A 57671-nucleotide genomic window follows, 5' to 3' on the forward strand; every position below is an offset into this window, starting at 1 on the left:
AGGCCAACAACAAAACCCGCCCGCGCGATCTGACCGAAAACGCCATTTGGGTAACCGGCGAAACCGATGGCCGTTTCGACGGCAACGACGCCGTCTATTTTTTTGCCGAAAATCCGCACCCCATTTCCTACGATTCTACTTCCCGGCGACTCTCGCACCAGACCAATCCCTACACCGATACGACGTATTATTTTCTGACGTTCGGCCAGAAAACCGGCAAACGCATCGCCACCCAGCCTATGCTGCCGCAAACCGGCACGGTAATCACCGAATTTGACGACTACGCGTTTTACAAAGCGGGCGGGGAAATGACCAACCTGGTTCGGTCGGGCCGGGAGTGGCTGGAATACCTCGGCATCGGAACCGATAAAACCGTTTCGTTCAACCTGCCTGGGATTGTTCCCGGTTCGAGTGCGCTGGTAACCTCCGACGTCGTAGGACGCGCGCTGATCAATACCCAGTTTCAGTTGAAATGGGGGACGCAAACTGTCGGAACCCAGGCCATCGAAAGCGTAACGGATTACCAGTATGACCGGAAAGGCCGTCAAAACCGCCAGACGTTTACCCTGACGCCCGCTTCGCTGGAAAGTCCGGTGAAACTGACACTAACATACGATAAAAATGGACAGGGCTATCTGCAATCGCTGGCGATTCAGACCCGGCGTACCCTTCGCCGGTATGACGAGCCGTTTCTTTTCCGATCGCTGGAATCGGCCCGTTCCGCAACCGTCCGCTACCTTATTCAACAGGCCAATGCCACCATGCAGGTGTGGGATGTGACCAACCGGGAAGGGGCGGTTTCGATGCCCGTCACCATCAATGACAAGCAGGAGGGAAGCCTGTCGGCCGTGGGAAACCGCTTGCGGGAATACCTGGTTTTTTCGCCGGAGCAGGCAAGCACGCCCGAAACCGCCGTTGCGGTTGCCAACCAGAACCTGCAAAGCCGCGAAACGCCCGATCTGCTGATCGTTACCCCGGCAAGCTGGCGAACTCAGGCCGAGCGGCTGGCCGATTTTCGCCGGAAAAACGATCAACTTGATGTACTGGTCGTTAGTTCGCAGGAAGTGCACAACGAATTTGCGTCGGGCCAGCCTGATCCGACAGCCCTGCGGGATTTTGCCCGTTTGCTAAATAACCAGACACCGGGTAAGCTCAAGTACCTGCTGCTGTTTGGCGACGCGACGTTCGATTACAAAAATTACTCGAAGCTGCTGACCCCGGCTCAATTGGCGGCCACGCTGCCAACCTACGAAAGCCGCGAGTCGCTCCACCCGGTTTTGAGCTACAGTTCCGACGACTATTTCGGGTTTCTGGAAACCGCCGAGGGCGCGTGGACGGAAGATTTCTCGGGCGACCATTCGCTGGACATCGGCGTAGGCCGGTTGCCGGTGAAATCCGTCGAGGAAGCCCGGACGATGGTCGATAAGCTGATCCGCTATGCGGCCACGGGCAAACTGCCGGGCGACTGGCAGACGAAAATTTCCTTTGTGGCCGACGATGGCGACCGCGATTTTCCGAACATTCACCAAACCGATGCCGACCGGCTGGCCCAGAAAATAACGACTTTACGACCGCCGTTTCGAACCGAAAAGCTGTATTTGGATAGTTTTGCCCAGGAATCGAGCCCCGGCGGACAGAAGGCTCCGCTCGTGAATCAGGCCATTACGAAAGCGTTGAACGACGGTCGATTGATTGTCAATTATACGGGCCACGGGGGTGAGTCGGGCTGGGCCGAGGAACAGGTGGTGACTTTGCAGGACATTTTGGGCTGGACCAACCAACGGCTCCCGATCTTTGTCACGGCTACCTGCCAGTTTGGTCGCTACGACGATCCGGCACTGACTTCCGGGGCCGAACTGGCCTTGCTGAACCCGCAGGGCGGCAGCATTGCCCTGCTGACGACCGCCCGCCCGGTTTACGCCAGTACGAATTATCTGTTGAACAATGCCTTCTACGACGCCCTCGCCCAAAATACCGCCGACGGTGCGCCCCGGCTGGGTGACTTGATTCGGCTGACCAAAAACGGCAGCCTCAGCGGCAGTCTGAACCGCAATTTTACGCTTCTGGGCGATCCGTCCATGCAACTGGCTTTTCCCACGGCCCAGGCTGTGCTGACCCGCATCAATGGAAAAACCGTCGGAACACAGGCCGACACGCTCCGGGCGCTGGAAACCGTTCGGCTGGAAGGCGAAGTTCAGCAGGGCCGGTCGGTTCTGAATCCATTTAATGGGTACGTCAAAGTGACACTGTTCGACAAAGCGGACACCGTAACGACCAACGGCACTGAGTTCAGTCCGCCGATGAACTATGCCGAATACCGAAGCCCGTTGTATTCCGGTCAGGTGCGCGTTCAGAATGGCAGGTTCGTCTGTCAGTTTGTGATGCCCAAAGATCTGGATTACCGGATCGGTTTGGGGAAATTGTTTCTGTACGCGGTTCGGGCGGACAGTCTGGTTGAAGCCGCCGGGAGTTATGATAATTTATTAATCGGTAGCAGCGTCCCGAATCCGGTGGCCGATACGAAGCCGCCGGTCATCCGTCTGTTTATCAACGATACCACTTTTGTAGACGGTGGAACGGTTTTTGGACCGATTACTACACTGATTGCCAAACTAAATGACGAAAATGGCATCAATATTGCGCGTAACGGTATTGGTCACGAAATAACGGTTGGTCTGAACGACGGGACGCCGGTTGTGGTGAATGCGTATTTTACCCCGAATCTGGATGATTCGCGGGGCGGGACGGTTCAGTATGACTGGCCGAACCTGCCACCGGGTGCGTACACTGTTCGGGTAAAAGCGTGGGATGTTTACAATAATCCGGCGGAAACAACGTTGACTTTTGTAGTTTCCGCACAACCGCCCCTGGTCATTCAGTCGGTTGCTGTAACACCCAACCCATTTCAGGAACAGGCAAACTTCGGTTTGCAACACAATCGGCCCGGCGATGCGTTAGAAAGTACGCTGCTGATCGCCGATTTGAGCGGCCGAACGGTGAGCGAACGAATCGATCAATGTTCCAACTGCAACGCGTCTATTACCGGACTAAGCTGGAACGGAACCATGCCGGGTGGAGCAGCCGTTATACCCGGTTTATATGTATATCGGCTTATTTTGCGTTCGATGTCGGATGGCTCGTTTGCCACGCATTCGGGCAAGTTGCTCTACGTTAGATAGTTATAAAAATATATTCTAATCGTCCTTTTATATTCTATCTTAAACATCGTAAATTTGGCGTTCTTACCCTGGTTACCCAACGAACGCGCTGATTCGGGAGTTAATTAAACCTCTTTTATGACACGTACCTTATCGTCAATTTGTTTACTTGGTTGCCTGACACTTCCTCTTGTTTCGAACGCCCAGGTTAGTGGGGGGTTAATGGGACAGGACACGGTTGCGTACCGGATTCCTCAAATGTCGTTGCCGTTTCTGAACTTCACACCCGACGCCCGCAGTGCCGGGCTGGGCGATGCCGGTGCCGCGCTGGGTGCCGACGCCAATGCGGTTTTCTGGAATCCGGCGAAGCTGGTTTTTGCCGAGAAGAATCAGGGTCTGGCGTTGTCCTATACGCCCTGGCTGCGGAGTATCGGGGTAGACGATATGTATTTTACGTTTTTATCGGGCTACAAAAAAGTGAGTAAGAACGATGTAATCGGGCTTTCGCTGATGTATTTCGATATGGGAACCATCGACTTTACGACCATCCTGGGTCAGCCGGCCGGTTCGTTCAATTCCAGAGAATATGCCGTCACGGCTTCGTATTCCCGCCGGTTGTTTCAAAACTTCTCGATGGGCGTCAACCTGCGCTACATTAACTCAAATCTTTCCGGCAATTACTCGGTCAATGGTGTCTCGCTGAAACCAGCGTCGACAGCAGCTTTCGACATCAGTGCCTTCTACCAGAACGAAGTTCGGGACGACATTACCGGCAAAGGGTTTAAATGGGCTTTCGGCGGGATTATTTCCAACATTGGCGGTAAAGTAACCTACGGTACGTCTACACCGGCACCCATTCCAACCAACCTGAAATTAGGGACGGCCCTGACGTTGTATACCGATAAATTCAACAAATTCAACTTTATTCTTGATCTGAACAAGTTGATGGTACCGACTCCGCCGGTGTATAAAACCGTCAATGGCGTGGTTCAGTATAACGGTGTCAATCCGATTATTGCGCAGGGAAAAGATCCGAACCGGCCAACCCTCAGTTCTATTTTCGGTTCCTTTTCCGATGCACCTGACGGTTTCTCGGAAGAGGTCAAGGAAATCAACATTGCCACGGGGATCGAATACTGGTATAACGAACAGTTCGCTGCCCGCGTTGGCTATTACCACGAGCCTCGCCTGAAAGGTGGTCGGCAATATTTTACGACCGGTTTAGGCATTCGGCTGCAACAGAAATACGGGATTGACTTTGCGTACCTGATTCCGGTTACGCAGGGAAGCCCGCTGGCGCAAACCTTTCGGATTTCGCTGATTATCGACATCGATAAAAAAGCCAAATCGGCCGAAGTGGACGATGCCGATGATAATCTTGAATAAGCGAACCTAATGTCACTTGTAACGATGGCACCCTTCGGGCGTGCCATTCTTTTTTTACCGCCTGAGCATTGCACTTGATTGAACAATGGAAGTTGTAAACCGAACCGAAGCCCCCGAATATAAACGAATTGAAGAGGTCAGGGTGCCAGCCATCGCGACACTGACAATGGACAATGGTCAGCCGCTGTATTGGATCAACGCCGGTCAGCAGCCCGTTACCCGGCTGGAAGTGATCTTCGACGCCGGTGCGTGGTATGAACCGCTGCCGGGCCTGTCGTCGCTGGCGATGAAAATGCTGACGGAAGGGACCCATTCTCACACTTCGGCCCAGATCAGTGAATACTTTGACCGTTACGGGGCTTTTGTTGAGCAACAAAGCGGGACCAACCGCGCCAGTCTGACGGTTTACGGTTTGGCAAAGCACCTACCGGCGCTGTTGCCGATGATTCAGGAAATGCTGATGGAGTCGGTAATTCCGGAAAAAGAACTGAATCACCAGAAAAACATTACGCTGCAAACGCTGCGGGTTAATCTGGAGAAAAACAACTTCGTCGCCAGCCGTCTGATTCGGGAGAAGGTTTTTGGTGCCTATCATCCCTACGGCCATAACCAGACACCGGAAACCCTGGACGCGATTCAGCGGGACGGGGTGGAAGCCTATTACCGGCAACGCATCCGGCAGCGGCCTTTCCGGGTGTTGGTGGCCGGACAGATTACCGAAACCGAGATCGCGTTGATCAACCAATACCTGGGCCATCAGGTCGTTGAATCCGTTCCGGAAACCGCTGATGCGGCCAAAACCGCCCTCAGCGATCCGTCGCCGGGCCTGGTTGACAAACCCGACAGCCTGCAATCGTCGATCCGGCTGGGGCGGTTGTTATTTACCCGCAAACACCCGGATTATTTTCCGACGCTGGTGATGAATGAAGTGCTGGGCGGTTATTTCGGCTCCCGGCTGATGAAAAACATTCGGGAAGAAAAAGGATTCACGTACGGCATCTGGTCGAATCTGGCGATGCACCCCAATGAGGGATCGTTCCTGATCGGAACCGACGTCAAGCGCGAAAATACGCAGGAAACACTCGACGAAATCGGGAAGGAAATCCGGCGGCTGCGTGAGGAACTGGTGCCGGAAAACGAACTGGAAACGGTTCGGAACTACATGGCGGGCTCTTACGTAGGCAATCTCAATACGCCGTTTGAAATCGCCGACCGCTACAAAGCGTTGCTCTTCGACGGTTTACCCGCCGACTATATCTCGACTTACATCGATCACGTTCGAGCCGTCACGGCCGATCAGGTTCTGGAAATGGCCAACCGGTATTTGCCGGACGGGTCGTTGATTGAGGTGGTCGTTGGGGGGAAGTAGTACCCACGGACTTATTGATTCAAACAAAATAACCGCCGGATTCACAGTGGGCTGATAAACATTCACTTCGGCGGTTATTTTGTTTGAATCAGTAAGTCCGTGGGTACTTATTGAATTTCAAACGCCGATAACTCTACAAACTTCGCGACACGCTCGTTGATTTCGTCGGTCGTTAGATTGAAGAGCCGTTCGGCACCGAATTTCTCGACGCAGAACGACGCCATCGCCGAACCGTAAATAATGCCGCGTTTCATGTTGTTGAACGACACATCGCCGGTGCTGGCCAGGTAGCCGATAAAACCGCCCGCAAACGTATCACCCGCACCGGTTGGATCAAAGACTTCTTCGAGGGGCAGCGCGGGCGCAAAAAAGATGTGGCCACCGTGGAACAGCAGCGCGCCGTGTTCGCCTTTCTTGATAATCACGGTTTTGGGTCCCATCGCACCGATTTTGGCAGCCGCTTTCACCAGGGAATATTCGCCGGACAACTGGCGGGCTTCCTCGTCGTTCACCGTCAGCACATCCACCAGTTTGATCACCTCCATCAGGTCGTCCCAGGCGATGTTCATCCAGAAATTCATGGTGTCGAGCATGATCAGTTTCGGGCGGTTGGGAAGCCGTTCGATGACCAGTTTCTGAATAGCCGGAGCGGTGTTGCCCAGCATCAGAAATTCGCAATTGCCGTAGGCTTCGGGAATAACCGGGTCGAACTTTTCCATCACATTCAACTGCACATCGACGGTATCCCGCGTATTCATGTCGTTGTGGTATTTCCCCGACCAGAAAAACGTTTTTTCGCCTTTCCGGATTTCCAGCCCGGTGGTGTCGACGCCGTGGCTCTCGAGGATGTCGATCATCTCCTGCGGAAAATCGTCGCCGACGACGGCTACCAGGTTATTTTCATTCGTAAAATACGATGCTGACAGCGTAATGTACGTGGCGGCTCCTCCGATGATTTTATCGGTTTTGCCAAAAGGCGTTTCCAGCGCATCGAAAGCTACGGAACCAACGGTTAATAAACTCATACTGATTGGATAAATACAGTGTAAACTAACTTGTTGAACGAACAGAAGGCTGACGGCCAGCCCCAGAATGTTGCGAAGATAGGAAAAGTACGCCATTTGCCACTCGTCACAACGTGCTGACTTCCGACGAACATTGTGTAGATTTGTGGTCGAAGAAAACCGTAGGGTCGGATCGACCGATTGAAGAATGACAACACCGACACAGCCGCTCAAGTTATACAATACGCTCACCCGCCGGAAAGACCTGTTTGTACCGATTGCCGCGCCTTATGTGGGCTTGTACGTTTGTGGCCCAACGGTTTATAACTACGTGCATTTGGGTAACGTCCGCACGTTTCTGACCTTCGATACGCTGTTTCGGTATTTGACCCACATCGGCTACAAAGTTCGGTATGTGCGGAACATTACGGACGTGGGCCACCTGGTGGGCGACGGCGACGATGGCGAAGATAAGATCGGGCGGATGGCGAAGCTGGAGAAGATCGAGCCCATGGAAATCGTGCAGCGCTACACGAACGATTTTCATTCGGTAACCGAGTTGTTCAACCTGCTGTCGCCCAGCATCGAACCCACCGCAACGGGCCATATGGTCGAGCAGATCGAAGCCGTCCGGGTGTTGATCGACAAAGGGCTGGCCTACGAATCGAATGGCTCGGTGTATTTCGACATTTTGCAATACAACCAGCAGGGCGGCAGCTACGGAAAATTGTCCGGGCGTATTCTGGAGGATCTGCTGAACGAAACCCGCGATCTGGACGGTCAGTCGGAAAAACGGAATCCGCTGGATTTTGCCCTCTGGAAAAAAGCCGCCCCCGAACACCTGATGCGGTGGCCGTCGCCCTGGAGCAACGGTTTTCCGGGCTGGCATTTGGAGTGTACCTGCATGAGTACCAAATACCTGGGGAAACAGTTTGACATTCACGGGGGCGGAATGGATTTGAAATTTCCGCACCACGAATGCGAAGTAGCACAGGGGCAAAGCATTTACGGCGAAGAACCGGCGCGGTACTGGATGCACTCCAACATGCTGACGGTGAACGGCCAGAAAATGTCGAAGTCGCTGGGAAACTCCTTTCTGCCGTCGGAGCTGGTGACCGGCACGCACCACCTGCTCGAACAACCCTACAGCCCGATGACGGTGCGGTTTTTCATGTTGCAGTCGCATTACCGGAGCACACTCGACTTTTCGAACGAAGCCCTCAAAGCGGCCCAGAAAGGCTACAAACGGCTGGCAAACGGATTGCGGATTGCGAAGACAATGACCTATACCGCAGCCGATGACGTGGCGGTCGATGAGAAAAAACAGCAGGAAATTCGCAAAGCCATTGCCGATTTCTACGGCGCCCTGAACGATGATCTGAACACGGCGGTCGGCATTGCCCAGTTGTTTGCGTTGCTGAAATACGTCAATATGCTGTATGCGAACCAGCTTCAGCCGGCGGCTTTGGGAGAACAAATCTTTACGGAACTGAAAGATTTGTTCATCCAGTTCATGGAAGGCGTTTTGGGACTGACCGAAGAGAAAAGCGAGAGTCAGGTGGTTCTGGACGGTATGCTGACGTTATACCGGGAGTATAAAGACCAGAAGCAATACGATAAAGTGGATCAGGTCCGTTCCTATTTCAAGGCGCAGGGGTTGGTCATCAAAGATATGAAGCACCGGATCGACTGGGCTTACGAAGAGTAGTCAAACCTTATCGGTAAACATGCGCCTAAACAGGAAAATCATTCTCTTTTGGCTGGCTGCGGTGATCACCGTCAGTTCCTGCAAAAGCAAAAAACAGGATCAGCAGGAAAACCAGGCCACCGAAGTTAAAACGGTTACGGCCCCGGCGTTCAATGCCGATTCGGCTTACGCTTACGTTGCAAGACAGGTAGCATTCGGGCCGCGGGTGCCCAATACCGATGCGCACCGGCGTTGTGGAGACTACCTGATTGCCCAACTGAAGCAATTTGGCTGTGAAGTCACGGTGCAGAACTTTACGGCGACGACCTACGACAATCTCAAATTAAACGCCCGCAACATCATCGGCAGCATCAACCCGAATGCGCCCAAACGGATTGTTCTGGCGTCCCACTGGGATTCCCGGCCGTTTGCCGATCAGGACAGTGTGGCCCGGACCAAACCCGTGATTGGCGCCAACGACGGAGCCAGTGGCGTCGGCATTTTGCTCGAAATGGCCCGAACCATTCAGCAATCCGGCACTAAACCCGACGTGGGCATCGATCTGATTTTCTTCGATGCCGAGGACTGGGGCAATTCCGAACTGGCCAAAGACGAATACGGCGGTTTTTGCCTGGGATCGCAGTATTGGGCGGCCAATAAACACAAACCGGGGTATACGGCCTATTACGGCGTTTTGCTGGATATGGTGGGTGCCAAAGGGGCTACGTTCCTGAAAGAAGGCAATTCCATGCAGTATGCGCCCACGGTGGTCAACAAAGTGTGGGAAACCGCCAGCCGCATGGGCTACAACCAGTATTTTGTCGACACGGGCCAATCGGGTCCCGCCATTACGGATGACCACTTGCCAGTGAACAAAGTCGCCAAAATTCCGATGATCGACATTATCCACCTGAAAGTAGAATCCGGTAGTTTCTTCAAAGACTGGCACACGGCCCACGACGATATGGACAACATCGACCGCGGCACACTCAAAGCCGTTGGTCAGGTATTGCTGCAAACGTTATACAATGAACAATGAACCGTTAACCGCGTTTGATTTCAGGAAGGGTCGGCGGTTTTTTCTTCGGCTGTTCATTCTTCCAGTAGTTTTGTTCCTTCTATCAAGCTGCTCCACTCCGCCGGATCAGCTTGGGAAGCTGGATCTGGTCAAATGGCGGACGGATCGGGGTGGTTGCAACGGCGTTAGAGCCACGCTGGTCGATGATTTCAAAACCGTTCGGCAGGAATTGAAAGGGAAATCCTCGAATGAAATTGGCCGGATTCTGGGCCGCCCGGACAGTGAGCAACTGGACGACCGCAATCAGAAATTCTACATTTACTTTCTCGAAAAAGGCGTACACTGCCAGGACCCGAAGGTGAAAACCGACAGCCGCTCGGTGGCGCTGCGAATCAGTGCGATTGGTTTGGTGACGGAGATTACGTTTCAGCGGGGGAGGCCATGATCATCTCCCCGGTTAAAACCGGGGGCTACAATACGATTCTCCCCTATGGGGCTTACCCTGGTTACCCCGCCGACCCTACACATAAAACTTCTTCCGTTCGATAATCTCCCCCACCACGTCCGGCACCAGATACCGAATCGAGCGGTTATTTTTCAGGGAGTCGCGGATGAAGGTGGCGGAGATGTCGAGCAGGGGGGCCTGCACAAACCGTACATTCGGGTGTTGCTCCAGCGGACTGGGTTCGCTGTTCGGGCGCGGATACACATACAGCCCAAAATACTCCAGAATCTGTTCGTGATTCTTCCAGTTGGGAAACTGCGCGAGGTTATCACCGCCGATGATCAGTTTGAACGCATGTTGCGGGTATTTTTCCTGCAGCCGGATCAGCGTGTCGATCGTGAAGCTGGGGCGGGGCATGGAGAATTCGATGTCCGTCGCTTTGAGCTTCGAATTATCAGCAATAGCCCGCTCCACCAGATCGATGCGATCAAACTCGTGGAGCAGGCTTTTGTTCTTTTTAAACGGATTTTGGGGAGAAACCACAAACCAGACCTGTTCGAGATCGGTGGTGGTGGCCATGGTATTGGCGATAATCAGATGGCCAATGTGTACGGGATTGAAAGAGCCGAAGAACAAACCGATTTTCATAAGCAGACCGCGTTCAGACTTACCATCCGGTTCGTATTATACGACAGTGGCTTTTTCCGGAATAATATTCTCGTTCAGGAAATTATCCGTCAGTTTCTGTGCTTTTTCCAGGGTTGTTGTCAGATCGTCGTTCACCAGAATGGCGTCGAACTGATCCTGAAAGCTCATTTCGAAGTGGACCTTAAACAGCCGTTTTGACAGGCTGTCATCGGTTTCGGTTCCGCGGTCCAGCAAACGTTGCTTGAGAGTTTCCTCGTCCGGCACTTTCACAAAAATGGCCAGGGCTTTGTCTCCGTAGTATTTTTTGAGTTTCAACCCGCCCTGAACGTCGACATCGAATAAAACGTGCTTTCCGTTGCTCCAGACGCGCTCGATCTCGGATTTGAGCGTTCCGTAGAAGGCACCGACATACACTTCTTCCCACTCGACGAACTCGTCGTTGTCAATTTTTTCCTTAAAATCTTCGGGAGTCAGAAAGTAATAGTCTTTGCCGTTTTGTTCTGCGCGGCCCCGGCGGTCACGGGTGCAGGCGGAGATCGAAAAACCCAGATTCGGGTTCGTGGCCAATAAGTGCCTGACAATGGTGGTTTTACCTGAACCGGAGGGTGCCGAAAAAATAATCAGTTTGCCGTCCAATGCCGCTTATTTAGTGATTTCGGATCGAATTGCAGCCGCAATCTTGTCGGGACAGCATTTCTTTTCAACTTTACCCTGTAAGGCTTCTTTGATACACTTTTCAAGGTGGTACATATCGATGCACGGTTTGCAGATATCGATATGCTGCTTGAAATGTTCTTTTTCTTCTTCGGTAGCCCCACCGTCCAGAATCGACTGAATCCGTTTCAGGCAATCGGCCTGATGTTCGCAGCTTTCCTTCATGGGGGCGGTCGCCTGCCTACCCTCTACACCAACCGTAGTCGACGAATGCAATGTGCCTGACATTGGAAATGTTTAATTTATTCCAGAAATAGTTCTACAATATATGACTTGACATAACAACCAAGTATCTATCTCAAAAAGTTTCAGTTAGTCATCATTTTTGTTGTAACCCATCGACGCTGCATACTCTTTCAGCTTGTCTTTCAATAGATTCCGGGCACGGTGTAACCGTGAGCGAACCGTTCCAATCGGAATATCCAGAATTTTGGCCATTTCCTCGTACGTGAATCCTTCGATGTCACAGAGGATAATAACCGTCCGGAAATCGACCGGCAGCGAGTTGAGCGCGGAGGCCACTTCGTCACCAATCATGTCCTGCACCGTTTCGAACCGAAGGTCCGTCGTGTGTTCGGTTTCCGATGCTTCGTCAGAATTGTAGGTTGTCTCTACATCCTGATAATCAACCTTCGCAGGCTCTTTACTTTTCTTGCGATAATCGTTGATGAAGCTGTTCTTCAGAATGCGGAACAACCACGCTTTCGCGTTAGTTCCCTGTTCGAAGGAGGAGATAAATCGAAAAGCTTTTAAATAGGTATCCTGCACCAGGTCGTTCGCGTCATCTTCGTCCATCGTCAGGCGGAAGGCAAAGTTGTACATGGAGTCGATGTGGGGCATGAACTCCTTGTTGAAGACCTGGTACTTTTGTTCGTCTGTATACCCTTGGAGTTGCGTATCTGACATAATTTCGGGCATCGTCGTCATAAAATTACAAATGAAAATTAAATGGCATCCATTTTTTTCTCGGGTTCAATACATACGGATGCGTGACAAGTAGCGATGTTTCATAAAATCAAGGGGTTATCACTTGATAAAGACTATTTAACGGATAAGAAAAAATTCAACGGCAATGTTTTAAGAATACTGCAAAAATCAATCCTAGCCGGTTTTGCTCTCAGGAATCGCAAGGAACAAGACAAATTGGCAGGACGCAAGCCGGGGGTGATGGATGGTTGGTTAAGGCGGATGGAAGGACGGAAATAGAGAGTGAAAAAGAGAATTTCGGAAATCCCGTTTGATGGGCACCGTGAGCTTACGAAACCAGCGTAACGCTAAGTCCCTGCCGCAGGGTGTTGTGGATTTCGGCAATGCGGTCGGTGTGTTTGATCAGCGCGTCAATTTCTTCCGTAGTAGCGTTAGAAACGACCCGGGCTTTGTATTGAAAATCGCTCCCCGGTTCGCCCACACCCCCGAACCGGCCGGTGCAAATAACCTCCACTTCCGACACGCTGATGTTTCGTTCGGCGGCTTCCCTGTAGATGTCATTGCAGAAGCAGGTTGCCAGCGACAGCAGGAGGAGTTCGCCCCCGTTGAGCGATGATCCGTAGCCCGACGGTTTTGAGGCAATCTGGACGGTTTTCGCATCGCCGTTGGTTTGCACGACTACCTCGTGCTGCTGGAAGGTATTTTTCAGGGAAGCGGAGATTTCCATGCTGTTGCCATTTAAATCGGGTCAGATCACGTCTTCCCGCGGTTTTTGTGCGCTGGTAAAACTACTGAAAAGGAGAGACGCTTCAAAGTCTGTCGTCAGCAGAAACGCGGTATAGGTCAAGGCATTCGGACTGACAAAATTTCTTTTTCGACGGTATTTTTGGCAGAAAACCCGCCTTGTTTCTGTCATTTTTTCTGCCCGAAATCCCGTTGGCACAGGGTTTGAAAAACCGGTTTTTGACGGTAAAAACCGATCGTCACTGTTCATTTCTGTATTGTTTAACTTTTAAAAAAGGAGGTTGATATGTCACTCATCAAAAGGAATGGGGCTTCGTCCCCGGCGTTTCCGGCTTTGTTCGATGACTTTTTTAGCCGGGATCTTTTTAATTGGAACAACAGCAATTTTTCCACAACGCAAACGACCATTCCGTCGGTTAACATCAAGGAAACGACCGAAGCGTTTGAGGTAGAACTGGCTGCGCCCGGTATGGAAAAAACGGATTTCAATGTTGAACTGGACGGCAATCAGCTTACGATTTCCTCGGTGAAACAACACAGCGAGGAAAAAGAAGCGCAAAATTATTCGCGCCGGGAATTCAGCTACCAATCGTTCCAGCGCAGCTTCGTGCTTCCCAAAGATGTGGTGGATGAAGACCGGATTGAGGCCAAATACGAAAAAGGTCTGCTGCATCTGACGATTCCCAAGCGGGAAGAGGCCAAACAAAAAGGCCCGAGACGTATCGAAATCGGATAAACCGGACGGCCTGCTCCCCGAGCAGGCCGTTTTTTTGTGTCGAAAGGATGGGTGAATTTCCGGGTCGCCGGTGGTTGTCAACCCGTTACGGCCACCAGACCACCAGTTACCAGATTTTTACTACCAGTTACCATTCCGGCGTTGTGGACCCTTGGCCGACCCGCTACTTTTGATGCATCAACGGGCCAAAAACAGCAAAACCCGGACTCTCACATCATTTCCAACAATTCCTTACAAACACTACGATGAACACATCCATCCCTTCTTCGACCACCAATTCGATTCTGGACAATTACGTTTCGGTCCTGAAAAAGTACAATGATTTCAACGGGCGCGCCCGGCGGAGTGAGTACTGGTATTTTTTCCTGATCAACATGCTGGTTACGCAGGCAATCAATTTCACCAACATCCTCCTTTTCGACGGTCTGGCGGTGATTGGCTGGATAACGATGCTGTTTAACCTGGCGATTCTGGTTCCTTCGGTTGCCGTAGCAATCCGGCGGATGCACGATGTCGGCAAAAGCGGCTGGTATGCGCTGATTCCTTTTTATAACCTGATTCTGGCCTGCACCGAAGGCACGCGTGGCGTCAATGAATACGGTGCCGACCCGAAAGCCAAAGCCGCCCAAGTTGCCTGATTTTCTCGCTTTTAACTATAAATGAAGCCGCCCGATTCTGGTAAATCGGGCGGCTTTTTGTGTTTTGTAGGAGTATGAGTTTACAGATCAATTGGTTGAGGTCTGTTTGGGGGATGTTATGATTTCATTGATTACTGGTTAGTTATTGTGCGGATCAGCGGAACCGATGTTTTAGGTAAACTATTGCCTACTTCAATAAAGATCTTCATCAGCGGCTGATTAACATAATAGTTACTGCGGCCAATTTTCTGCTTATTCACAAAACCTTGCTCCGTCAGCAGTTCCAGGTAGCGTGTCGCTGTCAGACGGGTTACGCGAAGGTCGTCCATCAGGAAATCAATCTTGGTGTAAGGATGCCGAAACAGATTATTTAGTAGATCCTGACTGTAAAGTTTAGGTAGCTGTATACGAAGGTTGTGCTTGTATTGTTGCATCAGATCTCGAATAGCCTGTATAAGCACAATCGTTTGTCGGGCGGTTTGCTCTACACCGTCCAGCATATAGAGTATCCAGCTTTCCCAATTTTGCTGGTCCCTTACAGCTTGAAGATGTTCATAATAACCGGCTTTGTTCTGAATAATGTAACGACTCAGATAAAGAATCGGGAGGTTGAGGAGGTCTTTCTGCACTAAATACAGAATATTGATAATCCGTCCGGTGCGCCCGTTGCCATCATAGAAAGGATGAATGCTTTCAAACTGGTAATGCACAACGGCCATCTTTACGAGAGGGTCGACATCAAGCATCGTATCATCGTTAATAAACAACTCCAAGTTGTTCATCAGGTTTATCACCATGTCTGCTTCCTGCGGTGGTGTATAGACAACCTCTCCAGTTTGTCCATTACGGAGTACTGTTCCCGGTAATCGACGGAAACCGGCGTTATTTTGTTCTAATTCCTGTTGGATGGCAATAATATGCCGCAATGTTAATAGCTTTTGTTCACGCACCAGCGCAAAGCCCTTTTTGAGGGCACTAGCATAACGTTGTACTTCTTTCGTAGCAGGGCTAGTAAGAAGGTCTGTAAATAGCTCGGCCCGAAACAGATCGTCATGTGTAGTAATGATATTTTCTACTGCTGATGAATCTTTAGCTTCCTGTAAAGCCAGTGTGTTTATTAAAGTTGATTCATTTGGAATCGTAGCTGCGACGCCCTTCAACTCAGCCAGATACCGATGAGCGGCCGCTGCCTTGCGGAGGATGGCGCGGGATTCAAGATCAGCGATTGGTGGCAATGGCTCTAGAATAAATGGCATGACGGAAATTAATAGTTACAAAAATTGTATAGAAAACGTACGTTTTCTATACATGTGTCGGCTAACATATATAGAAAACAGGCTTTTTCTATATATGTTAGCCGTAGCATCTCATATATTGACTCAGTATAAATTTGGCAGAAAATGGGGTCTTGTCCGTCAGCGGAACGTGCTGGCTCTACCCGGGCTGTGAAGGGTCGCGCTTTTGCCAGTGATAGGCCGCAACTGAGTTCTTCCAGAAATACTTTTCGGCTACGGTTCGACCTTTCGCGTTGAAGTATTCCTTAACGAGGCCCAATCCGACGTGAAAAGGCCGCCACCGGTCGCTATTCGGCCAATCACTGCCATAAAGCAACCGATCTTCGCCGAAGCGGTCGAATAGCTCATCCAGCCGTTCCCGGTAGAAAGGCAGCGTTTGTGGAATTGTTCCGTCCACCCGGCGCAGAACTTCAGAAATCTTCACATACACCTGGGGCCGTTTGCCCAACGTCTGCAGGTCGGCTTCAGCGGTTTTTCGGACCGCGGCCGCTTCCGGCATGGTCATTTGGGGAAGATGATCGATGATGACCCGCAGATCCGGCACCAGATCTGTAACCCGCACGATGGCCGCCAGGAGCGCCGGATTCGGATTCGCCGTGTCCAGCACCAGTCCGGCCTGAGCCAGGAAACGAAGGTTCGCTACGAACCGGGGATTGGCCAGTTGGCGCGACAGATCGTGTTCCCAAAGGTTTCCGTAGCGAATTCCCCGAAACAGCGGATTTCGCTGGAAGCGTTCGAGTTGCTGGCGGAAGTCCGGCTTGCCTGGCTCGAGATTGCCCACGGTTCCGACGATGATTTTGTCCGTAGCAGCGACGTCGAGTACCCACTGGTTGTCTTCGACCCAGGGACTGGCTTCCACGACAATCGCGCCCACAATGCCGAGGGGTACCGCGATCTTGCGGTAGCGGTCCGGCAACGCAGGTTTATACAGAATGCCGTCTTTTGGGGTTGGCCAGGGCACACCCTGCGGGCGATCCGTATCGAACAAATGAATGTGGGTGTCAATGACCGGGATGGCGGTATCCTCCTTCCGGTCCAACGGCGGAAGCCCGGTCGCAGCGGAAGCACCGACGGCCAGGGCCAGAAAATTTCTGCGGTTCATGGGCCTAAAATTAGCAGTTACCGGGAAACTTGAGCAGGATGGGCGCGGGTCGGATGTTCGGTTTTAGCTTAAATCCGAATTAATTATCCTTTTGATGCCGATTCGATTCCACCCTGCTCCACACCTGTTCTTTCTTCGCTTTGAAAGATAGTGTAGATTTGGGCATTGATCCGCCCGTTGGGACACCACAAGTTTAATACCATATTATAATCATAATGCTACTCGTCGTACCTGACCGGAATCCGGCTACTTTTATCAAAGTTGAGTCTGATCGTTTTATCAGTTTAAACATATGGGAACGACGTCATATCCAGGAGTGGATTCGTCAGGCCCCTGAAGTGTTGGGAGAAGACTTGTTGGTTGTCAGTACAGAATTTAATCGATTTAAAAATTCTGATGATCGGCTGGATATTCTAGCGCTTGACCGGAAAGGCAATTTAGTTATTATTGAATTGAAGCGTGATGGATATGCCGGTTTTGCTGACTTGCAAGCGCTGCGCTATGCTGCGATGGTATCATCAATGCGTCTAGAAATACTCCTGCCTTACTACATTACTTACCAACGTCAGGCTAATTGCCATGATATTGACTCGGATTCGGCCCTGGAACAACTACGGGAATTTGTTACTGAGAAAGAATCCTTTGATGAGTTGTCAGATAAACCTCGCATTATTCTCTGCTCAGAAGGCTTCTCAACGGAACTTACAACGACCGTATTGTGGCTCAATCAGCATGGAATGGATATCTCTTGTGTCAGTATTAAACCTCATAAAGTGGGGGAGCAGATTATTATTGTACCCAACAAAATTATTCCGCTCCAAGAAGCTAAACAATACCTGATTGAAATTCAGCAGAAAGAGGAGGCTAAACAGCAGGTAAACAGTCGCTCTAAAAGACCGACGACGATGAAAGTGCTAATTGAAAGCGGACGCTTGAAAAGTGGAGATAAGATTTATTTGAGTCGTTTTTTGCCTGCCTATCTTCAGCCTGCAAGCCGAACAGATCTGCGGTATGTAGCAGAAATTACGGGCAAGCTAGGTAAAAACGATAATGTCCGCTGGCTCAACGATGGAAGTGAATATTCAATTTCCTATTTGACACACCTTATTTTTCTGACTTATCATCCAAATAATCAGCATCCGGGTGCTATTCAAGGCGGCATTTATTGGGTAACAGAGACAGGTCAGTCGCTCGCGGAAATGGCAGATGATGTTTGGGCTTCAAAACAAATTTTACAGTGATCCCGTATTGGTAAATAGCATTAATTTTCAATCGTGAGGTGGTTGGGAGAATGTGTTCAGCTTATAAGAACTGGAAACCTCCTGGAGTGCTTCAAAGAAGGAATGCGTATGGTGGAAAGAAACGGAGTAGACATTGCCGGAAACACCGTGGACGCAAGAATCTGGACATGCTACGTTTGATAGTGTGCTAAGCTGGGAATAGTTACTATCCGTCGTGCTGGGAGCTCTTATTTGTCAATTTCACTATAACTCATCAAAAAAAGCACCCAACCTCTCAGTTAAGTGCTTCATTTACAGCGAACAAAAAACGAGCGGGAAATGGGGTTCGAACCCACGGCCTGCAGCTTGGGAAGCTGCCGCTCTACCAACTGAGCTACTCCCGCTGATGGGATGCAAATGTTTAAAGAAAGAATGGAAAAGTCAAGGGATTTCGGTGAATCCCGTGCAACAACCGGATGCTCCTTCTTTTGGGCCGCCAACTAAAAATTTATGCACGTAAATGCACGGATTCAGCCACCTCCGGGGGCGGGGGCTTTGTATTATTCCAAAATCGTTTGATCTTACGCGCAAATCCTGACCCTTCTTATGGAAACCAAACCGACCGCGTTCAAACCGTATATCGCCGACAATGCCAGCACGGCCGAATTCACGTTCAAAGCCGTGGTTACCGGTGCGCTGTTCGGCGTGTTGTTCGGAGCCGCCACCGTCTATCTGTCCCTGAAAGCCGGGTTGTCGGTGTCGGCTTCCATTCCCATTGCGGTGCTGGCCATTTCGCTCGGTCGGCGGTTTCTGAAAACCACCATTCTCGAAAACAACATCATCCAGACCACCGGCTCAGCGGGGGAGTCCATCGCGTCCGGTGTGGTGTTTACTCTGCCCGGTTTTCTGTTCCTGACCGACGGCGTTGGCGACGATTTCTTCAATTACTGGACCATTCTTACCCTGGCCATTCTGGGCGGGCTGCTCGGCACGCTCATGATGATTCCGCTGCGCCGGGCGCTCATCGTGGAAGAACATGGCAAATTGCCCTATCCCGAAGGCACGGCCTGTGGCTCGGTGCTGATTGCGGGCGAGCGGGGTGGTGATTTTGCCAAAATGGCCTATCGGGGCCTCGGCGTGGCCTTGCTCTATGCAGTCCTTCAGAAAGTGCTGCACGTCATTGCCGAAGCACCGGTTTGGGCAACGAACCAGGTAAACCGCTATTTTCCGTCGGCACAGGTGTCGGGCGAAATCACCCCGGAGTACCTGGGCGTTGGCTACATCATCGGGTTTCGCATTTCGGCGGTGTTGGTGGGGGGCGGTATTCTGGCGTGGCTGGCCCTGATTCCACTGCTGGCAACGCTGGTGCCGGGCGATACGATTGCCTTGCAATTGATCAAACTGGGGTATCTCGCCAACCTGCAAACCGCCGGTGGCCCCGGCGGCTGGAATCCCGAAACACACGGTTTTAGCGACACGGCTGCCGCCATCTACCGGGCCTACATCCGGCAAATTGGCGCGGGGGCCGTCACGGCGGGCGGTTTTATGACCCTCCTGAAAACCATCCCGACCATCGTTTCGTCGTTTCGCGATAGCTTCAAAAAAGTAGATGTCGCGGCCGAAGGAACGCAGATTCGGCGGACAGAGCAGGATTTATCCATTCGAATCGTTGTCATCGGAAGTCTGATTCTGGCGGTTTTGATGGTGATCTTACCGCAAATTCCCGGTGACTCGGTCCTGACTAAAATTCTAACCGCCATTTTAGTAGTGGTATTCGGCTTTTTCTTCGTTACCGTGGCCAGCCGGATCGTGGGCCTGATTGGCTCCAGTTCATCGCCGGTTTCGGGAATGACCATTGCTACCATCATGGGCACGGCTTTGGTATTCATCGGTGCCGGGCTGACGGGCCGAATCTACGAGCCCGCCGTGCTGGTGGTGGGGGGAATGATTTGCATCGCAGCCGCCACCGCCGGAGCCACTTCTCAGGATCTGAAAACCGGGTATTTGGTGGGCGCAACGCCAAAATACCAGCAAATGGCACTGTTTGTGGGCGTTATCGTCTCGTCACTGGCCATCGGCGCAACGATCAAGATCCTGGATATACCCACGCCCGACCTTGTGGCGCAGGGCATCACCCATGCCATCGGCAGCGACCGCTTTCCGGCTCCGCAGGGAACGCTCATGGCCACGCTCATCAAAGGGCTGCTGTCGTTCAACCTCGACTGGCAGTTTGTGCTCGTGGGCGCGTTCATGTCGTTTGTGGTCGAAATTTGTGGCATCAGTGCGCTGGCGTTTGCCGTCGGGTTGTATCTGCCACTCGCGACGACATTACCGATTTTCGCCGGGGGCTGCGTCAAGGCGCTGGTCGACTGGAATTTCAAGCGGAAAGGCATCGTCGAAGAAGACGCCGACCTGGGCCGGGGCAGTTTGTTCTCAACTGGTTTAGTGGCCGGTGGTGCTCTGGCGGGGGTGGTCGTCGCCCTGCTGTCGGTGAATGAATCGGTCTACAATTTTCTGTCCCGACTGACGCTGGAACCCGCGCTGGAGAGCGCACTGGGGGTTGAAGGCTATCAACTGCTGGGGGCATTGCTGTTTTTAGGCCTGGCGGTCATTCTGTACCGGGTTGCGATGAAACGAAACTGATCAATGAATGAATTTCAAATGATAAATGATGAGCGCCAAATTTAAAAGTGTTTTCTAATCCGGCACTTTTACATTTAGCGTTCAGCATTTTACATTTATCATTTGAAATTAACCTCTACCCCCTTCCAAACCATGAACCATTTTCTACCATTCGCAGCCGGTCTGTGCCTGACCATGCTGGCGTTTACTGCCGGTTTTGCCCAGACCGAAACCGTTACCTACGGCCCGGATTCGCAACGGCATGAGGGCGTTCCGAAAGGTCAGGTGACGAAGTTCGTCTGGAAAAGCACGGTTTTTCCGAATACCATTCGGGAGTATTTTGTCTACGTACCGGCGCAGTACAAGGCCGACAGCCCGACGGCTCTGATGGTGTTTCAGGACGGACATGCCTACGTGAAGGAAGACGGCGATTTTCGGGTTCCGGTGGTTTTCGATAATCTCATTCACCAGAAAGCCATGCCGGTAACGATTGGCCTGTTTATCAACCCCGGGCAGCATGGCAACGACCTGCCGAAAGATCCCTGGCGAGCCGATAACCGGAGTTTTGAATACGATACGCTGACCAACCAATACGCCCGGCTGCTTATCGAAGAACTGATTCCGGAACTCAGCAAGACCTACAAACTGGCCGATTCGCCGAAAAAACGCGCCATCGGCGGGATTTCTTCCGGTGGTATTTGCGCCTTCACGGTGGCCTGGCAACGGCCCGATTATTTCCAGAAAGTGTTGAGCCATGTCGGTAGTTTTACGAACATCAAAGGCGGTCACGTTTATCCGTCGCTCATCCGAAAAGCCCCTAAACGCGACATCAAAGTATTTCTGCAAGATGGCAGCAACGACCTCGACAATGCTCACGGAAACTGGTGGCTCGGAAATCTACAGATGGATGCGGCTTTGAAATTTCGCCAGTACGACTACCGATTTGTCGGCGGGACGGGCGGACACAATGGCAAACACGGCGGTTCTATTCTGCCGGAGTCGCTGCGGTGGTTGTGGAAAGAAAAAGAATAAGGAACCGATTGACGCTGCCGGTTGCTCAAAATTTGGCAGACGTTTATGTAACCGAAAGTATTATTAAGGTAATTAAGTATATTCACGTTCACAATGAAGATAGAGAGTGGCTCCTGTTGCGATGAATCGGTGAGGAAGGTAGTGAAGGCAAACAGGGCCTAGACCCCGGTAGCCCGCGCTACTGGAAAAAAAGATGCACACAAAACTGGAAAAAAAAGTTGGAATCATCGGGGCTGGCCCGGCGGGTTTGACGGCCGCTTATGAACTCGCCAAAGCCGGAATCACCGTCGAGGTGTTTGAAGCAGGGCCCAATGTTGGCGGATTATCACAGTCCTTTCAATTATGGAATCAAACGGTTGATCTGGGGCCGCACCGGTTTTTTAGCAGCGATGCCCGCATCAACAAAGTCTGGTTCGAGGTCGCCGGTTCTGATTTCCGGATGGTGAACCGCCTGACCCGGATTTATTACAACTCCAAACTCTTTTATTACCCCCTCAAACCCTTCGATGCGCTTCGTAAACTGGGTGTCCGCCAGTCGGTTAGCAGCATGAATAGCTATTTTCGGGAGAAAATAACCCCGACGCCCGATCAGCAAACCTTCGAGACGTGGGTGGTTCGGCGGTTTGGCTACAAACTGTATTCCACGTTTTTCAAGACGTATTCCGAAAAGCTCTGGGGGATTGCCTGTACCGATCTGGACGAAGATTTTGCCGCCCAGCGGATCAAAAAACTCTCACTCGGGGAAGCCGTCAAAAATGCTTTCAAAGGTGGAAAAGGCAATACGCACAAAACGCTCATCGACCAGTTTGCCTACCCGGTTGGTGGCAACGGGATGATTTATGAGCGGATGGCTGACTACGTTCAACGCCACGGCGGAGCGGTTCACCTGAAAACTCCGGTTCATTCGGTGGTCACCGACCACGAGGGGCGGTATGGGGTAAAACTGGAAGACGGCACCGTCAGATCATTCGACCACGTGATTTCGACCATGCCGCTGACGCTGCTGGTCAACCGACTGCCGAACGTGCCGGTTGCCGTTAAAAACGAGGTGAGCCGTCTGCGGTTTCGCAACACGATTCTGGTCTATCTCAAAGTAGAATCCAGTAATTTGTTTCCCGATAACTGGCTGTATATCCATTCGAAAGAACTGCTGACCGGGCGGATTACCAACTTCCGAAACTGGGTTCCCGAAATTACCAATGGTGAAAACGCCAGCATTCTGACACTCGAATACTGGTGTTACGAACAGGATGACATCTGGAAAAAAACGGACGCGGAGCTGGTCGAACTGGCTTCGAACGAACTGACCAAAACCGGGCTGATTCCCGGCGCGACCATTTCGGCCGGTTTTGTGAAGCGGTTGGCGCGGAGTTACCCGGTTTATTCAAAAGGCTACAAAGAGATCCTGAAACCGATTCAGGAGTATCTTTCGGGTTTAAAGGGCCTGAGCGTCATTGGCCGCTATGGCTCCTTCAAATACAACAACCAGGATCATTCCATTCTGATGGGCATCCTGGCGGCCGACAACATCGTTTCCGGAGCGAATCACGATTTGTGGGAAATCAACACCGATTATGACAGCTACCAGGAAAGCGCTTCCGTCGAGAGCCTGCAATCGGAAACGGTGTAAAAAAAGACAAGAGGGGGTAGACAAAAGAGTAGAGACCCGAAAACAGTTCCTGTCTCTACTCTCTTGTCTAACCTCTTTCCTCTCCTTCACAACCACGCTTTCAAAATGGCCGCTTGTAGCGCTGTTGGGTTGGGAAGTCGGGTTATTTCAAAACTCCGTTCGGATTTTTTACCCAAAACCGCCCTTATTTCTTTGGACTGATTGCCCTGCAAAACCAGCAGGTTGACCGGATCACCCGGTTTTTTGGCTTTCACCAGGGCGCTCAGGACCTGAACGTCCGCTTTCTGCCCGTCAATCTTCAGAATAACCGTTCCCTTGCGGAGTCCGGCTTTCCAGGCGGGTGATTCCCATTCAGCTTCCGTGACGAGCAGGCTGTCCACCTTTTCATTGAACGAGATGCCCAGCCACGAACCCGGTACTTCTTTGGGGGTCGCGTCGATGGCTAAACCGGCGTAGGCGAAGTATTTCGGATAATCGATTTCCTTCACGGTCGATGCATAATCGAACAGTTCTTTTAACGACGTTCCGGCGGTTTTTTCGCATTCCGCCCAGAATTCATTTTCCGTAAAACCGCGTCTCTGTTTCTGATAATACGTCTGGTACAGCGCCCGCATCACGTCGTCGAGTGACTTTTTATTCTGCGTTTCGTGCCGGATTTTGAAGTCGAGCATCGCCCCCAAAACCGGGCCTTTGCTGTAATACGAGATGGTCTTGTAAGCTTCGTCGCCCGTTCGGCCAAAGGGGCCGTCTTCCCAGGTTTCGAAACTAGCCTGCGTGGCCGACTGGAAGCGGTGGCCGGGTTTGTTTTCATAGCTGACAACGTTTTTCTGTATGGCCCCCAAAACCTCTTCCTCGGTCATCAAACCGGCTTTTTTCAGGATCAGGTAGGGGTAATAGACCGTAAATCCTTCCGAAACCCAGAGCATCCGGGTGCGGTTTTGCTGGTCGTAATTGAACGGGCCCAACTCGACAGGACGAATGCGCTTGACGTTATAATGGTGGAAATATTCATGCGCCAGAAAGTTATAGAGCTGGTTTTTGCCGCTCCGCGTCTTCAGTTGATCCCCGCTGAAACTGATCGACGTGGAATTCAAATGCTCGATACCGCCCCCGCCCGGCCCAATGGCAATAAAGGTGTAGTGTTTGTAGGGAATGTCGCCGATCATGGCAATCGAGCCTTCGACAATCTTCTTCAGATCGGCTATAAATTGCTGCCGGTCGAAGTTGCCGAGGTTGTAACCAATAAAATAATGCGGAATTCCCTGCACCGTGAACGACGGCAATTGCTCAAGGTTTCCCATCAAAATCGGGCTGTCGTAGAGAAGGTCGTAGTTGGATGCCACAAATGTATGGGGCTGTCCGGCAACTGAATCCAGACCGGTGGCGATTGGTCCGCTCCATTTCGCATACGGTTTTAGTGTAACCGTCAACGGGTGCTTAAGCCGTCCTTCGGGATAGAGAAAGACGCCCGCCGGTGAAATGTAGCCCCGGTTTTCGTCCAGGAAATTCCCGGCCACAAAATCGCGGGTGGCTTTTACGTCGTACGTCAGTGCAACGGTTTTAGCCTGCTTGTGATGGACTGTCCAGCGGCTGTTGGCGGTTTTCGCCCATTGCAGCGGTTTTCCGGTGCCGTCGGTGGCCTGAAAATTCTGCACCTGTTGGGCGTAATTCATCAACTGGTAATACCCGGGTGTCCAGACGGGCATCTTCAAATTCAGCGTATCGCCCGGAATGCCTTCGCAACGGAATGTAACGTGGTAAAGATGCGTTGCTGGGTCTTCCATCGAAACCGTAAACGCTAATTTTTCGTCAATTTTTTGTCCGAATGCATGCGGGATGGTGACGAGGAAAGCCGCAGCGAAAGCCAGCTTTCGGAAAAACCGGATGAGAAAAAAAATACGGGAAAAGAGAAGTGCAAAAGTTTCCATAAATACCGCAAAACGCTGGCTGAGTTGGTTGATGAATCTGATCTATAGCTCATTTTAAGTATTATAAGGCTTAATTCAAAAACCAAACTCATCTATAATGTTGAAAATGATACACCGTCTGCGGGTCCGGCGGATGGCAATTTTACAAGGACGCCGAAGCGGACTCAACGTTGGCCGCAAGGCTAAAGAACTGCACAACCAGCAACGCTTTTTGCCAAATGACAAATGTTTTCATTTTCAGGTGGGCAATCTTTGCTCCATCAATTTAAAAAATGAAAGAAATGAAAACCGTAGTAGTTACAGGGGCTTCATCGGGCATAGGCAAAGCTACCGCAATATATTTAGCACAAAACGGATATAAGGTTTATGGTGCAGCACGCAGAGTAGACAAAATGCAGGAACTAAGAGCGTTCGGTATAAAGCCAATGGTACTGGACGTTGCAAAAGATGAAAGTATTGTTGCGTGTGTAGAACAAATTCTCAAAGAAGCGGGAAGCATCGATGTTTTAATCAACAATGCCGGTTCAGGTTATTATGGTGCATTGGAAGATATGCCAATGTCTGATGCAAAATACCAGTTGGAAGTAAACGTTTTTGGCGTGGCTCGCTTGATACAATTAGTATTACCTGCTATGCGAAAAAATAACTACGGAAAAATCGTAAATATTTCATCGGTTGGTGGTAAAGTAACGTTGCCAATGGGCGCATGGTATCACGCGAGTAAATTTGCCATTGAAGGGTTGAGTGATGCACTTCGTAAAGAAGTAAAGTCCTTCGGAATAGACGTAATTGTGATTGAGCCGGGTGGCACAAAATCAGACATGATAGGACTTGGAGCCGAATACATGACAAGAGTTTCAGGCAATACGACATACAGTACATTAGCGAAAGGCGTAAGCAACATGTATGCAGCCGTAGAAAAAGACGCTGCCGACCCAATTGTTATTGCGAAACTTATTAAAAAGGGGATTGAGGCAACTAATCCGAAAACAAGATATGTTGGTGCTTCGGGAGCAAAACTTATGCTATTTTTTAGGAAAATTTTGTCCGATAAACTGTTCGACAGAATGATAATGAGTCAAATGAAATAATTGTTTTATGGAAGTACTGATCGATTATCTGCTACAATTTGGTCATCTAAACAAACAGCAAATAGATTTAATAAAAAGAAAGGCTGTAATCAAAGAAACAAAAAAAGATGAATACTATCACGAAGCCGGAAAAATACCCCGTGAGGTTATCTTTTTGACTGACGGTATTATGAGAGTTAGCTACTACAACAACAAAGGTGATGACATAACAAAGTATTTTATGGAAAAAAATAACTTTGTTGCCGATATAAATAATTACAATCAAAACACGCCGTCAACGGAGTATATACAAGCTATTACAGATTGCCGATACATTGCTTTCTCAAAAACGGCAATGGAAGAATTATCAATGACGATTATTGGTTGGGATGTTATTATTGCTAAAATCACAGCGAAAGGATTAGCAGAAAAAGTGAACAAAATCAGTCCGATGATGACAGAAGACGCGACAGAACGTTATCTTCAGTTTCTTGATAAATTTCCCAATCTTGTCAATCAAATTCCACTGTCTTATTTAGCATCATACTTGGGCATTACGCAATCTTCATTGAGCAGGATAAGAAAAAATATTCGATTTTAAAACTTCAGATTCTGCACCCGAACGGCGTTCAGGATCGCCAGCAACGCGACGCCCACATCGGCAAAAACCGCTTCCCACATGGTGGCAATTCCACCGGCACCCAGCAACAAAACGATGGCTTTGACAACCAGCGAAAGCGTGATGTTTTGCCAGACAATCTGCCGCGTCGCCCGTCCGATTTTTACTGCCGTGACAATCTTCGACGGCTGGTCGTTTTGAATCACTACGTCGGCGGTTTCAATGGTCGCGTCGGAGCCGAGGCCACCCATCGCAATGCCCACATCGGCCAGCGCCACCACCGGCGCGTCGTTGACGCCGTCGCCCACAAACGCCAGTTTGGCCTTGGGATTGCCGGAAAGAGCCTTTTTCAATCGCTCGACCTCCCGCACTTTATCCTCCGGCAACAGATCGCCGATGGCTTCCCCGACGCCTACTTTCTGGGAAACCGCCTGAACCACCGCCGATTTGTCGCCCGAGAGCATGACGGTTTTCAGACCCAGTGCGTGCAATTGTCGAATGGTGTCGGTGGCATCCGGTTTTTCCTCGTCGGCAATCGTGAAATACCCGGCAAACTGCCCATCGACGGCGACGAACACCACCGTAAAGGGAATCGCCGTCAGTGCTTCATCAAACGTTACGTTGAATTTTTGCAGCAATTTGGCGTTTCCGGCCAGCACGGTTTTGCCGTCAACGGTTCCGTGCAAGCCATGACCCGGAATTTCCTCCACGTTTTCTACCGGCAAATGCGGTTCGTTCGGCCCGGCGTAGGCAAGAATGGCCGTGGCCACCGGATGCGTGGATTTGCTTTCCAGAGCCGCCGTCAGATGGGCTAATTCCGTCGTCGTCAGGCCCTGTGCCCGAACTTCCTGCACCTTGAAAACGCCCTGCGTGAGTGTGCCGGTTTTATCCATGACGACGGTTTTGACCTGTGTAATCAGATCCAGGAAAACCGAGCCTTTGAACAGAATTCCGTGTCGGGAGCCCGCGCCAATCCCGCCAAAATAGCCCAGCGGAATGGAGATCACGAGCGCACAAGGACAGCCGATGACCAGAAAAACAAGGCCGCGATAGAGCCAGTCCTGAAAGCGGTAATCCGCCACAAAAAAGTACGGCAGCAGCGTAATGGCCAGCGCCAGCGCGCAGATCATCGGCGTATAGATTTTGGCAAACCGGGCGATGAACTCCTGCGTTTGTGCCTTGCGCCCGGTGGCTTCCTGCACCAGTTTCAAAATGCGCGACAGCTTGGAATCATGATAGAGCGTGGTTACTTCCATTTCCACCAGGGTTTGCCGGTTGATCATGCCCGCCAGCACGCCTTCGCCTTTGGCAATGGTGCGCGGAACGCTTTCGCCGGTCAGAGCCGCTGTGTCGAACGAACCGGTTTCGGACGTTAATTGACCGTCCAGCCCCACTTTTTCGCCCGGTTTGATCTGAATTACTTCGCCGATTTTTACCTGCGCGGCTTTGGTCGGTACGGTTTTTCCGTCCCGCAGAACCGTCACCGTGTCGGGCCGGACATCGAGCAGGGCTTTGATGGAACGACGCGCCCGCATCACGGTGGCATCCTGAAACAATTCGCCGACGGTGTAAAACAGCATCACAGCCACGCCTTCGGGGTATTCCCGGATGAGGAACGCACCCATGGTGGCGACACCCATCAGGAAGAATTCGGTGAAGACGTCGCCTTTCAAAATTCGCATTCCGGCCCGGCGGAGAACCGGTCGGCCAACAGGCCAGTAAGCCGCTAAGTACCAGAAAAACCGCCACGGATCACGAAACCGGTCCGGCACGTAATGATCCAGTACAATACCGCCCAGCAGCAGCAGAAAACTGATGATAACCGGCATGTATTCTTCCAGTCGGCTGAAGATGGATTTTGATTTTTCTGAACCAATCGTTTCCTCCGACGATTCGGTTTCGTCCAGATCCAGCTCATCGTGATCGTGCGTATGCCCGTCGTCGTGGGAATGATCGTGATGCTTTGCCATAGTTCTTAAAGTTCAATGAAAAAGTTGAGGATACCGAGGGCAATCAGGATGCCGCCGGTGATCTGTTTTTCGTGGTGTTCGAGCCAATGCCACTGCACTTTCGCCAGCCCCCGGAACGACAGCGCCGTCAGCCCGACCATGCACAGGATCGTGACGGCAGTGTAGGCAATGCTGAGCGTGACCACCGCCGACCAGCCGAGCGTGCCGGCCGTGAAGAAAAACGTTTCGATTTCCAGACAGGGCGACAGCAGCATGGCCAGCGCCAGCGTGCCGATGATGGCCCGTTTGGAGCGGCCGGACAAGCCTTTCGGAACGTGTTCGTGGGCACTGTGCGGGTTATGAACGGCGAAATAGACCAGCCCCATGAAAATCAGGATCAGCGACGCAATCCAGCGGGTTTGGTCCTCCAGTTGGGCCGATAATTCCACGCCAATCGCGCCAATCAACACCCCGAGAATAACCGTGCTGAGCGTGTGAAAAAAACCGCTCAAAGCCGCTACGCCGAGCGTTTCGCGCATGGTCCAGCCTTCGCTGCGGCCGATGAGGGCCACGGGAAGCCAGTGGTTCGGGATGGCCGCGTGGACGGCCCCCAGTAAAATGCTGCCAAGCAATAGATTTAAAAGCATGGGTTTTCTTCTTAATGAACATGGCCGCCCGCTTCTTCCGAATTGTTCAAAACGGAATGCAGGTCATACGCGCCGGCCACTACAATCTGCGCGTCTTTTTTGATCGATGCGGGCAACGTTACCGCCTGATAACCGTTCTGGCTGACCCCGGTTTGCACCGCAACCGGCCGAAACTGGTGGTGGACGGTGCCTTCGTGTTCTTCTTTCCCTTCATAAACAAAAACCTGCGAACCCGTTCCCGATTTGATCACCGCCACCTCGGGCAAAGCCGGTTCCGGAGCGGCTTTGGTTTCGATCAGGGCTTTCAGAAAGGTGCCGGGGCGGAGTTGCGCATCCGGTTTTTCCAGCGCGGCAAACACCCGCACGGTTCGGTCCGATCCGGTTTCGCGGTTGATGTACCGGACGCGCCCGATGCGTTCGCCCGGCGTTGCCCCGCCGTTTTCGCCGATGATGGAAAGCCGAACCCGCTGCCCGACCTGCACCTTCGCAATATCGCCTTCAAAAACGGTTAATTCGGCATACAACCCGGATGTGTTGATCAATTCGAACAACACGTCGTTGGCGTTGACAAACCGGCCCCGGTTGACATTGACTTCCGTGACGGTTCCGGTGATGGGCGAACGCACGGCGACGGTTCTTGTGATTTTTCCCGCTGATAACGCGTTCATCGATACGCCCAGAAGTGCCAGTTGCTGCCGCAGCCCTTCGGCCCGCGAGCGGAGAATTTTGACCTGCGACGTGGCCTGCTGAAACGTTTTGAGCGTTCCGACGTTCTCGCGGCTCAGTTCGCGCTGGCGTTCGTATTCCTGCTCCTGAAATTCCAGTTGGCTGGTGGTTTCCAGGTATTCCTGTTGCAGCCGGATAAACTCCGGGTTTTCGAGCATGGCCAGCAGTTGCCCCTGTTTGACGGCCTGCCCCGGCAGCAGGGGCGTCGAGGTCAGAATGCCGCCGTAGGGCGTCGAAACCGACACCTTTTGCTGGGGTGGTATGTTGACAACCCCGTTCACGCGGATAAGGTTACTGAGGGTTCGTTCTTCCAGTCCGCCGAGCCGGATGCCGACGGTTTTGAACTGTTCGTCGGTCAGTTCCACCAGCCCTTCATCATGCTCATCGTGGTGTTCTTCTTTTTCAGCCGTTTCTGTAGGCGCTTCGGTTGCGTTGTCCTTTTGCCGGTTGCAGGCTGAAAAAAACAACCCGATCCCGACGATGACCAAAAAAAGTAAGTTGGGTTTTAGCGTATTTTTCATGGTTCAGTGCTTCCCAGGAGGTATTCAAGGTGGATAATGGTCTGATTCAGGTCGTTCAGGGCGGCCAGATAACCCGTCTGAATACCGCTTGCTGTTCGGAGATTCTGGAACAGTTCGATATACCCAATTTCGCCGGCGCGGTACGACCGGTCGGCCTGCTGCCGGATCAGCGTAGCTTGTGGCAACGCCGACTCTTCGTAATACGTCAGCGTCTCGCGGTTTTTGCGGTAGGTTTGCAGGAGTTCCGCAAAAGCGCCTTCGAGGGTGCGCCGACGGGCGTTGAGCTGTGCTTCCGTGCGTTGCTGCCCCAGTTCAGCCGCCCGAACGCGCGCCCGCAGCGGTTTGGCCACAATCGGAATTGAGATGCCAACCTGCCCGTACGTGAACCGATCGACACCCGTATAAAACCGGTCGTTGCCGTTGATCGTCTGAATGCCCCGCAACGATTGATTCACCACGCTGAACGAATAATCGGGTTTGAGCCGCGACCGTTCGACCTCGGTTTCACGCCGGGCCATCTCGATCTGTTGCTGCAGCAGTGCCAGTTCGGGATTTTGCATTAACGCGACCGAATCCGGCAAGCGAACGACGCGGGCGATCAGAACCGAATCCGCAATCCGGGGCAGTTGATCGGTTCCCAGCAGGGTTTGCAGTCGCCGGGACTGGATTTGCTGGTCGGCGCGGTTTTGGAGCAATGTCATCCGGAGTTGCCGTGCTTCCACTTCGGCCGTCGTTTGCTCGAGCAGGGAGCCTTCGCCCGTTCGTCGCCGGATGCCAGCCGCCCGGGCTACGGCCGCAAAAAGACTGTCCTGTCGGGTTAGTTCGCGGTGAAGCGTCTGGAGGTAAACGAGTCCGTTATACGCCGATTTAAGCTGAAAAGCCAGTTCCTGACGCGTCACGCGGCTTTCGGCTTCGGCTCCGCTAATCCGGGCGTCGGCCAGGGCTTTCTGACTTCGGATCAAACCCGGCGCGGGAAGCCGCTGGCCGATTTGCAGCGACTGATCGACGTAGCGGCTGTTGTATTGCCCGGCAGTTACCATCAGGTCGGTTTTGCCAACGTCAGAAGCTGTGCCCCGCAACGCCTGTTGATAATCGACGTTGAGGGTCGAAACCCTTACCTGTGGATTGTTCTGAAACGTTTGTTTCAGCGCCTGTTCCAGCGAAAGTGGCGTCGGTAGAGCGGTTGTCTGCGCCTTACTTTCCGGCGAAACGAGGCCGAATCCGAGCGTCAGCAAACCGATGAAAGGCCACCAACTGGCTGCAACGGTTTTGGGTTGGGGCATCAGCGATTGATCCCGTTTTCCAAACCGCTGTTCAATGAGCAGATACAAAACCGGTAATACCAGCAGCGTCAGCAGCGTTGCCGTTAGCAGGCCGCCAATGACGACGGTTGCGAGCGGTTTTTGCACCTCGGCCCCGGCGGTATTGGATAACGCCATCGGTAAAAAACCGAGCGATGCTACTGTTGCCGTCATCAGGACGGGGCGCAGCCGGATGCGGGTTCCCCGAAAAATCGCCTGTTTAAGATCGGTAATGCCGTTTCGGCGCTGGTCGTTGAATTCGGCCAGCAGCACAATACCGTTCAAAACCGCCACGCCGAACAATGCAATGAACCCGACAGCCGCCGAAATGCTGAACGGCATGTCGCGCACCCACAAGGCCAGAATCCCGCCAATGGCCGCCAGCGGAATGGCCGAAAAGATCAGTAATGCCTGTCGCAAGGAATGAAAGGTTAAAAAAAGTAAAAGAAAAATCAGGCTCAAGGCCACCGGAACCGCCACTTGCAGCCGGTTTCGGGCGTCGATCAGGTTCTCGAACTGGCCGCCGTAGGTCACGTAATAACCGGTTGGAAACGGTACCTGCTGCCCGATTTTCTGCTGCAATTCGGTCACAATCCCCTCCACATCACGCCCGCGAACGTTGAAACCGATGGTAAGCCGCCGTTTGGCGTCTTCGCGCTGAATCTGGTTGGGGCCGGGAATCAGTTCGATGGTGGCGACTTCCGAGAGCGGAATGGCCGGGCCGTCGGTGCCGGAAATGGTCAATGCCTGGACGTCGTTGATGCTCTGCCGGTTTTCGCCCGCCAGCCGCACCACCAGATCGAACCGCCGTTCGCCCTCGTAGACCAAGCCTGCGCTTTCGCCGGCAAAGGCCGTGCTGATCGTGCTGTTGACATCGTCTACGGATAACCCGTAGCGGGCGAGGGCTTCGCGATCCAGTTTGACGACGATCTGGGGCAGTCCTTCCACCTGTTCGATATACAAATCCGTGGCTCCTTTGATGCCCGTGATCAAACCGCTCACGCGTTTGGCCAGGCGGGTGAGTTCATCCAGGTCTTCGCCAAAAATCTTGACGGCCACATCCTGCCGCGCTCCCGAAATCAACTCATTGAAGCGCATCTGAATGGGTTGCTGAAAACCGAAGGTGACGCCCGGAATGGCTTCCAGCGCTTCCGTCATTTTTTCCGCCAGTTCTTCACGGCTTGACGCCGAAGTCCATTCCGAACGGGGTTTCAGGATAACCATCAGGTCGGCGGCTTCAATGGGCATGGGGTCCGTTGGAATTTCGCCCGCGCCAATTTTGCTGATGACTTCCTTTACTTCCGGAAATTTTTGCAGCAACACCCGCTCAGCCTGGGTGGTTTTGTCCACCGTCTGGCTCAGAGACGAACCGGTCAGAACACGGGTTTCAACGGCAAAATCGCCTTCGTCCAGGGTTGGAATAAATTCACCACCCAGCGTGGTGAACAGCCAGCCCGCACCCGCCAGCAGCAAAACCGCTATGCTCAGCACCAACGCCTTTCGTCGCATAACCGCTTGAATAATGGGTTCGTACAGCCGCTGAAAAACGTCCATCATCCGGTCGGAAATGGTGCGTTTGGTGGAAACGGTTTTGCTCAGAATCAGGGCCGACATCATGGGTACATACGTCAGCGAGAGGATAAACGCCCCGGCAATGGCGAAGCCGACGACCTGCGCCATCGGGCCGAACATCTTGCCTTCGATGCCTGACAACGCCAGAATCGGTAAATAGACAATCAGGATGATGAGTTCGCCGAAAGCGGCCGCCGTGCGAATCCGGCTGGCGGACTGGTAGATTTCCTCGTCCATTTGCGCCTGAGTCAGCCGGGCCAGTTTTCGTGCGCCCAAATGGTGCAAGGTGGCTTCGACAATGATGACGGCACCGTCGACAATCAGGCCGAAGTCAATGGCACCCAGGCTCATCAAATTGCCGGATACGCCGAAAACCTGCATCATGCCCACCGCAAACAGCATGGAAAGCGGAATGACCGAAGCCACGACCAGCCCGGCCCGCCAGTTGCCCAGAAACAAAATCAGCACAAAAATGACAATGAGTGCCCCTTCGATCAGGTTGCGGGTGACGGTGTTGATGGCCCGGCCTACCAGTTCGCTCCGATCCAGAAATGCGTGAATGTCAACGCCTTCGGGCAAGGTTTTGCGAATCTGATCCATGCGGTTTTTGACCCGACCAATGACCTCGTTGGCGTTTTCGCCTTTCAACATCAGCACCAGTGCGCCCACGGCTTCACCCTGTCCGTTGCGCGTCAGTGCGCCATACCGCAGCGCTGAACCGTACTTTACCTGCGCCACATCGCGGATCAGCACCGGCGTACCGTTTTTGGTCCGGCGAATAACGATGCGGCCAATGTCGGCCAGATTGCCCACCAGTCCTTCGGAACGGATGAAATAGGCGTTGGGTTTTTTGTCGATGTAGGCTCCACCGGTATTCTGGTTATTGCGGGATAGGGCGGTGAATAAGTCATTGATGCTGAGTCCGTAGGAGCGAAGCCGGTCGGGGTCGATCGCAATTTCGTACTGCTTGAGCAACCCGCCGAAACTGCTGACGTCGGCCACACCGGGTGTTCCCAGCAACTGCCGCCGAACGACCCAGTCCTGAAGGGAGCGGAGTTCCGTCGGGGCGTATTTCTGCGTATAACCCGGTTTGGCATAGATGACGTACTGGTAAATTTCGCCTAAACCGGTGGTAACCGGGGCCATTTCGGGTTCACCGGTTCCCGCCGGAATCTGGCTTCGCGCGCTGGAAAGCCGCTCGCTGATTTGCTGTCGCGCCCAGTAGAGGTCGGTTGATTCCTGAAAAACAATCGTGACAACCGACAGCCCAAAGCGGGAAAATGACCGGATTTCGTCGATTTCGGGAATGGTCGCCATCGTTTGTTCGATGGGAAAAGTGATGAGCCGCTCCACTTCCTGGGCCGCCAGCGCGGGTGAACGGGTGATGACCTGTACCTGGTTGTTGGTAATGTCGGGAACGGCGTCGATGGGCAAATGGGTGAGCGAATACCCGCCCCACACCACCAGCGCCAGCGTCAACAGGCCGATAATGAGTTTGTTATGAATTGAAAAACGGATGATGGAATCCAGCATACCGGTACGGCTTTAAGATAAAAAAGGAGTGAAATCGCCGATTAAGGGCGAGAGATGCAACCCGGTTGCACAGAACCGATGGGGCGCAGGTATCTTGTATTAGCCGATTTGGGGTGGTTGCCAGCAGGAAACCGGGGGAGCGGGCAAGCGGGATTGGAGGGGAGCGTACTGAACGGAAGAAAAAGAAAAAGCCGCGAAGGTGAAGGTAAAAACCGGCATCGGTTCCAGCACCGTACCGCAGCAGGCACAGCCGCAGAAAGGCGAACACAAATCCGCGCCCGCCGGGTCACCGTCGTGTTGGTGGTCGTCACTGGCGACAGTCGCCGTGCTCTGTTGATTATCGCGCACGCCCAGGCAGCCGTCGGCGCAGGGCCAGGCAGACAACACCAGCAGGTGGACGCTCATCAACAAACAAACCAGTGATTTCATCCGGCAAAGCTATGGGATAAAAGGATGCAACAGGTAGTCAAAAAGCGGTTTTGTGACTAAAACCGCTAAAATAGAACGATTTACCACGGCCAAACCAAGCCTGAAAGGCTTTCATCACTAGCCCCGGGTATCGCCCGGGATGGGGTTGGTGGACGGGATGGTTTTGGTGGACGCCATCCGGTTCATCAATCCCCGCCACCCCGTTGCGTTCGCCAAACCCCATCGCGTTCGCCAAACCCCATCGCGTTCGCCAAACCCCCATTGCGTTCGCCAAACCCCCATTGCGTTCGCCAATCCCCATTGTGTTCGCCGATCCCCATTGCGTTCGCCAAACCCCATTGTGTTCGCCGATCCCCATTGCGTTCGGCCAACCCGTTGCGTTCGGCCAACCCCATTCCCGTCCCGTCCATCAACCCCCGGGCGATACCCGGGGCTAGTGATGAAAGCCTTTCAGGTTTTTTGGTGAACGGATCTTTTTTGTACTATCCGTACAATCTATACGAACTCTTTCAGAATTGACTAAATCTAAGAACTTAATCTTGCTGATTTCTATTTTACGGTCAGGAAAGCTTGCGTTAAGTGCTGAAAATAAAGGTATTTTTGCGCTTTCTACTTATTAAGAGTAATCTGAATACAACCTGAAATTTGAATTTTTTCAATAATGAATTTTACCGTTTCTCATCTTCTTTCACCACGGGTTTCCACACGTACCATTCATCGTGGGGCTGTCGGGGCATTGTTTTTTCTACAGGGGCTGTCTTTTGCGAGTTGGGCGTCCCGGATTCCGAGCATTCAACAGACGCTGGGTTTGTCGGATGCGGAACTGGGTGGGGTGTTGCTGGCTCTTCCGGCGGGTCTGATGCTTTCGTTGCCGATTGCGGGCTGGCTGACGACTAAAATCGGGAGTCGCAAAGTGGCCACCTTAGCCGTTGGTCTCTACGCGCTCACGTTGCTAAGTCTGGGATTTGCGCAAACGACGCTGCAACTGATGGCCTGCCTGTTCGTCTTTGGTCTGGTCGGTAACATGGCCAACATTGCAATCAATACGCAGGCGGTGGGCGTTGAAGCCCTGTATAAACGGCCGATCATGGCTTCGTTTCACGGGCTGTGGAGTCTGGCGGGTTTCGCAGGGGCCATGTTGGGGGCGGTTATGATTGGCGCGGGCATCGTTCCCTACCAGCATTTTGCGGCTGTCCTGTTCTTCGCCCTGGCGGCTCTGGCCGTCGCTTCCCGGTATATTTTGCCCGAAGACGCCAACACGAATTCCGATCAACCCATTTTTGCCAAACCCGACAAAGCCCTGTTGATTCTGGGCATTATTGCCTTCTGTGCGATGATTTGTGAAGGCGCGATGTTTGACTGGAGCGGTATTTATTTCAAGAAAGTCATTCTGGCCGATAAAGCGATGGTGGGCGCGGGGTATACCGCTTTCATGAGCACGATGGCACTCGGGCGGTTCATCGCCGACTGGTTTGCCACGCGTTACGGATTAAAACGCACGCTGCAATTGAGTGGCGTTCTGATTGCTTCCGGCTTGCTGACCGCTGTTTCGTTTCCGTATCTGGGTACGGCCATTGTCGGCTTTTTCCTGGTTGGATTCGGGGTTTCGTCGGTGGTGCCGTTGGTGTATAGTGCGGCCGGAAAGTCCACGGTTCTGTCGCCGGGTGTAGCCCTGGCCGCCGTTTCGACCATCGGTTTTCTGGGCTTTCTGATCGGCCCTCCGCTAATCGGTTTCGTCGCCGGAGCCACCAGCCTGCGGATTTCCTTTGTCATCATTGCTGGAATGGGCCTGTGTGTCGCCCTGATGGCGGGCAAGGTGAAGACGGCGGAGTAAGGGTTAGAAACACGAATGAAGGCGTTATACCCCGGAGGGGTTTTCTGTTAATAGAGGATAGGTAAAAACGATGAAGCCCCGGAGGGGCGTCCTAAGATCAGCCAGGCCGCCCCTCCGGGGCTTTGATGCTTCTATGAATCCGGGAACTATTGACAGAAAGCTCCTCTGGAGCTACATTTGCGGTCAATTACTTCGTTAGTTCCAGCAATTTCTCCGGTTCGTCGGTCGTGATAAAGTCGGCTTTGCGTTCCAGCAGCCAGTTCATCATGTCGGGGTCGTTAACGGTCCAGACGTTGACGGTCAATTTCTTTTGGTGGGCTTCCTGAATCCAGTTTTCGTTTTTCTTCATGATGGCCTGGTTGTAATCCAGCCCGTATAAACCGTCCTGAGCCAGCAGGTCGGGGGCTTTGTCACCCATCAGGTAAGCCACGTTGGCCGACGGGTCCAGTTCTTTCACCTTTTTGCAGACGTCGTAATCGAAACTGATGTAGTCGACCCGTTTCCGGCCTTTCTGCGCTTTCACGGCCTGGACGCACCGGGTCGCCAGCGCCAACGAATGCTCTTTGCTCACCTTCGACGCCTTGATTTCCAGAATCAACCGGGTTTTCTTCTGTTTCAAACCGGCTTTTAAGTAGCTTTCCAGCGTCGGCAGCGATTCGCCATTGCTGAGTTTGAGGGCGTTAATGTCAGCAGCCGGAGCGGTTTCAAGGTTGACGCCCTGCAAGGTATGATCGTGATTGACCACCAGGGCCGAATCGGCGGTCATGTGAACGTCGAACTCACTGCCGTAGCAGCCCAGTTTGATGGCCTGTTGCAGCGACGCAATCGAATTTTGGGGGGCACCCGTGTTTTTCCAGGCGCCCCGGTGGGCAATGACTTTGGTTTGTGCCATGCTCTGAACCGCGAAACTGGTGAAGAGGGTGATAATGGCGACGAAATTGAAACAAGCGGTTTTCATACGGTTTAGCGGATTAACTGCGCAAATGTAACAGAGAACCCCGCATCGAATGGGCTATTCGCTAAAAATCAGACGTCTTTCATCAAAAGATAACAATGAGATAATCAGTTAAAGCGTACCTTGAATCATTGTTCACCCTTACCCTCATAGATATGTACGCGCGCGTTATCCAGGTACTATTAAAGCCCAATACCATTAGTGAGGCTACTGCTTATTTCCGTGATTCAGTAGGCCCGGCACTCAAAGAACTAGACGGTTTCAAAAATAGCCGGTTTCTGACAAATCCGGAAACCAACCAATGCCTGATGGTGACGCTCTGGGAATCGGAAGCGGCCCGGAAAAATGCCGAAACCAATGGGTTCCTCCAGGGTGTTTTGAAAAAGATGGGAGATTATTTTGCCGGATCGCCGACGATCGATTACTACGAAGTGGGCATTCAGGTAGTATAGACAAGAGTATTGTATCGCGGAGTTGAGCGGAGAAAAGCGGAGTTAAGCGAAGAAAAAAAACTCTGCTTAACTCTGCTTTTCTCCGCTCAACTCCGCGATACAACGCAAACTTTCTCACTTCGCCAGTTCTTTCACCAGCACATCCAGTAGCTTATCTTTCTTTAAATCAAGGGTATATTCCCAGAACATGGCTCCGGCCAGCCCTTTGGATTTGACATAATCAATTTTGTGTTTCATCGATTCCTTGTCGGCATACGAAATGAACGTACGGCTTTCCGGATTCCATAAATACGGCGCTTTGGCTTTGTCGTCCCAATACCGCGTATACCCGTTTTTGTTGACGTAATTAGCCACCAGATCATCATAATTCGGGCTCATGTGTTTGCCCGCCGAGGGTTGAAACAAACCCTGGTTGACCGGATTGACCGCCGTCCAGCCCCGTCCGTAAAAAGGCAGACCGAGCACAATTTTGCGGGCCGGAACCCCGGCTTTGATATGACCGTTGACGGCGTCGTCGGAACTGTTGCGCGAACGGTCGCTCAGGGCCGATTGGTACAGCGGGCTGTGGTGACCGGTTTTCTTATCATTCCCGTGATATAAATCGTAGGTCATGATGTTGACATAGTCGAGATATTTCTGCGCATTCCCCAGTTCGGTATGGTTCACAAAAGCCGTGTCGCCCCCGGTGGCAGCCGTCAGCAGGTAGTGGCGGGATGCGGGTCGGTTGTCTTTTTTGCCCTGCGCATCCAACTGTTCGCGCAACTCTTTCAGCAACAGCGTGAAATTCTGTTTGTCTACGGGCCGGAAGATGTTGTTTTCGCCAATCTGATCCGGATATTCCCAGTCGATATCGACGCCATCGAGCCGGTGTTTTTTCATGAAGGAAACCGCACTTTTTGCAAATTTCTTCCGGGCCGCATCCGTTAGCGAGGCATCAGAAAAATACCGGCAACCGCCCCAGCCGCCAATGGAAATCAGGATTTGCAGGTCTTTATTGACCACTTTCAGGGTGTTGAGCGTCGCCAGATTGACCGAATCTTTCGCCTTGATCGGGGCCAGTTCGCCGTTCTGGGCCGGTACGGCAAAGGCATAATTGATGTGCGTCAGTTTCTGGGGTTCGATGTCGTTTTTGGTCCAGCCCCCCCCGCCGACGTAGCCGATCAGAACGTATTTTTTGGGTTTGGATTGTCCCCAAACCGGTTGTCCAACGAGGACGAATTGGTAAAGAAGAACCAGAAAAAGAAGTGTCAGAATACCGTGCGGTCGTTTCATCATCAGGTTGGTCAATGCGTTTGGTAGAGAAGCTGTAAAATTAACACCAACGGCGAGATGAACAACGTTTGCCGGGCTGAGCAACGATTACGACTCTAATTCTTTGAGCAGACGAAGCCCCTCTGGCCAGTTTCCATAACCCGAATGGACATTGATATGGCCCGCTGCGCCAATATTGACCAGTTGACTGCCCCAGGCCTGAGCAAACAAGTGGCTCGTTCCAGTGAGACGTAGAAATCGTCGCTGCTGGCGACGACAATGGAAGGAAAGGGGAGTTTGGAAAGCGGAACGGGCGCGAAACCGGTCGTTCCCGGTGGATACGAGTCGGCCTCTGTGTCGCTGGGAGAAATCAGTAAAGCCCCTTTGATGGATCGCTGAAAGGCCTGTGCCCAATAGGCGATGGTGACGCAGGCCAAACTGTGACCGACGAGCAGGACATTGGCGGGATCTTCAGCTACTACGGCCTGGTCGATCTGTCGAACCCAGTCTGCACAAACCGGGGTTTCCCAATCGTTCTGCTGAACCCGTTTAAAAGCAGGATACTGCTTTTCCCAGAGACTTTGCCAATGGTTTTCACCCGAGTTGCCTAAACCGGGGAGAATGAGGACGTTGGATGAAAAATTCATAGCGTGATGTTACGGAGGGTTTTAACCTGCTAAATCCAATTTCCGCCAACTAGTTCCCAAAATGAACCAATCCTTTGTCTTTTCACAGAAAAGGGTCGGTTTTAGGGAGATGCCGATGATTCCACCCGCCTGAACACAAATTTGCTGCCCTTTCTAGCCTGCCTGATGAGAGAAATTCGTTCCGTTTTATGGTTGAAATGAAAAGACCATACGCACGGTTTTATAAACCAGTAGACCGCAAATGAGTTTATAAACCACGGATATACGTCAACGTCATGAAAATACTGCTTTTTGTATTGCCTTTGTTGCTGCCAGGCTTGCCAGCACAGGCACAAACCAAATCCACTCCACCCGTCGTTGTCACGGCCATTGAAGGCGTTACCGGCAAGCAATTTCAGCCCGATACGGTTTTTGCGGCTTTGTCGGAAGAGGACGTAAAGTTGCTGGCGAAAGAGCCGGTGGCGAATTGGGGATTGCCGCAGGCGGCCGACAACAATATGTCTTACTACAATCTGGTGATCGGTACCCGGTCCTATCAGCTCGTTATTCTGAAAGCGCCAAAAGCCGTATTCCCAACGGCCACGCTGCTGCGTTTCAACGACCCCAAATCAAAACCGGAACCCATTGCGCGGGGAAGTCTCAAGCCGAAGGAGGAAAAACCAAAATGAGACAAAAAGAAAGCCAGACGACCGAAGTCACCTGGCTTTTTTGTTTCACCCGATCGTAAGGATAATTCACGTTTCCGTCACTATCCTCACTACGAGCGAAATACAATTACATAACGCGGTTCAACGTAAATTGTTGTTCGTTGTGAAAAATAAGCGACAAATTTTTCAGTTTTTTCAGCACAACCGATACCTTGAAAGGGACATTGGATCACTTCTTAATAGGAAGATTGAGTATACATAAAGTTACTTTTTCCAAAAAATGGTACTATTGCATTTTCTAAACCTGTAGTACCCATTCATGGATTTATTTTTTGAATACGATATCGAACGGCTCCGTCGCTACGCTGGTGTTGTCGAAAATACCGGTAAAATCACCATCGAATCGTATCCTGCTCATTTGCTGCTTTCCTTTACGGATGTTGGCTATTTCAATTATTGCGTATGCCACAAACCGGCGGAGATCGTCGATGTTGTCAGACAGGCCAATGCGTTTTATGCTTCCCGGTCCATTCATCATCACAAACTTCTGCTCGACGAAGCCCGTAGTGACGAGGGGCAGTACCAGTTTTTGTTGGACAACGGGTATCGCCTGAAAGAACGGCTTATGGCCGTTGAGGACCCGACGCTTCAGCACCGTCCGCAGCCGATTCCGGAAAATTTTCACCTTGAACGGGTTCAGGTGGACACGCTGCATGATTTTACCGAAGATTATCTGGCGGCTTTTGAGTCGGAACAGAAAAATACGGCACCTGTGATCACTAATTTCAGGCAATTGCTGGACAATGAAAACATTGCCTTATTTCGAGTCAAAGATCAGGTTGAGCCAGTAGGAATTGCGGTTTTATACGAAATGGATAACGTTTTTTTTCTGGCGGGAGGTGCCATCCTGCCCGCTTTCCGCAACCGGGGGTATCATGCGACCGCGCTGGTGACGCGTCTCAACTGGGCCAATGCCCAAAATGCCCGGCGCATTATTTCGTGGGCCTACGACGGTGGCGCAAGTTACCGAAACATGTTAAAAGTGGGGTTAGTGCCTTATAAATGTTACCGCGTGTATGAACGATGAATTTCGGCTTCGGTGGACGGAAATCGCTCAACGTTATTCCACCAAAGCCGCTTTTTGCGAGGGAAACCGCACCATAACCTATGAAATGCTGTTCCATCGGACCCATCAGTATGCTGATGCGCTGCTGGCCCGGAATTTCAGACAGCAGTGCATTCCCGTTCTGCTCGACGACCCGCTGGAGCATGTTGCTGCTTTGATTGGCATTCTGTTGTCCGGAAATTATTATTATTCGATGCATCCGCAATCGGTCGAATCCCTGGGCGACGTCGTGCAGTCGCGGGGCTGCCCCGGTCTGATCAGTCGGTTGCCGCTGGTGATTCCGACTCATCCGGGCTTGCCTACGCTCCTTCCCGAAACGCTGCCAACGGCGCGTTCTGCCACACCGACATATCCGATTGTCTCGCCGGAAATGCCTTTCTGCCTTTTCATGACCTCGGGCAGCACCGGCCAGCCGAAGCAGGTGATCCATTCACATGCGAGTGTTTTGGCCGATACATTCCGGCAAATAACCGACAACGAAATTACGGCTGCCGACCGGATCGACCTGCTGTTTTCGCTCGAATTCAGTGCCTCACTGGCCTGCATTTTTCCGGCTCTGCTGACGGGCGCTACGCTGGTGTTCTACGATCTGAAAAAAGAAGGGGTGTTGTCGTTGCCGGTTTTCTGGCAGCGGCAGGAAATCACGTTCAGCAGCTTGTCGGTCAGCACGTTTCGGCTGTTGCTAAAAACCGCTACGGATTTTAAGACTTTATCCGGCCTGCGAATGCTTTCCATCGGTGCCGAACCCATCCAGCCCTCCGATATTACAGGCTTCCAGAAACGTTTTTCGGCCTCTACAACGCTGCAAGTGGCCTATGCGACAACTGAAACCCGGACGATTTCGGACTACAAATTGCAAACCGACACGCCGGTAACGGATCAACTTTTTTCGGTGGGTAAACCGGTGTCCGGACGAACGGTTTGGATTCGGTCCGAAACGGGTGCGCCGTTACCTCATAATCAGGTGGGTGAAATTATCGTTCAGGCGTCGTTTATTCCCTCGGATTATCCGAATAATCTGGCCGCTTCGCAACGGGCCTACCAACGCCTGCCCGACGACATGATCGCGTATGCGACCGGCGATCTGGGCTTTTTAGACGCTGATGGGTATTTGTTCTGGTGCGGCCGAACGGATTTCGTAGTCAAGATTAACGGACAAAAAGTAAACCTGATTCAAATTGAGCAGGAATTGAAAAGCGTGAAGGGCGTAAAAAATGCTGCGGTTCTTTACGATACCTCCCACGAAAACCGGTACTTTCTGAAAGCGTTTCTGTGTACCGAACCTGATTTTGATTTGGCCGGTTTGCGGCAATCCCTGGCGCAGCGGTTGCCGGTCGTTATGCTGCCTGATCGTTATCTGTTGCTCGAGACACTGCCGCAGACCAAAACGGGCAAAATTGACCGGCTTCGTTTAACCATGCTACCAGAGCCGGAGGTTGTTTTGTCTGATTATCCGCTGGCCCATGAAGCCGATGCCTGGGATTTTGTTCCGTTGATCAAGTCTGTTTGGCAAAAAAAACTGGGGTTGACAACGGCTTTGTCGGACTATGATGACTTTTTTCAGGACCTCGGTGGCGATTCGCTGATGGCGGAGAGCTGTTTGGCCGAATTGGAAAACCGGATCGAAAAAACCGTGCCGGTTCAGGCGGTTTTTTCGTATACAACGCCCAAGGCGTTGGCGCATTACCTCATGGCTTATACCCGGCATCAGGTTCAGTGCATTCCGTTGAACAAACCCGAACGAAATCGGAAACACGTCTATTTCATCCCGCCATTGCCGGGCGATCGGCGAATGTATCGCAGGATTGAAAGCCAACTGAATCAGCATTGTAACCTCTATTACGTTCATTACGAGCCGTATACAGCGGAAAGAAAGCTGATTCCGCTGGCTGATCTGGTCGGGCAGATAGCCCGGGCGATCGACAAACCGGCGGATAGTCTGCTCATTGGTTTTTCGTTTGGGGGATTGGTGGCCTATCAGGTGGCTTTGGCGCTGGAGCAAAGGCAGCAACCGCCCCTGAACCGGCTTATTTTACTGGATACGCCCCTTTACCGGCGAATCACGTTTCGGGAGTCCTTGCGGAAAGATGTCCACCGGATCGGGCGCAAGGTTGTTGCGGGTTTTAAAACGGAGCGGTCGGTTGACTGGAACGCCAGTTGGCAGCGGGCCATTGCGCGGTATCGCAACCGGTTAACGAGTCGGACGACCCGTGCGGATGGAGGGACTCAGGCCGTCAGTTGGCAGGAACCGAGTTTCGCAGCGGTCGACCAATACGCGCGGCAGGCCGAGGTGAAAATTCCGGTTGCCTGCCCCATTGTGCTCTTTCGGGCGAGTGATTCGTCCGCTTTTCAGTACGAAATCCGCCCCGATTTTCGCTGGCAGTTGTTTGCTAAAACCGGTTTTGAAGAACACTGGCTGGAAGCCAACCACGATCAGGTTTTGAATTCGGTCCATAGCTACCGGATCGGAACCATCGTGTCTGGCTTTTTACACGCCTAAAGGCTCGAATCAGGATGCAACAGCACCGGCCGCCCGGCCCTGCTCAGCGGTTTCGGGGGTCTGCTGGTATTTTTTGGCAAGGATTCCGTACGAATCGGAGCGCATGGCGATCAATGTAACGAGCAGACCAACGACGCCGGTCACGGTAAACAACAGGGCCAGCCCCCGGGCACTTCCGGTGCCAAACCACGGCCCCAGTAAATCCACGCCCGCACCAGTGGTCATAAACGGAATGAAAATCAGTTGAGCAATCGGCCCGATGATGAAGGCGGTAATGGGCGAGGCCGCCTGCTCGACACTCTGGGCAAATCCGAAAACCCGGCCCTGCCGTTCGGGCGAAATCAATTTTTGAATGATGGTTTGTTCAGCCGCTTCCACCACCGGAATCAGGCAGAGGTAGATGAACATTCCAACGCCAAGCAGCACGATGGACGCCTGAATGGTGAAGAAAATGCAAACCGTCCACATGGCAAGGTTGGCCAGAAAAAGCGTTTGGAGCGGTTTGGCACCCAGCCCATTTCGGGCCACCACCATGCCGCCGACAATAAACCCCAGGCTCAACACGCCCCACAATGTACCCCAGACCTGCACCGAAACGAGCGACAGTCCGTAGGCATCCATCAGCGACATAAAAACGCCACCCAGGAAATTGTTGAAGGTGTTGAAAAAGATGAGCCCCAGTAAACCCGGAATCTGCTGAACGGACTTCAGCGTTCCCCGGATATCGAGGTGGTTGGTTTTCGTTTCAGCAACAACAAGTTCCTGTTCAGGAATGGCGAGGAACATTAGGTGAACGATGACCAGGGCCGTCAGCGCAATAGCCAGCGCCAGCATCCAGAACATGCCCAGAAAACCGATCACCAGGCCGCTGAAAAGCGACGCGACCAGAAACGACACGCCGTTGGCCGTGCCAACCAGCCCGTTGGCTTTGTCGCGCTGGTCTTCGTCGATCAGAATCGTCACCAGGGTGGAAATGGCAATGCTGCGAATGTTACCGGCGATGGCCCCCAGCAGCCCAAACAGGATGAATATCCACAGGATGGGACTTGCCGGGTTGGAAAACGTGGAGGACGGATACCAGCCGTAGAGCAGCAAATCCACCAGATAAAACCCCAGAGAACCGACGCTCGACAGCATCATGGCGGTTTTTTTGCGGTTATGATCGACCAGTGAACCCAGAAAAAAGCCGGAAACTGCGACGGTTCCCAGGTAAATACCGGCCATAATCGAGGTCGCGACCACCGATTTGGTTTCGAGGTACAGCCAGAACGTCAGCGCAAACCAGACGCAATTGTTGATGACGGAAGCGGTTAGCGTATTGGCGAGAAGGGCGTAAAATCGGTTCGTCATGAGTCTGTTGTTTCCTGGGGCAAACGGTCCGCTAGCCTAAAACCGCTCTTAGGGAATTCTGGTTTCCGGATTCGGAGAAAGTTGCAGTCGCCTGTTTTTTATGGTAAAAAACGTACGAAGCAGCCCCTAAAGCCACAAAAACCAGCATCGGCGCCCAGTCCATCGGTGTTTTCCCCGCGCTGTAAACGCAATAGGTGGCACCCAGTAAATCAAAAATCAGTCCGGCATACGCCCATTCCTTAATGCGGGGAAAACCGGGAACCAGAATGGCAATCACGCCCAGCAATTTCGCCCACCCCAGAAATGGAAGCAGGTAGGCGGGCAGACTGATCTGTTTAAACCCTTCGACGGCTTGCGGAATAACCAAAATATCGGGAATAGAAGAACCCAGCATAACAAATGCGAATAATCCGGTAAAAACCCAGTACAAAATCTTCGTCTTTTTCATGGCCATAGTGTTGTTTGTTTACAGGACAAATTTACCACCGGATCCAGATTCGGAGAGCGTGTAAAAACGGCAATCTACGGGGTGAATTGCGACAATTACGAGAAAGCCATACGGGTCAGGATGGCGGTAAAATAAGGCGCAAAACGGTTTCTCTTTCAACCCGACACCGGAAATTTTTCGCAAACGAATCGTTCAATGGCGGAATAAAAAAACTAAATTGGCGAACACCCGCTTGCTCACCGATGGCTTCCCAGAACGATTTAGAATTTACGTATTCCACAATTGACCAAATTTTTCGTCTCAGCGTGGGCCAGACCGGCGACTACAGTGGGGCGATGTATAATGGCAATTTTAAGCTGACGCTGGAGGAGGCTCAACGCCAGAAACACCGCTTCATTGCGGAAAGTCTGAACATTACCAAAGGCACGAAAGTGCTCGACATGGGCTGCGGCTGGGGGCCTTTCCTGACCTATATCAAGGGCCAGGGAGCGATTGGCCGGGGCGTAACGCTGTCGTCGGCGCAGGCTGCGGCCTGTGTGCAGAATGGGCTGACGGTGGAAGTGAAAGACTGCCGCCTGATTACGCCCGCCGACTATGGCACCTTCGACGCCGTCAGTTGCATTGGGGGTATGGAGCATTTCTGTTCGATCGAGCAGTACAAAGCCGGTCAGCAGGACGCGGTGTATGCTGATTTTTTCAAAAATCTCTACAACCTGCTTCCCGTGGGCGGGCGGTTTTACATGCAGACGATGGTTTTCAGCAAGAACATGCTGCCGCTCGAAGAAATCAGTCTGGATGCACCCAAAGACTCGGATTCCTATGCCCTTGCGTTGATGATTGCCCAGTTTCCGGGTTCTTGGCTGCCCTACGGCCCCGAGCAGGTGATCCGGAACGCGGCTCCTCATTTCAAGCTGATTTCGCAAAGCAGCGGGCGGCTCGACTACATCGAAACCATCGGTCAATGGCGGAAGCGGTTTCGGGCGTTTAACCTGAAAAAATACGCGCTGTATGCTTCCCTGCTGCCCCGGTTTCTAACCAACAAGGCCATGCGGGATCTAATTGCCGTTTTTCGGGTCAGCCCAAACCGGGTTTGCTTCGAACGCGAAACGATGGATCATTACCGGCTGGTGTTTGAAAAAGTGTAGTTGCTGATCAAGATTTGCAATCTTGATCCTTTCTGTAGCGGATTTGCAATCCGCTCCTGCCTGTATGATTAGAATACGAACCCTGGAGTCAATTGATTACAGATTATTCTTACCGCGGATTATAAATCCGCTACAGAAACGATCAAGATTGCAAATCTTGATCAGCAACTCCCAGTTTGCTTAAATCAGTTGTAATCATTTCACCGAAAACAGCTTCAGACAAACCGGGGCGGGCACTTTCACCTGCGTGCCGGTCGGCGTCAGTTTGCCGGTTTTCGAATCCAGTTTATACACTACGATATTGTCCGTATCCTGATTGGCAGCAAACACGTATTCGCCTTTGGGATCGACCAGAAAGTTGCGGGGCGTTTTGCCTTCGGTGGGCTGCTGGCCGATCAGCGTCACCTTGCCGTCGTTGGCAATTGACAGAATCGCCAGCGCATTATAGCCGCGGTTGGAGTGATAGAGAAACTTGCCTTTCGGGTCGGTGTGGATATCGGCGCTGGTGTTTTTGTCGGTAAAATCGTCCGGAAGCGTTTTCACGTTGTCCTGAATCAGGGTCAGCGCACCGGTTTTGCTGTCGAGCGCGAAGGTGGCCACGCTGGAAGTCAGTTCTTCCACCAGATAGAGGTATTTTCCGTTGGGGTGGATCGTGATGTGACGCGGTCCGGAACCCGCCGAAACCGTCGCGTAGGGTGTTGCGGCCGGTTTTACTTTGCCGGTTGCCTTGTCAAATTCGTAAATATAGACCTTGTCGGTGCCGAGATCACAGACGTACACAAAGCGGTTGTTGGGCGAAACCGTGGCCGAGTGAATGTGCGGTTTTTCCTGCCGCTGGGCGTTGGGGCCTTTGCCTTCATAGCTTAGCGTGTCGGTCGCGGGGGCCAGGGTGCCGTCGTTCTGGATGGGCAAAACCGTGAACGTGCCTCCGCCGTAGTTCGACACAAACGCCAGCTTGCCGGTTTGGTCGATGGCAATGTGGCAGGGGCCGCGGCCGTGCGACGACTGCTGGTTCATCATCGTCAGCTTGCCGGTTTTGGGCTCGATGGTGTAGGAACTGACGCCCCCGGAATTGGGAGCCGCTTCGTTGACCGAATAGAGGAATTTGCCGGTTGGATGAATGGCCAGAAAAGAAGGGCTTTTGGCGTTCGAAACCGTCTGGAGTTGTTTCAGCGAGCCGTTGGCCCGGTCAAATTCCAGGACATAAATGCCTTCACTGCCCCGGGTCGAATACGTTCCGACGTAGAGGACTTCTTTGGGTGATTGCGCGTTGACCATCAGGCTAAAGAGCAGGGCGGTTACCGTGAATAATTTTTTCATTCGTCAGGGGGAATAATCAGATCGCAAAGCTAACAAAAAGGACAAGCCGTTGACGGGCCTGTCCTTCTTCTTTCTTTTCAGAATGCGTCGCCGGGCTTATTGCTTGCCAAATTCGGCGTTAGCGCGAATGGTAATTTCATCGCTCACCACCGCCACCGGCGTACCGGTTCCGATGCCGAAATCCGAGCGTTTCAGTTCACCGGCAATCTTGAATCCGGCAATTTCTTTTTTGTTCATCGGATGCGGAATGGGGCCATTGAGCGTAACGTCCAGCGTAACGGGTTTGGTCACACCATGCATGGTCAGATCGCCGGTCACTTTGTATTTTTTTCCTTCTACTTTCTTGAAGGAATTGCTTTTAAAAGTCAGCGTGGGGTATTTGGCGGCATCGAAGTATTTCTCACTTTTTAAATCGGCGTCACGGCGGTCGTTGCCGGTATCGATGCTGTTTACGTCGGCCGTTAGTTCAACAACCGCATCCGTAAAATCGGGTTTCGAGGAGGTGATTTTGGCATCGAACGTCTTGAAATTTCCATCGACGTCCGAAACCAGGAGGTGAGTAACCGTAAAACCAACTTTGGCGTGTGCTTTGTCCACGGTCCAGGTTTGCGCAAAAGTGGCTACGGAAGCGAATAGAAAGGCGGTAAACAGGGTGACTTTTTTCATAGAATTTCAGGATTTGATTGAAAATGGATTGCTTTACGAGCAACTAGTATACGCAAAAATTCTTGTATAGACACATAATAAATCACTTTTTCCACAATTTACAGTATCTATCAAGGGTAAAAAGTGGAATCAGGGTTTGTCGGGAAGACGGTTTTTGGGGTTGCTCCGGAGCGCGGCCAGGTTTCGGCCCTCATGATGGCCATAAATCAGGTGTTTGGACTGGCCCACCACCTGAGAACCGTAGATGCCCCGGTGGCCGGAGACGAAATAAGCCACGATACAGGCCAGGGCCACATAGACACCACAGTCGGCTCCGAACAGTTCAACTGCCATCAGGGTGCAGGCCAGGGGCGTGTTGGCCGCCCCGGCAAAAACCGCCACGAACCCCATGCCAGCCAGCAAGCCGGTGGGCAGTGGAATAACGTACGAAAGCGCATTGCCCAGGGTAGCCCCGATAAAAAACAAGGGCGTTACTTCCCCGCCCTTGAAAGCCGCTCCCAGCGTGAGGGCCGTCAGCAGGATTTTGAGGGCGAAATCGTAGGGAGGAAGCGGACCCAAAAAGGCGTCCAGAATAGTCGGAATGCCCAGCCCGATGTATTTCGTTGTGCCGAGGGCCAACACGGCCAGCGCCACCAGCGCCCCGCCAAGCAGGGGCCGCAGCGGAGGATAGGCGACGTTGCGTTTGGAAAAACCGCTGATGGCGTGCGTCAGACCACTGAAAACCACCGAACAGGCTCCAAAAACCGCCCCGGCGACCATTGACCAGAGTACCGCCCCGGCCGACAGTTCCGGCACCACCGGAATGTGGTAGTGGGTATGCCCAACCTGCCACGCCCGGGTGGTGAGATCGGCAAAAATGGAAGCCGCAAAGGCAGTAAATAAAGCATCGTATTTCAATCGGCCGAGGAAGAACACTTCCAGCCCGAAAACCGCCCCGGCCAGCGGGGTTCCGAACACCGAGCCGAAACCGGCCGCGATGCCAGCCACGAGCAGCAGTCGCCGGTCGCGCGGACGCAGCCGCAGCAGGCGGGTGAACTGGTCGGCCAGCGAACCGCCGATCTGCAAGGCTGTTCCTTCGCGCCCCGCCGAGCCGCCGAACAGGTGCGTGGCGAGGGTGCCGATCAGCACGAAAGGCGCCATTTTCAGCGGAATGATTTGGGCCGGTCGGTGGATATTGTCGAGAAGCAGGTTATTCCCGGCTTCAACGTCCCGGCCCCAATAGTGATAAAGACAACCGATCAGAAAACCGCCGAGGGGAAGAAACGCAATGATCCAGCGGTGGTTTTCCCGCCAGTGCGTGACCCAATCGAGCGACACCAGAAATAGGGCCGATGCCGAGCCGACGCACAGGCCAACGATGACCGAGAGCAATAGCCATTTAACCAGAAAAAAAAGAATCGGTTGCTGCCAGAAAAGTGGCGTAAGCGAGCGAAAAAGACGAAAACGAGACGATGCCATCATAAAAATACCTATCAGGGATACAAAAAAGCTTTTGAACCTAATAGGCGCCATCATCCCCGGGCGGGGCGGTTTCAGCAGGAAGACACCATTTCCTGTACGATGGGGCAATAATACGCGGTTTTTTGAAAATACCCAAGCTGGGTCTGTCGCTGTTGGTTATCTGGGGGAAAAAAGTAACTTTTGTTCTCCAATCGGATTCACCCCGACTTCCTTTCATCAACCTAACCGAAATAGTTTTTCATGCAATTCAGGATTTGTGTGTTGTTTTTGCTGCTCAGCGGGGCTTCCTACGCTCAAAAACAACCTTTTACGGCGGCACAGTTATTTAAAAACGAAAAAACCAATACCCTGCAAACGTTGCCTGCCATCAGGGGCTGGGCCGACGATGCGCATTATCTGCTGACGAAGGGCGAGCAAACCTACTCAGTTGATGCCAAAACTGGGCAGGAAACCGCCTATACGCTGAAGGGAGGCTGGGCCATTTATCCGCCTACGAGTGCCATGGTGGCCGATGGCGTCCAAAACCTCACCGCTTCGGGCGATGGTAAGTGGCTAGTGTACACGCGTGACAGTAAAAACCTTTACCTGCGGGATTTGAAAACCGGGCAGGAAAAACAACTGACGACCGACGGTTCGGAGACGGTTTACAACGGCTACGCAGCCTGGCTGTATTGGGAAGAAGTGCTGGGCCGGTCCACGCAGCACAAGGCCTTCTGGTGGTCGCCGGATAGTAAATACCTGGCATTCATGCGGTTTGATGAGGGCAAGGTGCCGGTTTTTGCCATTGCCGGAGCTACTGGCCAACACGGGTATCTGGAAAACCAGCGGTATCCCAAACCGGGCGATCCGAACCCGCTGGTGAAAATGGGCGTGGTGGAAGTTGCCACCGGAAAAATTGTCTGGGCGGATTACGACGCCAACGCCGATCATTATTTCGGTACGCCGTTCTGGACCCCCGACTCGAAAGCGCTCTGGATGCAGTGGAAAAACCGGGGGCAGGACAACCTGAAACTGGTGGCCATTGATCCGGCAACGGGGAGCAAAACCGAACTGGTGAGCGAAACCCAGAAAACCTGGGTGGACTGGCTCACGACGGTTCATTTTCTGAGCGACGGCAAGCAGTTTATCCGGATGAGCGACGCGTCGGGCTGGATGCACCTTTACCTGCATACGATGGATGGAAAGTTGAAAAATCCGGTTACCAGCGGAGACTATACGGTGACGGGTGTTTCGCTCGTCGATGCGAAAAACGGTCTGGTGTATTTCACCGCCCGCAAGGAAAATTCGGCCCGGACGGATCTCTATAAAGTGAAACTCGACGGCAAGGGATTGCAGCGGCTGACGTTCGGAGAATTCAGCCACCAGGTGCAGGTGTCGCCCGGCGGCAGCCATTTCATCACGACTTATTCCAATCTCCAGACCCCGCCGAAAATGGCGCTGCTCGACAAAAACGGCAAGCTGATTCGGGAACTGGGCGATGCGAAAGGGGTTGATTTTGATAAGTTTACCGTCGCCAAAACCGAGCTGGTGCGTGTGCCGACGACGGACGGGTTTCAGCTTCCGATGACCATCAAATACCCCACGAATTTTGACCCCGGCAAACGCTACCCGGTTTTGATCAGCATCTACGGCGGCCCCAATGCCGGGTCGGTCTATGACCGCTGGAGCTACACCCCGGCTGCGCAATGGTACGCCCAGGACGGCTTGTTGCAGGTCGCCATCGACCACCGGGCTTCGGGGCATTTTGGCAAAACCGGGCAGAATTTTATGCACCGCAACCTGGGCAAATGGGAACTGGACGATTACAGCACGGCAGTGAAGTGGCTGGTTGACAAAGGATTGGTGGACTCTAAAAAAGTGGCGATTACGGGCGGGAGCTACGGCGGTTATGTGACGGCGCTGGCCCTGACGCGGGGTGCCGACGTTTTTACACACGGAATTGCCAACTTCGGGGTGATGGACTGGCAGTTGTACGACACCGAATACACGGAACGGTTCATGGACACCCCCGCCGAAAACCCCGAAGGCTACAAAGTAAGCTCCGTGCTGCACTATGCCGACCGGCTGAAAGGAACGCTGCGGATCGTTCACGGCACGATGGACGACAACGTTCACATGCAGAATTCCGTCCAGTTGGTCGATCAACTGGAGACGCTCAACAAGCATTTTGAATTCATGATTTATCCCGGTGCGCGGCACGGTTTTGGCACAACCAGTAAAGCCAAACACGCCCAGGCCGAAACCGCCCGGTTCATTTACCGGTATTTGCTGGAAAAACCGTTTCCGGCGGAGGTGTGGGAGTGAAACTCTATGGGAATACCGGGAAAAAGCAAACCGGCATCAATCGAATAGCAAGTATATTTTGGCGGGATTTTCTTTAGAAAAAGGGATAAATTGACCGATACCAGCGCACGGTTTTGGTATCGGAAGAAATGTTCCCGAAGCCTCAAGTCCTTATTTACGTTACAATATGTTTTTAGAAAAAATCAAATCCGGCGAATCAGGTGTGCTGCTGTATGGCATTACACCCCCCAAAGTCGGTACTGCTCCTGATCGAATAGCCGAAATTGCCCAAAAAACAATCGACCGACTCTCTGTTCTGGATATTGATGCACTGGTGGTTTATGATGTACAGGACGAGTCGGCGCGGACAAATGAAGAAAGGCCCTTTCCCTTTATCAATGCGCTGGACCCGCTGGTTTTTGCCGCCAATTATCTGAGCATTTTATGCATCCCCAAAATCGTCTATCGGCCAGCCGGTAAATTTTCTGCCGATGAGTTGTCCGACTGGCTGGAAGAGCTGCACAAACAACAGTTCTATCCCGTTTTTGTCGGTATTCCGGCCCCGGATTTTCCGGTAAAAACGAGCCTGCCGGAAGCCTACCAACTCTGGAGCAAGCACCGGGACACGTCCGTTATGGGCGCTGTTACCATCCCGGAAAGGCATCACGTGCTGAAAGATGAAGAAGTCAGGGTGCTGGATAAAATGAACCACGGGGTTTCTTACTTTATTTCCCAATGTGTCTTCAATCTGGACTATGCCCGGCAGGTGATCGAAGATCTGGCCATTAGCTGTCAACGGCAAGGGATCACCCCACCGACGCTCATTTTTACGATTACCGCCTGCGGATCGGCCAAAACCCTGCATTTTATGGAGTGGCTGGGCATCCACATACCGGACGACGTGAAAGCCGAACTGAAAGCATCGGACGACATGCTGGAAAAATCGGTACGGATTTGCCTCGACATTGCCTCGGCACTGACCACCATCTGTCTGGAAAACGGCATCCCGTTTGGTTTCAATATCGAAAGTGTTGCCATTCGCAAAGCAGAGATCGAGGCTTCGATTGATCTGGTGAATAAAATAAGTCAGATGCTGAAGGAGAAAGGCGTGCGAAAGTCTTCTTTAGCGGTTTCCTAACCCCTAATCGTAATGATCAAAAAATTGCTGCTGAGCGGCTTTTGTAGCCTTTCGGCCCTACTTTCCCTGGCTCAGACTGAAATGCCGTTGTATTCCGGCCCGGTGCCAAATGCGAAACCGTCGGACGTCAAAGAAGTCAAACGACCTGACCAGGTGGTGAGCCAGGTCATTCAGCCTACGCTGACGGTTTATCAACCGCCAAAGGGCCAGGCCAACGGAACGGCGGTGATCATCTGTCCGGGCGGGGGCTACGGCGTGCTGGTAATGAAACGCGAGGGCTACGACGTGGCCGAAGCCTTCAACAAAATGGGCGTAACGGCTTTCGTGCTGAAATACCGCCTGCCCAACGAAAAAACCATGATCGACCCGTCCGTCGGGCCGTTGCAGGACGCGCAGCAGGCCCTCAAAACCGTCCGTCAACGGGCTGCGGAATGGGGTGTTGATCCGAAAAAAATTGGCATCATGGGTTTCTCGGCGGGTGGCCACCTGGCAGCTACCGCCGGAACGCACTTTAACCAGAAGGTGATCGACAACCCGGAAGCGGTCAGTGTTCGTCCGGATTTCATGATTCTGGTGTATCCTGTTATCTCCTTTACGGATCAGGTCGGCCATTCCGGGTCCCGCAAAAATCTGTTGGGTGCTACGCCCAAACCGGAGCAGGTGGCGTTGTATTCTAATGAGTTGCAGGTTACTTCCGCCACTCCGCCGGCCTTTATCACCCACGCCAGCGACGATACGGTGGTTCCGGTCAAGAATAGCCTCCTGTTCTACGAAGCCCTTCAGCAAAATAAAGTGCTTTCCGATCTCCACATCTACACCAAAGGCGAACACGGTTATCTGAAAACACCGGCCTTCGACGAGTGGTTTGGCCGGTGCCGCCACTGGCTGATTCAAACCGGGCTGATGGACAGTCGCCCCTAAATCCCCTGAAGCTTTTGCCCCCCAGCCCCCTAAAGGGGGAGTTTTCTCGCGCTCTAAGCTCCCCCTTTAGGGGGCTGGGGGGCAAAAGCTTCAGGGGATCTAGGGCCAGACAATAGAATTTAAAACCGTTCTAAAATCCAAAACCCGGGCAATCTTATTACAATAAGTTCCAGTAACTAACATTGGCATTATTTTTATAAAAAGATCAGTAAATTAGCTCATTAATTTTCTTGTCTGTTTATAATCTCCTTTGTTGTTGGTTGAAGTGGTTGCCCGAAGTATGAAAAAAATCCTACTCCCGCTCTTATTATGTATAGTTGTTTCGGCTCGGGCTCAAAATCCGGCTTTCATGCCGCCGGTACCGGCGATTCAAACCACCATTAAAGCCAGCCTGAAAGCAAAAATCACGGGTGTCGTGATGGATGCCGCTCAGAACAAACCCGTTGAGTTTGCCACGGTCGCCCTGCTGGATCCCCAAACCGAGAAAATTGTTGGCGGAACCACCACCAGCGAGTCCGGCAAGTTTACCATCAGTGGCGTCGACGCCGGAACGTACCGGGTCGTGATCAGTTTTATCGGGTACGAAAATAAAACCATCAATACCGTGCAGGTCGGTTCAGAAGGAGCCGAAGTGGCGCTGGGCGTTGTGCAGATGCAAACCGATTCACGAACGCTGAACGAGGTGGTGGTGACAGCCGAAAAACCGCTGGTCGAAGACAAGGACGACCGGCTGGTTTACAATGCCGATAAGGACATTACCAACAGCGGTGGCACGGCCATCGACGTTCTGAAAAAAGTGCCTTTGCTGACGGTCGATCCCGACGGGACGGTTACGCTGAAAGGCAGCAGCAGCATTAAAGTGCTGATCAACAACAAACCGTCGAGCATCATGGCTCGCAGCATCAGCGAAGCCCTCCAGATGATTCCGGCGGAACTGATCAAATCGGTGGAAGTGGTGACGGCTCCTTCGGCCAAATACGACGCGGAAGGAACAGCCGGCGTGATCAACATCATCACCAAAAACCAGTTGCAGGGCCTGACGGGTGGGGTGAATGCCTCGGTCGGGAGTCGCCGGAACAACCTCGGCGGAAACTTCAACTTCAAGCAAAACAAGCTGAGTATCACCTCGTACGGGGGCGGTAATGTCAACAATTATTTCGGCGGTTCCGAAACCGTGCGGCAGAACCTGCTGGACGGTCAGGTCATCAGCACGATTGAACAGATCAATGCCTACAAAAACAAAGGGCGGTCGGGTTTTGGCTCCGTGAGCGTTGACTACGATCTCGATTCGCTGAACCGCATCGGCGTCGATGCCAGCTTTGGTGGGGAAGGACGAAACACAAATTCCACGCGCGATACGCGGGTGACGTCCGACGATCCGCAGAATTTCCGGCGGTATAACCATACCCAAAACCGCAACCGCAACATGGACGTCAACTTCAATTACACGAAAACGTTCAAGCGGAGTCCGGAGCAGGAATACACTTTTCTGGCGCAGTATAACCGCAACAATAACCACAGCAACTACTCGCTGAACCAGTTTCCGCTGCCCGAAAGCGAGGTGATCGACTACCGGGAGCGCAACAACAACGATAACCAGCAGAAAGAATTCACGATCCAGACCGACTACACCCATCCGTTTTCCACCGTCAAACGCCGGATTCTGGAAGTCGGCACCAAGGCCATTCTGCGTGATGTGGGCAGCGATTACCGCCTGGAAAATGCACCCGACGGATCGTTGAACTACCGGGAAGATCCCACCCGCGCCAATACGTTCGATTACCAGCAGTGGGTTTGGTCGTCGTATGCGTCGTTTCGGATGCGAACCAGCAAAATGTGGGGGTTCAGCCTGGGCGG

At 52.4% G+C, this 57671-nt stretch carries 46 protein-coding genes, 1 tRNA gene, 1 pseudogene and 1 riboswitch (2 of these 49 running past the window's edge); of the genes and pseudogenes, 24 read left to right on the plus strand and 24 right to left on the minus strand.

Annotated elements, in window-relative coordinates; translation table 11 throughout:
- The 3 genes from porU to ACO064_RS16940 form a co-directional block, all read left to right on the plus strand.
- Positions 1 to 3179, plus strand: partial view of a type IX secretion system sortase PorU gene (porU, locus tag ACO064_RS16930; RefSeq protein ID WP_421828433.1) — the 3' portion only. It extends 217 nt beyond the left edge of the window; 3179 of the gene's 3396 nt are visible here — the last part of the coding sequence; its start codon lies beyond the left edge, outside the window; it ends in the stop codon at positions 3177 to 3179.
- A 117-nt stretch (positions 3180 to 3296) separates the two neighbouring features.
- Entirely contained in the window at positions 3297 to 4544 is a 1248-nt protein-coding gene (gene porV / locus ACO064_RS16935; protein WP_421828434.1) for a type IX secretion system outer membrane channel protein PorV, read from the plus strand.
- Positions 4545 to 4629: 85 nt separating this feature from the next.
- Positions 4630 to 5913: a M16 family metallopeptidase gene (locus ACO064_RS16940; protein ID WP_421828435.1), complete on the plus strand. Its 1284-nt coding sequence runs from the start codon at positions 4630 to 4632 to the stop codon at positions 5911 to 5913.
- A gap of 107 nt (positions 5914 to 6020) precedes the next feature.
- Here the strand turns inward: ACO064_RS16940 and ACO064_RS16945 are convergent, their stop codons facing one another.
- Positions 6021 to 6938 carry a PfkB family carbohydrate kinase gene (locus ACO064_RS16945; protein ID WP_421828436.1) on the minus strand — a complete coding sequence of 306 codons (918 nt, stop codon included), beginning with the start codon at positions 6936 to 6938 and terminating at the stop codon, positions 6021 to 6023.
- Between the two features lie 187 nt (positions 6939 to 7125).
- Between ACO064_RS16945 and cysS the strand changes: the two genes are divergently transcribed.
- The 3 genes from cysS to ACO064_RS16960 all read left to right on the plus strand — a co-directional run bounded on the left by cysS (position 7126) and on the right by ACO064_RS16960 (position 10067).
- On the plus strand, positions 7126 to 8625 hold the full coding sequence (gene cysS, locus ACO064_RS16950) for a cysteine--tRNA ligase (RefSeq protein WP_421828437.1): 1500 nt from the start codon (positions 7126 to 7128) through the stop codon (positions 8623 to 8625).
- Positions 8626 to 8644: 19 nt separating this feature from the next.
- Positions 8645 to 9643 carry a M28 family peptidase gene (locus ACO064_RS16955; protein WP_421828438.1) on the plus strand — a complete coding sequence of 333 codons (999 nt, stop codon included), beginning with the start codon at positions 8645 to 8647 and terminating at the stop codon, positions 9641 to 9643.
- 70 nt (positions 9644 to 9713) lie between these two features.
- Positions 9714 to 10067 carry a hypothetical protein gene (locus ACO064_RS16960; RefSeq protein WP_421828439.1) on the plus strand — a complete coding sequence of 118 codons (354 nt, stop codon included), beginning with the start codon at positions 9714 to 9716 and terminating at the stop codon, positions 10065 to 10067.
- A 75-nt stretch (positions 10068 to 10142) separates the two neighbouring features.
- On the opposite strand, the gene nadD is transcribed toward ACO064_RS16960, so the two are convergent.
- From nadD to ACO064_RS16985, 5 genes are all read right to left on the minus strand, one after another.
- Positions 10143 to 10715, minus strand: a complete 573-nt coding sequence (gene nadD, locus ACO064_RS16965) for a nicotinate (nicotinamide) nucleotide adenylyltransferase (protein WP_114404522.1) — start codon at positions 10713 to 10715, stop codon at positions 10143 to 10145.
- Positions 10716 to 10751: 36 nt separating this feature from the next.
- The gene (gene gmk / locus ACO064_RS16970) at positions 10752 to 11351 is read right to left on the minus strand and encodes a guanylate kinase (protein WP_421828440.1); all 600 of its coding nucleotides are present in this window, start codon (positions 11349 to 11351) and stop codon (positions 10752 to 10754) included.
- A gap of 6 nt (positions 11352 to 11357) precedes the next feature.
- Positions 11358 to 11657 (minus strand): zf-HC2 domain-containing protein, encoded by a 300-nt coding sequence (locus tag ACO064_RS16975; protein WP_421828441.1) that lies wholly within the window; start codon positions 11655 to 11657, stop codon positions 11358 to 11360.
- 84 nt (positions 11658 to 11741) lie between these two features.
- A complete protein-coding gene (locus ACO064_RS16980; RefSeq protein WP_114404520.1) occupies positions 11742 to 12356 on the minus strand; it encodes a sigma-70 family RNA polymerase sigma factor in 615 nt (204 codons plus the stop codon).
- Between the two features lie 328 nt (positions 12357 to 12684).
- Positions 12685 to 13083: an OsmC family protein gene (locus ACO064_RS16985; protein ID WP_421828442.1), complete on the minus strand. Its 399-nt coding sequence runs from the start codon at positions 13081 to 13083 to the stop codon at positions 12685 to 12687.
- A 303-nt stretch (positions 13084 to 13386) separates the two neighbouring features.
- Here ACO064_RS16985 and ACO064_RS16990 point away from each other — a divergent pair, with 303 nt between their 5' ends.
- Positions 13387 to 13836 carry an Hsp20/alpha crystallin family protein gene (locus ACO064_RS16990; RefSeq protein ID WP_421828443.1) on the plus strand — a complete coding sequence of 150 codons (450 nt, stop codon included), beginning with the start codon at positions 13387 to 13389 and terminating at the stop codon, positions 13834 to 13836.
- Positions 13837 to 14081: 245 nt separating this feature from the next.
- A complete protein-coding gene (locus ACO064_RS16995) occupies positions 14082 to 14474 on the plus strand; it encodes a DUF805 domain-containing protein (RefSeq protein WP_421828444.1) in 393 nt (130 codons plus the stop codon).
- Between the two features lie 131 nt (positions 14475 to 14605).
- Here the strand turns inward: ACO064_RS16995 and ACO064_RS17000 are convergent, their stop codons facing one another.
- Positions 14606 to 15730 (minus strand): Fic family protein, encoded by a 1125-nt coding sequence (locus ACO064_RS17000; RefSeq protein ID WP_421828445.1) that lies wholly within the window; start codon positions 15728 to 15730, stop codon positions 14606 to 14608.
- 178 nt (positions 15731 to 15908) lie between these two features.
- Positions 15909 to 16871: an amidohydrolase family protein gene (locus ACO064_RS17005; protein ID WP_421828446.1), complete on the minus strand. Its 963-nt coding sequence runs from the start codon at positions 16869 to 16871 to the stop codon at positions 15909 to 15911.
- Between the two features lie 215 nt (positions 16872 to 17086).
- On the opposite strand from ACO064_RS17005, the gene ACO064_RS17010 reads away from it, so the two are divergent.
- Positions 17087 to 18112, plus strand: a complete 1026-nt coding sequence (locus ACO064_RS17010) for a hypothetical protein (RefSeq protein WP_421828447.1) — start codon at positions 17087 to 17089, stop codon at positions 18110 to 18112.
- A 310-nt stretch (positions 18113 to 18422) separates the two neighbouring features.
- Here ACO064_RS17010 and ACO064_RS17015 read toward each other — a convergent pair.
- A tRNA-Gly gene (locus tag ACO064_RS17015) sits at positions 18423 to 18495 on the minus strand.
- 202 nt (positions 18496 to 18697) lie between these two features.
- Between ACO064_RS17015 and ACO064_RS17020 the strand changes: the two genes are divergently transcribed.
- From ACO064_RS17020 to ACO064_RS17030, 3 genes are all read left to right on the plus strand, one after another.
- The gene (locus ACO064_RS17020) at positions 18698 to 20734 is read left to right on the plus strand and encodes an OPT family oligopeptide transporter (protein ID WP_421828448.1); all 2037 of its coding nucleotides are present in this window, start codon (positions 18698 to 18700) and stop codon (positions 20732 to 20734) included.
- A 132-nt stretch (positions 20735 to 20866) separates the two neighbouring features.
- A complete protein-coding gene (locus ACO064_RS17025) occupies positions 20867 to 21745 on the plus strand; it encodes an alpha/beta hydrolase (protein WP_421828449.1) in 879 nt (292 codons plus the stop codon).
- A gap of 193 nt (positions 21746 to 21938) precedes the next feature.
- On the plus strand, positions 21939 to 23375 hold the full coding sequence (locus ACO064_RS17030) for an FAD-dependent oxidoreductase (RefSeq protein WP_421828450.1): 1437 nt from the start codon (positions 21939 to 21941) through the stop codon (positions 23373 to 23375).
- Positions 23376 to 23461: 86 nt separating this feature from the next.
- On the opposite strand, the gene ACO064_RS17035 is transcribed toward ACO064_RS17030, so the two are convergent.
- Positions 23462 to 25303: a M61 family metallopeptidase gene (locus tag ACO064_RS17035; protein ID WP_421828451.1), complete on the minus strand. Its 1842-nt coding sequence runs from the start codon at positions 25301 to 25303 to the stop codon at positions 23462 to 23464.
- A gap of 272 nt (positions 25304 to 25575) precedes the next feature.
- Between ACO064_RS17035 and ACO064_RS17040 the strand changes: the two genes are divergently transcribed.
- Positions 25576 to 26394 carry an oxidoreductase gene (locus tag ACO064_RS17040; RefSeq protein ID WP_421828452.1) on the plus strand — a complete coding sequence of 273 codons (819 nt, stop codon included), beginning with the start codon at positions 25576 to 25578 and terminating at the stop codon, positions 26392 to 26394.
- A 7-nt stretch (positions 26395 to 26401) separates the two neighbouring features.
- Entirely contained in the window at positions 26402 to 26974 is a 573-nt protein-coding gene (locus ACO064_RS17045) for a Crp/Fnr family transcriptional regulator (RefSeq protein WP_421828453.1), read from the plus strand.
- Here the strand turns inward: ACO064_RS17045 and ACO064_RS17050 are convergent.
- The 6 genes from ACO064_RS17050 to ACO064_RS17075 form a co-directional block, all read right to left on the minus strand.
- Positions 26971 to 28962, minus strand: coding sequence for a heavy metal translocating P-type ATPase (locus ACO064_RS17050; RefSeq protein WP_421828454.1), 1992 nt, complete (start codon positions 28960 to 28962; stop codon positions 26971 to 26973). The genes ACO064_RS17045 and ACO064_RS17050 overlap by 4 nt on opposite strands.
- A 5-nt stretch (positions 28963 to 28967) precedes the next feature.
- Positions 28968 to 29588: a hypothetical protein gene (locus ACO064_RS17055; RefSeq protein WP_421828455.1), complete on the minus strand. Its 621-nt coding sequence runs from the start codon at positions 29586 to 29588 to the stop codon at positions 28968 to 28970.
- An 11-nt stretch (positions 29589 to 29599) separates the two neighbouring features.
- Entirely contained in the window at positions 29600 to 30835 is a 1236-nt protein-coding gene (locus ACO064_RS17060; protein ID WP_421828456.1) for an efflux RND transporter periplasmic adaptor subunit, read from the minus strand.
- A complete protein-coding gene (locus ACO064_RS17065) occupies positions 30832 to 35241 on the minus strand; it encodes a CusA/CzcA family heavy metal efflux RND transporter (protein WP_421828457.1) in 4410 nt (1469 codons plus the stop codon). The genes ACO064_RS17060 and ACO064_RS17065 overlap by 4 nt, the downstream gene beginning before the upstream one ends.
- A gap of 99 nt (positions 35242 to 35340) precedes the next feature.
- Positions 35341 to 35670 carry a DUF6660 family protein gene (locus ACO064_RS17070; protein ID WP_421828458.1) on the minus strand — a complete coding sequence of 110 codons (330 nt, stop codon included), beginning with the start codon at positions 35668 to 35670 and terminating at the stop codon, positions 35341 to 35343.
- Positions 35671 to 35855: 185 nt separating this feature from the next.
- Complete coding sequence (locus ACO064_RS17075) at positions 35856 to 36080, minus strand: hypothetical protein (RefSeq protein WP_421828459.1); 225 nt, start codon at positions 36078 to 36080, stop codon at positions 35856 to 35858.
- Between the two features lie 251 nt (positions 36081 to 36331).
- Here ACO064_RS17075 and ACO064_RS17080 point away from each other — a divergent pair, with 251 nt between their 5' ends.
- Positions 36332 to 37504: an MFS transporter gene (locus ACO064_RS17080; RefSeq protein ID WP_421828460.1), complete on the plus strand. Its 1173-nt coding sequence runs from the start codon at positions 36332 to 36334 to the stop codon at positions 37502 to 37504.
- A gap of 187 nt (positions 37505 to 37691) precedes the next feature.
- Here ACO064_RS17080 and ACO064_RS17085 read toward each other — a convergent pair whose 3' ends face one another.
- Positions 37692 to 38462, minus strand: a complete 771-nt coding sequence (locus tag ACO064_RS17085) for a glycerophosphodiester phosphodiesterase (protein WP_421828461.1) — start codon at positions 38460 to 38462, stop codon at positions 37692 to 37694.
- 152 nt (positions 38463 to 38614) lie between these two features.
- Here ACO064_RS17085 and ACO064_RS17090 point away from each other — a divergent pair, with 152 nt between their 5' ends.
- The gene (locus tag ACO064_RS17090; RefSeq protein WP_421828462.1) at positions 38615 to 38911 is read left to right on the plus strand and encodes an antibiotic biosynthesis monooxygenase family protein; all 297 of its coding nucleotides are present in this window, start codon (positions 38615 to 38617) and stop codon (positions 38909 to 38911) included.
- 114 nt (positions 38912 to 39025) lie between these two features.
- Here ACO064_RS17090 and ACO064_RS17095 read toward each other — a convergent pair whose 3' ends face one another.
- Positions 39026 to 40186, minus strand: coding sequence for a glycoside hydrolase family 18 protein (locus ACO064_RS17095; RefSeq protein WP_421828463.1), 1161 nt, complete (start codon positions 40184 to 40186; stop codon positions 39026 to 39028).
- Between the two features lie 84 nt (positions 40187 to 40270).
- Positions 40271 to 40809, minus strand: a pseudogene (locus tag ACO064_RS17100) (RBBP9/YdeN family alpha/beta hydrolase).
- A gap of 275 nt (positions 40810 to 41084) precedes the next feature.
- On the opposite strand from ACO064_RS17100, the gene ACO064_RS17105 reads away from it, so the two are divergent.
- The 3 genes from ACO064_RS17105 to ACO064_RS17115 all read left to right on the plus strand — a co-directional run bounded on the left by ACO064_RS17105 (position 41085) and on the right by ACO064_RS17115 (position 45082).
- Positions 41085 to 41477, plus strand: coding sequence for a hypothetical protein (locus ACO064_RS17105; RefSeq protein WP_421828464.1), 393 nt, complete (start codon positions 41085 to 41087; stop codon positions 41475 to 41477).
- 298 nt (positions 41478 to 41775) lie between these two features.
- Positions 41776 to 42543, plus strand: coding sequence for a GNAT family N-acetyltransferase (locus tag ACO064_RS17110; RefSeq protein ID WP_421828465.1), 768 nt, complete (start codon positions 41776 to 41778; stop codon positions 42541 to 42543).
- Complete coding sequence (locus ACO064_RS17115) at positions 42533 to 45082, plus strand: AMP-binding protein (protein ID WP_421828466.1); 2550 nt, start codon at positions 42533 to 42535, stop codon at positions 45080 to 45082. Before ACO064_RS17110 ends, ACO064_RS17115 begins: the two co-directional genes overlap by 11 nt.
- A 9-nt stretch (positions 45083 to 45091) precedes the next feature.
- On the opposite strand, the gene ACO064_RS17120 is transcribed toward ACO064_RS17115, so the two are convergent.
- Both ACO064_RS17120 and ACO064_RS17125 read right to left on the minus strand, forming a co-directional pair.
- Positions 45092 to 46432: an MFS transporter gene (locus ACO064_RS17120; protein WP_421828467.1), complete on the minus strand. Its 1341-nt coding sequence runs from the start codon at positions 46430 to 46432 to the stop codon at positions 45092 to 45094.
- A gap of 31 nt (positions 46433 to 46463) precedes the next feature.
- Positions 46464 to 46880 (minus strand): DoxX family protein, encoded by a 417-nt coding sequence (locus ACO064_RS17125; protein WP_421828468.1) that lies wholly within the window; start codon positions 46878 to 46880, stop codon positions 46464 to 46466.
- Positions 46881 to 47122: 242 nt separating this feature from the next.
- On the opposite strand from ACO064_RS17125, the gene ACO064_RS17130 reads away from it, so the two are divergent.
- Positions 47123 to 48025, plus strand: coding sequence for an SAM-dependent methyltransferase (locus ACO064_RS17130; protein ID WP_421828469.1), 903 nt, complete (start codon positions 47123 to 47125; stop codon positions 48023 to 48025).
- A gap of 195 nt (positions 48026 to 48220) precedes the next feature.
- Here the strand turns inward: ACO064_RS17130 and ACO064_RS17135 are convergent, their stop codons facing one another.
- The 3 genes from ACO064_RS17135 to ACO064_RS17145 all read right to left on the minus strand — a co-directional run bounded on the left by ACO064_RS17135 (position 48221) and on the right by ACO064_RS17145 (position 51472).
- Positions 48221 to 49345 (minus strand): lactonase family protein, encoded by a 1125-nt coding sequence (locus ACO064_RS17135; RefSeq protein WP_421828470.1) that lies wholly within the window; start codon positions 49343 to 49345, stop codon positions 48221 to 48223.
- A 96-nt stretch (positions 49346 to 49441) separates the two neighbouring features.
- Entirely contained in the window at positions 49442 to 50011 is a 570-nt protein-coding gene (locus ACO064_RS17140; RefSeq protein WP_421828471.1) for a YceI family protein, read from the minus strand.
- A gap of 129 nt (positions 50012 to 50140) precedes the next feature.
- A complete protein-coding gene (locus ACO064_RS17145; protein ID WP_421828472.1) occupies positions 50141 to 51472 on the minus strand; it encodes a voltage-gated chloride channel family protein in 1332 nt (443 codons plus the stop codon).
- A 34-nt stretch (positions 51473 to 51506) separates the two neighbouring features.
- Positions 51507 to 51574, minus strand: a riboswitch (Fluoride riboswitch).
- Positions 51575 to 51712: 138 nt separating this feature from the next.
- Between ACO064_RS17145 and ACO064_RS17150 the strand changes: the two genes are divergently transcribed.
- The 4 genes from ACO064_RS17150 to ACO064_RS17165 form a co-directional block, all read left to right on the plus strand.
- On the plus strand, positions 51713 to 53776 hold the full coding sequence (locus tag ACO064_RS17150; RefSeq protein ID WP_421828473.1) for a S9 family peptidase: 2064 nt from the start codon (positions 51713 to 51715) through the stop codon (positions 53774 to 53776).
- Between the two features lie 166 nt (positions 53777 to 53942).
- Positions 53943 to 54893: a methylenetetrahydrofolate reductase gene (locus ACO064_RS17155; RefSeq protein WP_421828474.1), complete on the plus strand. Its 951-nt coding sequence runs from the start codon at positions 53943 to 53945 to the stop codon at positions 54891 to 54893.
- Between the two features lie 12 nt (positions 54894 to 54905).
- Entirely contained in the window at positions 54906 to 55814 is a 909-nt protein-coding gene (locus tag ACO064_RS17160) for an alpha/beta hydrolase (protein ID WP_421828475.1), read from the plus strand.
- Between the two features lie 349 nt (positions 55815 to 56163).
- Positions 56164 to 57671, plus strand: the 5' portion of a protein-coding gene (locus ACO064_RS17165) for a TonB-dependent receptor domain-containing protein (protein ID WP_421828476.1). Its footprint extends 895 nt past the window's final position; the window shows 1508 of its 2403 coding nt (coding positions 1–1508); its start codon is at positions 56164 to 56166; its stop codon lies off the right edge, out of view.

The organism is Larkinella sp. (genome assembly GCF_965227735.1).
GTDB lineage: Bacteria > Bacteroidota > Bacteroidia > Cytophagales > Spirosomataceae > Larkinella.

Coding starts and splice junctions, on each gene's coding strand:
- porV (WP_421828434.1), top strand. CDS start 3,297: ATGACACGTACCTTATCGTCAATTTGTTTACTTGGTTGCCTGACACTT.
- ACO064_RS16940 (WP_421828435.1), top strand. CDS start 4,630: ATGGAAGTTGTAAACCGAACCGAAGCCCCCGAATATAAACGAATTGAA.
- ACO064_RS16945 (WP_421828436.1), bottom strand. CDS start 6,938: ATGAGTTTATTAACCGTTGGTTCCGTAGCTTTCGATGCGCTGGAAACG.
- cysS (WP_421828437.1), top strand. CDS start 7,126: ATGACAACACCGACACAGCCGCTCAAGTTATACAATACGCTCACCCGC.
- ACO064_RS16955 (WP_421828438.1), top strand. CDS start 8,645: ATGCGCCTAAACAGGAAAATCATTCTCTTTTGGCTGGCTGCGGTGATC.
- nadD (WP_114404522.1), bottom strand. CDS start 10,715: ATGAAAATCGGTTTGTTCTTCGGCTCTTTCAATCCCGTACACATTGGC.
- ACO064_RS16975 (WP_421828441.1), bottom strand. CDS start 11,657: ATGTCAGGCACATTGCATTCGTCGACTACGGTTGGTGTAGAGGGTAGG.
- ACO064_RS16980 (WP_114404520.1), bottom strand. CDS start 12,356: ATGACGACGATGCCCGAAATTATGTCAGATACGCAACTCCAAGGGTAT.
- ACO064_RS16985 (WP_421828442.1), bottom strand. CDS start 13,083: ATGGAAATCTCCGCTTCCCTGAAAAATACCTTCCAGCAGCACGAGGTA.
- ACO064_RS16990 (WP_421828443.1), top strand. CDS start 13,387: ATGTCACTCATCAAAAGGAATGGGGCTTCGTCCCCGGCGTTTCCGGCT.
- ACO064_RS16995 (WP_421828444.1), top strand. CDS start 14,082: ATGAACACATCCATCCCTTCTTCGACCACCAATTCGATTCTGGACAAT.
- ACO064_RS17000 (WP_421828445.1), bottom strand. CDS start 15,730: ATGCCATTTATTCTAGAGCCATTGCCACCAATCGCTGATCTTGAATCC.
- ACO064_RS17005 (WP_421828446.1), bottom strand. CDS start 16,871: ATGAACCGCAGAAATTTTCTGGCCCTGGCCGTCGGTGCTTCCGCTGCG.
- ACO064_RS17010 (WP_421828447.1), top strand. CDS start 17,087: ATGCTACTCGTCGTACCTGACCGGAATCCGGCTACTTTTATCAAAGTT.
- ACO064_RS17020 (WP_421828448.1), top strand. CDS start 18,698: ATGGAAACCAAACCGACCGCGTTCAAACCGTATATCGCCGACAATGCC.
- ACO064_RS17025 (WP_421828449.1), top strand. CDS start 20,867: ATGAACCATTTTCTACCATTCGCAGCCGGTCTGTGCCTGACCATGCTG.
- ACO064_RS17030 (WP_421828450.1), top strand. CDS start 21,939: ATGCACACAAAACTGGAAAAAAAAGTTGGAATCATCGGGGCTGGCCCG.
- ACO064_RS17035 (WP_421828451.1), bottom strand. CDS start 25,303: ATGGAAACTTTTGCACTTCTCTTTTCCCGTATTTTTTTTCTCATCCGG.
- ACO064_RS17040 (WP_421828452.1), top strand. CDS start 25,576: ATGAAAGAAATGAAAACCGTAGTAGTTACAGGGGCTTCATCGGGCATA.
- ACO064_RS17045 (WP_421828453.1), top strand. CDS start 26,402: ATGGAAGTACTGATCGATTATCTGCTACAATTTGGTCATCTAAACAAA.
- ACO064_RS17050 (WP_421828454.1), bottom strand. CDS start 28,962: ATGGCAAAGCATCACGATCATTCCCACGACGACGGGCATACGCACGAT.
- ACO064_RS17055 (WP_421828455.1), bottom strand. CDS start 29,588: ATGCTTTTAAATCTATTGCTTGGCAGCATTTTACTGGGGGCCGTCCAC.
- ACO064_RS17060 (WP_421828456.1), bottom strand. CDS start 30,835: ATGAAAAATACGCTAAAACCCAACTTACTTTTTTTGGTCATCGTCGGG.
- ACO064_RS17065 (WP_421828457.1), bottom strand. CDS start 35,241: ATGCTGGATTCCATCATCCGTTTTTCAATTCATAACAAACTCATTATC.
- ACO064_RS17070 (WP_421828458.1), bottom strand. CDS start 35,670: ATGAAATCACTGGTTTGTTTGTTGATGAGCGTCCACCTGCTGGTGTTG.
- ACO064_RS17075 (WP_421828459.1), bottom strand. CDS start 36,080: ATGGACGGGACGGGAATGGGGTTGGCCGAACGCAACGGGTTGGCCGAA.
- ACO064_RS17080 (WP_421828460.1), top strand. CDS start 36,332: ATGAATTTTACCGTTTCTCATCTTCTTTCACCACGGGTTTCCACACGT.
- ACO064_RS17085 (WP_421828461.1), bottom strand. CDS start 38,462: ATGAAAACCGCTTGTTTCAATTTCGTCGCCATTATCACCCTCTTCACC.
- ACO064_RS17090 (WP_421828462.1), top strand. CDS start 38,615: ATGTACGCGCGCGTTATCCAGGTACTATTAAAGCCCAATACCATTAGT.
- ACO064_RS17095 (WP_421828463.1), bottom strand. CDS start 40,186: ATGATGAAACGACCGCACGGTATTCTGACACTTCTTTTTCTGGTTCTT.
- ACO064_RS17105 (WP_421828464.1), top strand. CDS start 41,085: ATGAAAATACTGCTTTTTGTATTGCCTTTGTTGCTGCCAGGCTTGCCA.
- ACO064_RS17110 (WP_421828465.1), top strand. CDS start 41,776: ATGGATTTATTTTTTGAATACGATATCGAACGGCTCCGTCGCTACGCT.
- ACO064_RS17115 (WP_421828466.1), top strand. CDS start 42,533: ATGAACGATGAATTTCGGCTTCGGTGGACGGAAATCGCTCAACGTTAT.
- ACO064_RS17120 (WP_421828467.1), bottom strand. CDS start 46,432: ATGACGAACCGATTTTACGCCCTTCTCGCCAATACGCTAACCGCTTCC.
- ACO064_RS17125 (WP_421828468.1), bottom strand. CDS start 46,880: ATGAAAAAGACGAAGATTTTGTACTGGGTTTTTACCGGATTATTCGCA.
- ACO064_RS17130 (WP_421828469.1), top strand. CDS start 47,123: ATGGCTTCCCAGAACGATTTAGAATTTACGTATTCCACAATTGACCAA.
- ACO064_RS17135 (WP_421828470.1), bottom strand. CDS start 49,345: ATGAAAAAATTATTCACGGTAACCGCCCTGCTCTTTAGCCTGATGGTC.
- ACO064_RS17140 (WP_421828471.1), bottom strand. CDS start 50,011: ATGAAAAAAGTCACCCTGTTTACCGCCTTTCTATTCGCTTCCGTAGCC.
- ACO064_RS17145 (WP_421828472.1), bottom strand. CDS start 51,472: ATGATGGCATCGTCTCGTTTTCGTCTTTTTCGCTCGCTTACGCCACTT.
- ACO064_RS17150 (WP_421828473.1), top strand. CDS start 51,713: ATGCAATTCAGGATTTGTGTGTTGTTTTTGCTGCTCAGCGGGGCTTCC.
- ACO064_RS17155 (WP_421828474.1), top strand. CDS start 53,943: ATGTTTTTAGAAAAAATCAAATCCGGCGAATCAGGTGTGCTGCTGTAT.
- ACO064_RS17160 (WP_421828475.1), top strand. CDS start 54,906: ATGATCAAAAAATTGCTGCTGAGCGGCTTTTGTAGCCTTTCGGCCCTA.